Source organism: Sphingobacterium allocomposti (assembly GCF_008124885.1).
GTDB lineage: Bacteria > Bacteroidota > Bacteroidia > Sphingobacteriales > Sphingobacteriaceae > Sphingobacterium > Sphingobacterium allocomposti.
The window spans coordinates 230,686-285,652 of the sequence record NZ_VNHX01000002.1; the positions used below are offsets into that span (position 1 = coordinate 230,686).

General features: G+C 47.6%; 46 protein-coding genes and 1 tRNA gene (1 of these 47 cut by a window edge). 26 read left to right on the forward strand and 21 right to left on the reverse strand.

Going from position 1 to position 54,967, the window contains the following annotated elements; genetic code table 11:
- The 3 genes in view from BC792_RS02625 to BC792_RS02635 are tightly spaced (at most 23 nt apart) and all read right to left on the reverse strand, a layout consistent with a single transcriptional unit that may run on beyond the window.
- Positions 1-504, reverse strand: partial view of a uridine kinase family protein gene (locus BC792_RS02625; protein ID WP_148907432.1) — the 5' portion only. Its footprint begins 141 nt before the window's first position; 504 of the gene's 645 nt are visible here — the first part of the coding sequence; its start codon is at positions 502-504; its stop codon lies beyond the left edge, outside the window.
- A 23-nt stretch (positions 505-527) separates the two neighbouring features.
- The gene (locus tag BC792_RS02630; protein ID WP_148907433.1) at positions 528-1,451 is read right to left on the reverse strand and encodes a DPBB and LysM peptidoglycan-binding domain-containing protein; all 924 of its coding nucleotides are present in this window, start codon (positions 1,449-1,451) and stop codon (positions 528-530) included.
- A gap of 10 nt (positions 1,452-1,461) precedes the next feature.
- A complete protein-coding gene (locus BC792_RS02635; RefSeq protein WP_148907434.1) occupies positions 1,462-2,211 on the reverse strand; it encodes a hypothetical protein in 750 nt (249 codons plus the stop codon).
- 28 nt (positions 2,212-2,239) lie between these two features.
- On the opposite strand from BC792_RS02635, the gene BC792_RS02640 reads away from it, so the two are divergent.
- Positions 2,240-3,598 carry an NfeD family protein gene (locus BC792_RS02640; protein ID WP_148907435.1) on the forward strand — a complete coding sequence of 453 codons (1,359 nt, stop codon included), beginning with the start codon at positions 2,240-2,242 and terminating at the stop codon, positions 3,596-3,598.
- Between the two features lie 346 nt (positions 3,599-3,944).
- On the opposite strand, the gene BC792_RS02645 is transcribed toward BC792_RS02640, so the two are convergent.
- Positions 3,945-5,498, reverse strand: a complete 1,554-nt coding sequence (locus tag BC792_RS02645) for an OmpP1/FadL family transporter (protein ID WP_148907436.1) — start codon at positions 5,496-5,498, stop codon at positions 3,945-3,947.
- A gap of 325 nt (positions 5,499-5,823) precedes the next feature.
- Entirely contained in the window at positions 5,824-6,951 is a 1,128-nt protein-coding gene (locus tag BC792_RS02650; protein ID WP_246154791.1) for a hypothetical protein, read from the reverse strand.
- Between the two features lie 177 nt (positions 6,952-7,128).
- Here BC792_RS02650 and proS point away from each other — a divergent pair, with 177 nt between their 5' ends.
- The 6 genes from proS (at position 7,129) to rpmA (ending at position 13,720) form a co-directional block, all read left to right on the forward strand.
- Positions 7,129-8,601 carry a proline--tRNA ligase gene (gene proS, locus BC792_RS02655; protein WP_148907438.1) on the forward strand — a complete coding sequence of 491 codons (1,473 nt, stop codon included), beginning with the start codon at positions 7,129-7,131 and terminating at the stop codon, positions 8,599-8,601.
- A gap of 91 nt (positions 8,602-8,692) precedes the next feature.
- Positions 8,693-9,469, forward strand: coding sequence for an NAD-dependent epimerase/dehydratase family protein (locus BC792_RS02660; RefSeq protein ID WP_148907439.1), 777 nt, complete (start codon positions 8,693-8,695; stop codon positions 9,467-9,469).
- 280 nt (positions 9,470-9,749) lie between these two features.
- Complete coding sequence (locus BC792_RS02665; protein ID WP_148907440.1) at positions 9,750-10,901, forward strand: cystathionine gamma-synthase; 1,152 nt, start codon at positions 9,750-9,752, stop codon at positions 10,899-10,901.
- A gap of 161 nt (positions 10,902-11,062) precedes the next feature.
- Positions 11,063-12,973: an amidophosphoribosyltransferase gene (locus tag BC792_RS02670; RefSeq protein WP_148907441.1), complete on the forward strand. Its 1,911-nt coding sequence runs from the start codon at positions 11,063-11,065 to the stop codon at positions 12,971-12,973.
- Positions 12,974-13,099: 126 nt separating this feature from the next.
- Positions 13,100-13,411: a 50S ribosomal protein L21 gene (gene rplU, locus BC792_RS02675; RefSeq protein ID WP_148907442.1), complete on the forward strand. Its 312-nt coding sequence runs from the start codon at positions 13,100-13,102 to the stop codon at positions 13,409-13,411.
- Between the two features lie 45 nt (positions 13,412-13,456).
- Complete coding sequence (rpmA, locus tag BC792_RS02680) at positions 13,457-13,720, forward strand: 50S ribosomal protein L27 (protein ID WP_148907443.1); 264 nt, start codon at positions 13,457-13,459, stop codon at positions 13,718-13,720.
- Between the two features lie 93 nt (positions 13,721-13,813).
- Here the strand turns inward: rpmA and BC792_RS02685 are convergent, their stop codons facing one another.
- From BC792_RS02685 to queA, 3 genes are all read right to left on the reverse strand, one after another.
- Positions 13,814-14,494, reverse strand: a complete 681-nt coding sequence (locus BC792_RS02685; protein ID WP_148907444.1) for an ABC transporter ATP-binding protein — start codon at positions 14,492-14,494, stop codon at positions 13,814-13,816.
- The gene (locus BC792_RS02690) at positions 14,491-15,423 is read right to left on the reverse strand and encodes a hypothetical protein (RefSeq protein ID WP_148907445.1); all 933 of its coding nucleotides are present in this window, start codon (positions 15,421-15,423) and stop codon (positions 14,491-14,493) included. The genes BC792_RS02685 and BC792_RS02690 overlap by 4 nt, the downstream gene beginning before the upstream one ends.
- Positions 15,424-15,566: 143 nt before the next feature.
- Positions 15,567-16,616 carry a tRNA preQ1(34) S-adenosylmethionine ribosyltransferase-isomerase QueA gene (gene queA, locus BC792_RS02695; RefSeq protein WP_148907446.1) on the reverse strand — a complete coding sequence of 350 codons (1,050 nt, stop codon included), beginning with the start codon at positions 16,614-16,616 and terminating at the stop codon, positions 15,567-15,569.
- A gap of 164 nt (positions 16,617-16,780) precedes the next feature.
- On the opposite strand from queA, the gene BC792_RS02700 reads away from it, so the two are divergent.
- The 5 genes from BC792_RS02700 (at position 16,781) to BC792_RS02720 (ending at position 25,339) form a co-directional block, all read left to right on the forward strand.
- Complete coding sequence (locus tag BC792_RS02700) at positions 16,781-18,028, forward strand: ABC transporter permease (protein WP_148907447.1); 1,248 nt, start codon at positions 16,781-16,783, stop codon at positions 18,026-18,028.
- Between the two features lie 232 nt (positions 18,029-18,260).
- On the forward strand, positions 18,261-20,717 hold the full coding sequence (locus tag BC792_RS02705) for a glycoside hydrolase family 31 protein (protein WP_148907448.1): 2,457 nt from the start codon (positions 18,261-18,263) through the stop codon (positions 20,715-20,717).
- Between the two features lie 20 nt (positions 20,718-20,737).
- Positions 20,738-22,642, forward strand: a complete 1,905-nt coding sequence (gene glgB / locus BC792_RS02710) for a 1,4-alpha-glucan branching protein GlgB (protein ID WP_148907449.1) — start codon at positions 20,738-20,740, stop codon at positions 22,640-22,642.
- Between the two features lies 1 nt (position 22,643).
- Positions 22,644-24,059, forward strand: coding sequence for a glycogen synthase (locus BC792_RS02715; protein ID WP_148907450.1), 1,416 nt, complete (start codon positions 22,644-22,646; stop codon positions 24,057-24,059).
- An 8-nt stretch (positions 24,060-24,067) separates the two neighbouring features.
- Positions 24,068-25,339: a glucose-1-phosphate adenylyltransferase gene (locus BC792_RS02720; RefSeq protein WP_148907451.1), complete on the forward strand. Its 1,272-nt coding sequence runs from the start codon at positions 24,068-24,070 to the stop codon at positions 25,337-25,339.
- A gap of 153 nt (positions 25,340-25,492) precedes the next feature.
- Here BC792_RS02720 and BC792_RS02725 read toward each other — a convergent pair whose 3' ends face one another.
- The 6 genes from BC792_RS02725 to BC792_RS02750 form a co-directional block, all read right to left on the reverse strand.
- Positions 25,493-26,635, reverse strand: coding sequence for a pyridoxal phosphate-dependent aminotransferase (locus BC792_RS02725; RefSeq protein ID WP_148907452.1), 1,143 nt, complete (start codon positions 26,633-26,635; stop codon positions 25,493-25,495).
- Between the two features lie 262 nt (positions 26,636-26,897).
- On the reverse strand, positions 26,898-27,260 hold the full coding sequence (locus BC792_RS02730) for a DUF2200 domain-containing protein (protein ID WP_148907453.1): 363 nt from the start codon (positions 27,258-27,260) through the stop codon (positions 26,898-26,900).
- A 43-nt stretch (positions 27,261-27,303) separates the two neighbouring features.
- Positions 27,304-27,813, reverse strand: coding sequence for a DUF4199 domain-containing protein (locus BC792_RS02735; protein WP_148907454.1), 510 nt, complete (start codon positions 27,811-27,813; stop codon positions 27,304-27,306).
- Positions 27,814-27,922: 109 nt separating this feature from the next.
- Positions 27,923-28,315, reverse strand: a complete 393-nt coding sequence (locus tag BC792_RS02740) for a response regulator transcription factor (protein ID WP_246154793.1) — start codon at positions 28,313-28,315, stop codon at positions 27,923-27,925.
- 171 nt (positions 28,316-28,486) lie between these two features.
- Positions 28,487-29,284 (reverse strand): S1/P1 nuclease, encoded by a 798-nt coding sequence (locus BC792_RS02745; protein ID WP_148907456.1) that lies wholly within the window; start codon positions 29,282-29,284, stop codon positions 28,487-28,489.
- Between the two features lie 186 nt (positions 29,285-29,470).
- The gene (locus tag BC792_RS02750) at positions 29,471-29,953 is read right to left on the reverse strand and encodes a DUF4268 domain-containing protein (protein WP_246154795.1); all 483 of its coding nucleotides are present in this window, start codon (positions 29,951-29,953) and stop codon (positions 29,471-29,473) included.
- A gap of 50 nt (positions 29,954-30,003) precedes the next feature.
- Between BC792_RS02750 and BC792_RS02755 the strand changes: the two genes are divergently transcribed.
- The 11 genes from BC792_RS02755 to BC792_RS02815 all read left to right on the forward strand — a co-directional run bounded on the left by BC792_RS02755 (position 30,004) and on the right by BC792_RS02815 (position 45,790).
- Complete coding sequence (locus tag BC792_RS02755) at positions 30,004-30,540, forward strand: lipocalin family protein (protein ID WP_246154797.1); 537 nt, start codon at positions 30,004-30,006, stop codon at positions 30,538-30,540.
- 379 nt (positions 30,541-30,919) lie between these two features.
- A complete protein-coding gene (locus tag BC792_RS02760; protein ID WP_148907457.1) occupies positions 30,920-31,951 on the forward strand; it encodes a LacI family DNA-binding transcriptional regulator in 1,032 nt (343 codons plus the stop codon).
- 400 nt (positions 31,952-32,351) lie between these two features.
- On the forward strand, positions 32,352-35,333 hold the full coding sequence (locus tag BC792_RS02765; protein WP_246154801.1) for a SusC/RagA family TonB-linked outer membrane protein: 2,982 nt from the start codon (positions 32,352-32,354) through the stop codon (positions 35,331-35,333).
- A 17-nt stretch (positions 35,334-35,350) separates the two neighbouring features.
- The gene (locus BC792_RS02770; protein ID WP_148907458.1) at positions 35,351-36,931 is read left to right on the forward strand and encodes a RagB/SusD family nutrient uptake outer membrane protein; all 1,581 of its coding nucleotides are present in this window, start codon (positions 35,351-35,353) and stop codon (positions 36,929-36,931) included.
- A gap of 27 nt (positions 36,932-36,958) precedes the next feature.
- Complete coding sequence (locus tag BC792_RS02775; protein ID WP_148907459.1) at positions 36,959-37,960, forward strand: SusE domain-containing protein; 1,002 nt, start codon at positions 36,959-36,961, stop codon at positions 37,958-37,960.
- Between the two features lie 12 nt (positions 37,961-37,972).
- Positions 37,973-39,811, forward strand: a complete 1,839-nt coding sequence (locus BC792_RS02780; RefSeq protein ID WP_148907460.1) for a glycoside hydrolase family 13 protein — start codon at positions 37,973-37,975, stop codon at positions 39,809-39,811.
- A 65-nt stretch (positions 39,812-39,876) separates the two neighbouring features.
- Entirely contained in the window at positions 39,877-40,539 is a 663-nt protein-coding gene (gene pgmB / locus BC792_RS02785) for a beta-phosphoglucomutase (RefSeq protein ID WP_148907461.1), read from the forward strand.
- 278 nt (positions 40,540-40,817) lie between these two features.
- Positions 40,818-43,106: a family 65 glycosyl hydrolase domain-containing protein gene (locus BC792_RS02790; RefSeq protein WP_148907462.1), complete on the forward strand. Its 2,289-nt coding sequence runs from the start codon at positions 40,818-40,820 to the stop codon at positions 43,104-43,106.
- Positions 43,107-43,115: 9 nt separating this feature from the next.
- Entirely contained in the window at positions 43,116-44,450 is a 1,335-nt protein-coding gene (locus BC792_RS02795) for an MFS transporter (protein ID WP_148907463.1), read from the forward strand.
- Between the two features lie 194 nt (positions 44,451-44,644).
- Positions 44,645-44,773, forward strand: a complete 129-nt coding sequence (locus BC792_RS18680; RefSeq protein WP_262713433.1) for a hypothetical protein — start codon at positions 44,645-44,647, stop codon at positions 44,771-44,773.
- A 537-nt stretch (positions 44,774-45,310) separates the two neighbouring features.
- Entirely contained in the window at positions 45,311-45,790 is a 480-nt protein-coding gene (locus BC792_RS02815) for a hypothetical protein (RefSeq protein WP_148907464.1), read from the forward strand.
- A 292-nt stretch (positions 45,791-46,082) separates the two neighbouring features.
- Here the strand turns inward: BC792_RS02815 and BC792_RS02820 are convergent.
- The 3 genes from BC792_RS02820 to BC792_RS02830 all read right to left on the reverse strand — a co-directional run bounded on the left by BC792_RS02820 (position 46,083) and on the right by BC792_RS02830 (position 47,284).
- Positions 46,083-46,156: transfer RNA gene (locus tag BC792_RS02820), tRNA-Ala, on the reverse strand.
- Between the two features lie 7 nt (positions 46,157-46,163).
- On the reverse strand, positions 46,164-46,469 hold the full coding sequence (locus tag BC792_RS02825) for a hypothetical protein (RefSeq protein ID WP_148907465.1): 306 nt from the start codon (positions 46,467-46,469) through the stop codon (positions 46,164-46,166).
- A gap of 26 nt (positions 46,470-46,495) precedes the next feature.
- Entirely contained in the window at positions 46,496-47,284 is a 789-nt protein-coding gene (locus tag BC792_RS02830) for a DUF937 domain-containing protein (protein WP_148907466.1), read from the reverse strand.
- Positions 47,285-47,408: 124 nt separating this feature from the next.
- Between BC792_RS02830 and BC792_RS02835 the strand changes: the two genes are divergently transcribed.
- A complete protein-coding gene (locus BC792_RS02835) occupies positions 47,409-48,827 on the forward strand; it encodes an alkaline phosphatase (protein ID WP_148907467.1) in 1,419 nt (472 codons plus the stop codon).
- A gap of 337 nt (positions 48,828-49,164) precedes the next feature.
- On the opposite strand, the gene BC792_RS02840 is transcribed toward BC792_RS02835, so the two are convergent.
- Positions 49,165-49,554, reverse strand: coding sequence for a single-stranded DNA-binding protein (locus BC792_RS02840; RefSeq protein ID WP_148907468.1), 390 nt, complete (start codon positions 49,552-49,554; stop codon positions 49,165-49,167).
- A 163-nt stretch (positions 49,555-49,717) separates the two neighbouring features.
- Here BC792_RS02840 and BC792_RS02845 point away from each other — a divergent pair, with 163 nt between their 5' ends.
- Positions 49,718-50,074, forward strand: coding sequence for a hypothetical protein (locus BC792_RS02845; RefSeq protein WP_148907469.1), 357 nt, complete (start codon positions 49,718-49,720; stop codon positions 50,072-50,074).
- 60 nt (positions 50,075-50,134) lie between these two features.
- Here the strand turns inward: BC792_RS02845 and BC792_RS02850 are convergent, their stop codons facing one another.
- From BC792_RS02850 to BC792_RS02860, 3 genes are all read right to left on the reverse strand, one after another.
- The gene (locus tag BC792_RS02850) at positions 50,135-51,238 is read right to left on the reverse strand and encodes a serine hydrolase domain-containing protein (protein ID WP_148907470.1); all 1,104 of its coding nucleotides are present in this window, start codon (positions 51,236-51,238) and stop codon (positions 50,135-50,137) included.
- A 220-nt stretch (positions 51,239-51,458) separates the two neighbouring features.
- A complete protein-coding gene (locus BC792_RS02855; RefSeq protein ID WP_148907471.1) occupies positions 51,459-51,800 on the reverse strand; it encodes a hypothetical protein in 342 nt (113 codons plus the stop codon).
- A 4-nt stretch (positions 51,801-51,804) separates the two neighbouring features.
- Entirely contained in the window at positions 51,805-53,715 is a 1,911-nt protein-coding gene (locus tag BC792_RS02860) for an ABC-F family ATP-binding cassette domain-containing protein (protein WP_148907472.1), read from the reverse strand.
- Positions 53,716-53,765: 50 nt separating this feature from the next.
- Here BC792_RS02860 and BC792_RS02865 point away from each other — a divergent pair, with 50 nt between their 5' ends.
- A complete protein-coding gene (locus BC792_RS02865; protein WP_148907473.1) occupies positions 53,766-54,797 on the forward strand; it encodes a quinone-dependent dihydroorotate dehydrogenase in 1,032 nt (343 codons plus the stop codon).
- The last annotated feature ends 170 nt before the right edge of the window (positions 54,798-54,967 follow it).

A 54,967-nucleotide genomic window follows, 5' to 3' on the forward strand; every position in this document is an offset into this window, starting at 1 on the left:
GTAGGATGGAACGACATGGTTAATCCACTTGTACATGACATCGTCATGGTCGTAGCCCCGTTCGATAAGGTCCCTACGCAGGCGTCTTTCCAGCGCGACAGGTTCGTCGGCATCCAGGAAAATGCGGAAGTCCAGCAGGTTGTTTACTTCTTCGTAGTGGAAAATGAAGAGCCCCTCGATGATTAAGATCGGGGCCGGCTTGATCTCCAACATCTTCGGCTTGATATCCGGATTATTGAATGTGTATTCCTCCCGGTAGATGGTGTTCCCTTCGAAGAGCTGCTTTATATCGTGGAAAAAAGCTTTCCGGTTGATTGCGGTGGGTAAATCGAAATTATATAGCCGGTTTTCTTCCCTAGTTTTCGTATTGGCCGGAATATAATAGTCGTCCTGAGAGATCAGTGTAACCTGCTCGGGCAGGAAATGATTTAGAAAGCTCTTTAAGAAAAATGTTTTCCCCGAACCGCTGCTGCCAGCGATACCGATAACATATGGTTTGTTCATCTAATCAAATATCTAAGCGTAATTTACTGCAAAGGTACACCATATGCTATTTCTATCAAAAATCTTCTGTCTAAAGCTCCGATGTAGGAGGCGGCAGACTTCGAAAGTACTACAATAGCGTCCCGCGTGTCGGCGGTATCGGTAAACTTCCCGACCACTTTCGCGTAGGTCACATTTTTTGTCATCGGGTTAGTGATCTTTAAGATCGTTCCGACAGGGGCTGTCTTGTGCAGGGCGAGATTACTTTTGCCATCGGTCTCCAGATTATCAATCCAGACGCCGATACCTTTTTCCTGTTTCTCGCGGATACCATAGCGGTTTGCTTCGAATCCTAAATCCTGTGTATGTTGTTCTGCCAGCGACGGGGTGTCGATGATTGGCTGTTCGATAATCTCGGGAAGTGGCTCCTGATAGTCTGAGTTTGGAATTTTTAACATTTGCCCTTCTTTGACGGTATTCGAACTTAAGCTGTTCATTTTCTTAATTTCGTCGATAGTCGTATTGAAGCGTCTGGCAATGGCGTATAACGTTTCACTTTTGCCGACTTTATATTCCGTCAGGACTTTTTCTTGCTGTTCTTGTTGTTGTTGCTGTGGGGCGCGTTGATTGGCAGCTGCCGGCACCTGCGGGGCAGGGCGTCTGCCCGTCGGAATTTTTACGGTATCTCCCGGCTTCAGGTTCTTTTTGTTGTTTGCCGACATGATAGCATTGACCTGCGCCTTATAGCGGCGTCCCAGCGCGTAATAGGTGTCTTTCGATTCCACACGGTGGATAATATACACTTCGCCGTTGACGATCTCGGTTCCGATAGAGTCCGGCGTAGCCAAGAGGCCGACCGACAGATCGGAGTGAAGGCCGCCGGCTTTTGCGGTCGCGAAAAACGGGGTACACAAAATACCCGCAAGACCCAGCTTTATATAGGTTGAAATAACTTTTGATTTTCTCATACGGTTGCAATTATACTAAATACGAAACAATTTCCTGTTTATTATATGACATTAAGAATATTTGATTTCCGATCTGAAAATAGGGCTGGGGAATCATTTTGGGCATGTCATATAGCAGGCGATGTTCGTATAGTACTTTGGATGTTTCTGCGACGCAAAGGTTTAAATGGTAATTGCCCTGCTCTTTGGTGTGGTAGGTCCAGAGCAGCTTATCCGCTGACCGGCTTACCCACGGGAGGTCCTGCATGTCGTCTTTGGGCAGGTAATCGGGGAGCGTGCCGCTGTACGGCATTGGCATTTTCAGTGCGGAACAATATTCTTCGCACACATCGGTCTTGGGGATAACCTTTTTTGCCTGCTGTATGTCTATATACTCCTCAAATCCGCTTTGAAAGCTGCGATGTCTCACCTTGATATAATGCAGGCAGGTGTCGACCCATATATATTCCTGTGATAGGTATCGGACATTACCTTGCAGATCCAGTAGCAATATACCTTCTTTGACAGGACGGCTGTCGCCCACGCGTTTCAGGACGATTGTATGATGCTGCAACGCTTCGAGCGTCCACTCTTTCTCAAGGACAGGCCAATGCTCTAACAGGAGATGACCCGCAAAATCGAAGACGTACAGGATGGCATTGGAAGCGTCGGGGGCGCGGAGTTCCACGCCGATCATACGACTGGACGCGTCGACTACGATTTTCCATATTTGAAATGGAAATGTTTTTTCGAATGCTTTATATATTGTATATTTAGTCATTATAGCGACATACAATTAACGAGTCTATATGAACAAATTTACGAAATCCTTTCCGGCTTTTCTTTTTACTTTTTTCCTCTTGTTTTCACAGGCGTGGGCACAAAAGGTTTATAAGGTCGATATTAAGGAAGATATAGGACCAAACGCCTGGCGTACGATGAAGCGTGCGCACGACCGTGCCGTAACGGAGAAAGCCGACGTGTTTCTGATGGAATTGAATACATTTGGAGGTGCCGTGAATTTTGCAGATTCGATCCGGTCGGCTTTGTTGGGTTCCTCCATGAGGACGATTGTATATGTCAACAACAACGCCGCATCTGCGGGTGCCTTGATTTCGCTGGCCGCAGATGACATCTATATGCACAAGGGGGCTAGCTTGGGAGCGGCAAGTGTTGTAAACCAAAGCGGCGATATTATGCCGGAAAAATACCAGTCGTATATGCGCGGACTGATGCGGGCGACGGCAGAAGCGAAGGGGAGGGATCCTAAAATCGCAGAGGCCTTTGTCGACCCCGAAGTTTCTATTCCGGCACTTAAGCCAGATGGAAAGCTGCTTACGCTGACGGCATCAGAGGCTATTAAAGCAGGGGTGGTGGACGCTGAAGTTGGCGGTCTCGACGGTTTATTTCAGCACGCAGGGCTCGCAGGGGCGGGTGTGGTGCAGCACGAGATAACCTTTGTCGATCAAATCATCGCCTTTCTGATTAACCCTATGGTTAGCGGGCTTCTTATATTGGGCATCATCGGTGGAATATATTTTGAACTACAGACACCAGGAATCGGATTTGCGTTGGTCGTGGCTGCGGTTTGTGCGACCTTGTTTTTTGCCCCGCTATATCTTCAGGGTGTCGCAGATCACTGGGAAATAGCTGTTTTTTTGGTCGGCGTTGTCTTGCTGGTGCTGGAGGTGTTCGTCATACCTGGGTTCGGTGTTGCTGGCATATTGGGGATCATATGTGTACTTTGCGGATTAGCATTTTCGATGGTCGAAAACGACTTTTTAGACTTTAAATTAACTAGACCTGGATTATTAATGAATTCATTTTTGATTGTAACAGGAGCGATGGTGCTCGCCGTTGTATTGATGGTGCTTTTTGGAAGAAACCTGCTGAAGTCGCGGGCGTTCAGACGCTTGGTGCTGGCTGATGAACAGCAGTCGGCCGTAGGGTATACCTCTTCGCCCCAGAAAGCAAACCTTATACATAAAAGCGGTATTGCAAAAACTGTCCTGCGGCCGGGCGGAAAGATCGAGATCGACGGCGTATGGTACGACGCCGTGGCACTGGATGGCTTTATTGACGCGGGAGAAGAGGTGTATGTGGAAAAACATGAAAACTATAACCTCTTTGTACGCAAGCTGTCGGATAAACCCAAATTGCAGCCTTAGCAGACGGCGCATAAGAAAGTGTACGGCTATTCTTCGGCCCGGTGCAACAGAGGCCGCTGAGCAGCAAGGCGTAAACAGATGTTAACGGGTGATCTTCGTCGATTTTTTGATATGTGGAGGAGAGAGTGTATGAGGAGTTCCCTGATAACTGCCGATAGAGCCCCGTGAAAAGCCGGGTTGTCGCTAAGGCGATTGAGGAGCCTGTCAGAGCATTGATTGAATAGGGGAGAGTCTGGCCTGCTGCTCGTTTAATCTATCCGTAGCGCTGATGTGGAACGCTACGGATAGAGGCGTCGCCCGACTCCGGTCAGGACAAGCCGGTCCGGACGTGCGTCGCGTGCCGGTATTAAAATTTGGCTCCAAAGGTGAGTACCGCGCTGGTCCGCTGGTGTCTGATATCGGCAGCCGGACTGCTTGTCTGCCAGAAGCCTTCGTCTATAACATACGGGCTTACTTTATAGTCGTTTATCAGGTGGACAACAGCGGCGTCCAGATACAGGACATTTGTTAGTTTGAAGCCGAGCCCTATGCTGCCGCTATATTGCTTGTTGTCCGCCCCCTTGTAAGGGTTTCCATAGTAATTAATTCCGGCCCGTCCGCTGATAATATTCGAGAATAAGTACTCGCCGCCAACACGTAAATTGACGACAGCCTGATAAGCGTCTTTTGTCTGCTGATCCCATTCGGTGTCGAGCGCCGAAGTGAAGCCCCCAACAGTTCTCATTTTAGTACTTCCATAGTCTATATATTCTGCATCGGCAGACAGAAAACCGCGGCTGAAAAACTTGGAAGCGCCTAGTCCGAACCGCCAAGGTGTAATGATACGGTACGAGAGATCCGAAGGAGCGTAAGAAGCTTCTCTTGAATCGAAAGATTCTGTTGCCGCTTCGTCTCTGTAATAGTCTACGCCGATGTAGCTTTCCGCGTAGCGGTCGACCGAATACCAAGTGGGCGACTGTATGGTTGCTCCAATATTCCAGTCGACCGAAGGCTTGAAAATCGCACCAACTTTAAAATCTACGCCTGCGCCCTCCAGCAGCTGATAGTTGTCGTCAAATAGTTCGTAATTCGCGTCGAGATACCTGTTGTCGGCGTGCCCCGGCTGGACGAACGTCGAGTTGGGATTGTCCGCAAGTACCGCGCTGCGGTCTTTGGTCCAGCCGAATTCCGAAAACTGCTCTGAGTTTTCGTACCGAAAAGAGGAGAAACTAATATTACCTCCGATATAAAACTTGTTGTTGTAGTTTCCGCCGAAGGCGATAGCCGTCCGCGCACTATGGCCGGAGGTCAGGACATCGCTGATCTGCATTTTGTCGGCTACCTCTCCCGTGATCGGGAAATATCCCTTTGTTGCGTCGCTGAAGCGTTCAACGAGCTTTAAACCGGATAAGTCGTTGGCGAAGCTTTGGTCGTTAAAAAATGCGACGTCATCGCTATACGCACTCACGATGGTGTTGTCGGGGTTGGTGCCTTCATAGCGAACGTTGTTGTTGAGCAGATTGGTGTTTTCGTAGCTGAGCCCTACATTAAAATTCTGCCAACCTGAAAAGCCGGCATTTTTTGGGAAATGGAATACCGCACCTGCATGATCGATGCCGAACCGGCCTTGGTTCCTGCTCGTCTCTGATCCGAAATATGAGCCTCTATTTGCAGCATTGTTGTAGCCGGCTGTAATAGAGATGTCCGACTGTGCAAAAAAGCCTAATCCGGCCGGGTTGCCTGTAATGGAACCGATGTCTCCCCCCAAGGCCGTTTTCGCGTTACCTAAAGCCTTTAGCCGGGCCGTTCCTCCGTTGTTTTCCTGTGAGAAGATAAATGCCTCGTTTGCGGTCTGTGCATGTGCAGCCGTTGCGAGACCTGAGACGAATAACGATGTTAAAAGTATATTTTTCAGCTTCATCTATGTATTGTTGTGGTTAAAGTTCTCCGTTGTACGAACGGACACACTTTTGCTCTGTTTGTTTTTAGAGAATGAGTCCGGCGGCTAACGTAATCATGTTGATGCCTTCGTAATTGCTGTGACTGATCGGTCTATAGCTTGCTTGTGGTAAAAAAATAGCCAATATGAACGGTGTATATTGGCTATCTACGTATGATTGTGTTTTATTGTCCCGAAGCTAGCGTTTGTCTAGCCGTGTGATTAGCCGGTCTTCAACGCGGTTTGTTCGGTTGTAAAAGCTATTGACAGCTTTCACGATCCAGTTGGACCGTGAAAGTTCTGGTCATTACCTTCTACCTCCACCGGAGCGGCTAACACCACCTCCACCGGAGCCTCTGGAGACCCCGCCACCTCCGCCGCCGCGCGACATCGAGCTGCCGGAAGAACTTCTGGACGGCGTATAAGACGATCCTGAAGAGCGTGTGGTACGGGTTGGCGTAGACACAGCTGGCCTTGTTGTTGTTCCGCGGGAGACGTTACCTCCGGAAGCAGGTCTTGTTGTCGATCTAGTTGTTCTGGTAGCCGGACGTGTTACAGAACCGCGGTTTGTGCTCACACCGGAGCCATCACGTACGGTTGTCCGCGTTCCGGTGCGGGATGAGTTGATCGTTCCGTCGGTTCTTGTTCTGGTTGTGGTACCGCGGGTTATGCGGCCATTCTCGGTACGTACACCCGACGAAGATCTCGTGGAAGCCGCCCGTGCTGAGCGTCCGGTCAAGATGCGTCCATTTCCGTCTCTGGCGACGGTCGAACTCCGTACGCGGGACGCATTGCCCACGCGGCTGTTATAGCCGTAACGTGATCCGGTGCGCACGTTGGCGTTCGCCGGTCTTACACTGTAGCGGTTGCCTCCATAAAAGTTATTCCCGTAATAGTTGTTGTATCCGTAAAATGGATGGCCCCAAGCGTTATATCCCCAGAAGTTGCCATATCCATAAAAAGGAGCGCCCCATCCCCAGCGGCCAAAGCCGTAGTAAGGGTAACCTCCCCATCCCCAGCCGAAGCCCATTGACCAGCTGGGGCCCCAACCCCAGTTTGACCAGCCAAAGCCGAGGCCGAAGCCCGGATACCCGAACCAAGGATCAAACCAAGGGTCATAGTACGCCATGCCGGGTGCCGCATAGTAAAAACGGTTGATGCGGTTAGCGTACTCTAAATCCTCGTCATAGGCAGGGCCTTCCACGTATTCCTGATCCGAATAGTCGTCGGCATAGTATTCATCCTGTGTGTGCTGCTCCTCGCTCACTTGTCCATCTGTGTAATAATAATCCGGACTCTGATAATCTCGAGGAGCTTGGGATTGATTATTATACACATCGTCTTTGTAGGCGATCTGCCTACTTGTCGAACACGCGCTAAGCGAAAAAATCGCAGCGAGTGTCAGACTTCCGAATAATAATCTATTTGTTTTCATGATATCCACTACAGTTAAACTTCGTTAATACAGTCTTTATTATTATCTTAGACGCGTATTTTTTGCGGGGGTTTAATCCCGTATCAAAAATATAAATAAAACTTTAGCGCTCGCTACGGTTTTTGGGAATTAGACGAGAATATTACATAAATTGTTACAGAAAAATTGAAATAATACATGGGAAAAGGAATTACAAGCCGGGGTGAAGATTATTCACAGTGGTACAATGACTTAGTTATTAAGGCGGATCTGGCGGAGTATTCCGCTGTGCGGGGCTGTATGGTCATTAAGCCATATGGGTATGGTATCTGGGAGCGTATGCAGGCTATTCTGGATAAGCGGTTTAAGGAAACAGGACATTCGAATGCTTATTTTCCTTTGTTTATCCCCAAATCGTTCTTTTCGAAAGAAGCTTCCCATGTTGAGGGTTTTGCAACAGAATGTGCTGTTGTAACCCACTATAGGCTTAAGAATGATGGTAACGGCAACATTATTGTGGATGAAGACGCCAAGCTGGAAGAAGAACTTATTGTCCGTCCGACGTCTGAAACGATTATATGGAACACGTATCGGGGATGGATCGAATCGTACCGCGATCTTCCGATCCTGGTCAACCAGTGGGCGAATGTGGTACGGTGGGAGATGCGCACACGTCTGTTTTTACGTACGGCTGAGTTTCTTTGGCAGGAAGGCCATACGGCACATGCGACGAAAGAGGAGGCTGTTGAAGAGGCGGAGCGGATGCTGGAGGTGTATGCCGACTTTGTAGAGAATACGTTGGCAGTACCTGTTGTGCGTGGCCGGAAAACCGAAAATGAGCGCTTCGCCGGAGCGCTGGACACCTATTGTATTGAGGCCTTGATGCAGGACGGTAAGGCGCTGCAGGCGGGTACGTCACACTTTTTGGGGCAGAATTTTGCAAAAGCCTTTGACGTGAAGTTCACATCAAAAGAAGGTAAGCTGGAACATGTGTGGGCCACGTCATGGGGGGTGTCCACGCGCCTGATGGGGGCGTTGATCATGGCGCATTCCGACGATCAGGGACTGGTGCTGCCGCCTAAGCTAGCGCCTATACAGGTTGTCATTATACCCATCTATAAAACAGACGAAGAAAAAGCCAATATCGACCGCTTCGTGGATGAACTGACTTTGCAGCTGAAAGGGATGGATATCTCTTTCAAGTACGACGACAGGGATACACAGCGTCCCGGATATAAGTTCGCCGAGTGGGAACTTAAAGGGGTGCCGCTGCGGGTGGCCGTCGGCGCCCGTGACCTACAGAATGGAACCGTCGAACTTGCCAGACGAGATACGCAGACCAAAGAGACTGTATCGCAAGAAGGACTGGCGGTAACGATCGAAAACCTGTTGGGAATTATTCAGGAGAACATTTTCCAAAAAGCGCTCGATTATAGAAACAGCCATATCACCGAGGTGAATTCGTACGAAGAGTTCAAGGAGGTGCTGGAACAAAAGGGCGGCTTCATTTCGTGCCACTGGGACGGTACGGTCGAAACCGAAAAAAGAGTAAAAGAGGAGACGAAAGCGACGATACGGTGTATTCCGTTGGATGCAGAAGAGGAAGATGGCGTATGTATATTCACAGGAAAACCGTCAAAGCAACGGGTACTTTTCGCGAAAGCATATTAATAATCTACGGCCGGGAGGGCGGGAACATTGAAGCCCCTTCCTGGCCGCTATTTACCAAGGGTTGGGTAACAGCGGGTGAAACGTCACGGGGATGGTATTTTTAATTTTAGGTTGCGGCTGGGTTGGAACATTCTTCGGCCAGAAGATGTTGAACGAGGGCCATCAGGTTTACGCAACGACGACGCGGGAAAATAAATGGCATGACCTGACGTATGCGGGGATGCACGCGATACAAGCCGATTTCGACGGGGAGATCTGCAAGGCGGACTTTCCACCGTCGGTAGATTACGTGTTGAACAGCATTCCGGCTACGCAGCGGTTGGAGGGGGCGGTTGTACGGGCGCGATTTCAGACTGTTCAGGACCTGTTGTCGTCCGTCTCGTACAAGAAACACATCTTTCTGAGCTCTGTCGGTATCTACCCCGATGAGGACGGCATATTCACGGAAGAGTTCCCGATTGATAGAAACCAAAATCTATATCTGGCAGAAACTTCCATGTTACAGCTTGGACAAACTCTTGTTTATCGTTTGGGCGGCCTGTTCGGGGGCGACCGCATTTTTGCGAAATACTTTGAGGGTCGGGTCTGTACTACGGGGGAACAGCGCGCTAATTTTATCCATCGGAATGATGTGGCCGCGCTGATCCAACTGGGGTTCCTTCGTCCGTTGGCTTCGTCCGTTTACAATCTGGTGACGCCAGAACATCCGCTGAAGGCCGATGTTGTCCTGGCTTCGGCTGCCCGGCATGGGTTTTCTCTTCCTTCAGGTTTTAATAGTCAGTCGAACTTTCAGAAGGTCGTTTCGGGTGAGCGGATCGTGCGGGAGCTCGGCTACACCTTTTTGTATAAATCCCCGCTACACTTTTAGCTTTTGGTGCACTGCTGGAAGGGCGCAGCCTGTTCAGCGTGAAGCCGACCAGCCGGCTATACCCCTTGTGGCAACGATGCTCTTCTGTAGAACAGACCTGCGAAATCGCTCTTTTCTTAGGGGCGGAATGGCTCGTCACATTCCCACTTCAGCGTCCTGTAAAAAAAACGGGGACTCTCAGCAATTCGTGCTGATCGCGAACGCTTTTTACGGATTCTTTAAGTAACTTCGCTATCGTGGTTGGCTAATGGCGGCTGACTTATTATACTAAATATTTACTATGGAATATAAATTTGCAACAAAGGCGATTCATGCAGGGCAGGAGGCAGACCCTGCAACGGGCGCGGTAATGACGCCAATCTACCAAACGTCGACATATAAGCAAGCCTCTCCGGGTGAACATAAGGGTTTTGAGTATTCCAGGGGGACCAATCCTACAAGACAGGCTCTTGAGGGGTGTCTTGCGGCGCTGGAAAACGGTAAGTTCGGACTGGCGTTTGCCAGTGGGATGGCTGCAACGGATACCGTTCTTCGTCTGCTGAAGCCGGGAGATGAGGTGTTGACCGGCGATGATCTCTATGGAGGTTCGTACCGGATATTCACTAAAGTATATGCCCAGTACGGGATAAATTTTGTGTTTGTGGACACCTCAGACGCTCATGCGGTGGAAGAAGCGATCACCGAAAAGACAAAACTGATCTGGGTGGAAACGCCGACAAACCCTACGCTTAAGCTGGCCGATATAGCAGCTATCGGCGAGGTTGCAAAGAAATACGAGATACTATATGTGGTCGACAATACGTTTGCTTCTCCATATCTTCAGAATCCGCTCGACTTGGGGGCAGACATCGTGATGCACTCGGCCACCAAATATTTAAACGGGCACTCTGACGTCGTCATGGGCGCCTTGGTGTTGAACGATGAGGCGCTTTATAAACAGCTCTGGTTTTATTACAACGCTTGTGGCGGCACGCCCGGCCCTCAAGATGCTTTTTTAGTGTTGCGTGGACTGAAAACATTGCACGTCCGTATGCGGGCCCACTGCGAAAACGGTCGGAAAGTGGCGGAATTCCTAAAGGGCCATCCCAAGGTGGAGCGGGTCTACTGGCCTGGCTTTAGCGATCATCCCGGACACGAGATTGCGCAAAAGCAGATGCGCGACTTCGGAGGGATGGTATCTATCGTATTGAAGGATGCCGATCTACAGGAAACATTCCGCATTGCTTCACGGTTCAAGGTATTTACGCTGGCCGAGTCTTTGGGCGGCGTCGAATCGCTGGTGAACCACCCCGCGACCATGACCCATGGTTCGATCCCAAAGGAGGTGCGCGAAAGTGTAGGCGTGGTCGACAACCTGCTCCGGCTGTCGGTGGGAATCGAAGACGGGGATGATCTTATCGCCGACCTGGAACAGGTGCTGGGAGAGCGGTAACATGCCAGCTTTTGCAGGCAGATTACTCCTTAGGCACATTAAAAGTGTGCTGATTGGGTTATGCTAAATTGTTTTCTCACTGTAATAAAAATGGGAGGGGGGCTGTTTTCATGCAAAATGTTTTGTAAATAATTTTTACCTTTGCAGCATCAATTCAAGCTATGAGTGACGCTATAAAACATGAGTGCGGTATAGCACTCGTTCGATTACTGAAACCCCTATCTTATTATCAGGAAAAATACGGTACGGCCTACTATGGTATCAATAAGTTGTATCTACTTATGGAGAAACAGCACAATAGAGGTCAGGACGGTGCCGGTATCGCAACTATTAAGTTCGATGTAAAGCCCGGAAACCGTTATATTTCCCGCTACCGTGCAATGGGGTCGTCTGCCGTTGCAGATATTTTTGAGTACGTGCAGAAGAAGTTTGCTGCGGTTAATAAGGCATACCCGGTTGAATCGAAAGATACACAATGGCTCAAGGAACACGTCAGTTTTACCGGCGAAGTGCTATTGGGCCACCTGCGTTATGGAACGCATGGCAAAAATAGCATTGAGAGCTGTCATCCCTTCCTGCGGCAGAATAACTGGATGACCCGTAATCTGGTTGTAGCAGGAAACTTCAATATGACAAACGTCGACGAGCTTCTGCAACAGCTGTATGAGCTAGGGCAGCACCCCAAAGAGCAGGCGGATACAGTAACCGTTTTGGAAAAAATAGGTCACTTTCTGGACGACGAAAATCAGGAGCTTTTTGATAAGTTCAAGAAAGATGGATACTCGAACGTGGAAATCAGCGCCCTGATTGCGAAAAATCTCGATGTTGCGAAGATTTTAACGCGGTCTGCAAAGACGTGGGATGGAGGCTATACGATAGCTGGAATTTTCGGTCATGGCGACGCTTTTGTCATGCGCGATCCTGCGGGAATCCGTCCAGCATTCTACTATCAGGATGAGGAGGTTTTGGTGGTAACGTCGGAGCGTCCGGTTATTCAGACAGCCTTTAATGTTCCTTTGCACGCTGTTAAAGAAATCAAGCCGGGACATGCCCTGATAGCAAAGAAGGACGGCACCATCACGGAAGAGATGTTCCGCCAGCCTGTGGAGCAAAAGTCCTGTTCTTTCGAGCGGATTTATTTCTCAAGGGGATCGGATGCCGATATTTATAAAGAGCGTAAAGAACTGGGACGCCTATTGTGCCCGCAAGTGTTAGAAGCTGTCGGCAACGATATTAAAAATACGGTCTTTTCGTTTATTCCCAATACGGCGGAGGTGTCGTATTACGGCATGATGGAAGGGATCAATACGTATGTGCGGAATTATCAGAAGGATGTACTTTTGAACCGTGCAGATAAAATATCGGATGACGAGCTGGAGGAGATGATCAATATCTCCCCTCGTTTTGAAAAGCTAAACGTGAAGGATGCGAAGCTGCGTACCTTCATCACGCAGGATGCAGACCGCACCGACATGGTGCAGCATGTTTACGATACGACCTATGGTATTGTTAAAGATCATCAGGATACAATTGTTGCCATCGACGATTCAATCGTTAGGGGAACGACGTTAAAGCAAAGTATTCTGACCATCCTTGACCGGCTGAACCCTAAAAAGATTGTCATTGTCTCGTCAGCTCCTCAGATAAGGTATCCCGACTGTTATGGTATTGATATGTCTCGGATGGGTGAGTTTGTGGCGTTTGAGGCAGCGATTTCGCTGTTAAAACAACGGGGATTGGCCCACATCGTAGATGAGGTATACCAGCGGTGTCTGGCGTCAATTACAAAGCCAAAAGATGAAGTGGAAAACTACGTGAAGGCAATCTATGAACCCTTTACCGACGAAGAGATATCGGCAGAGATCGCGCGGATTATCCGTCCGCACAACCTGAAGGCTGAATTTGAGGTGGTTTACCAAAAACTGGAGAACCTGCACAAAGCCTGTCCGAACCATCTTGGCGATTGGTATTTTTCCGGAGACTATCCGACGCCAGGCGGGAACAAGGTGGTAAATAAAGCCTTCATGAACTGGATCGAAGGGAAGAACGTAAGAGCGTATTTTAGTAACTAGTATTGAGTAGTTAGTATGGAGGAAAGAGTGTTGTATGTTCCTGCTTTTTTACTTTTTACTTTTTACTTCTTAATTTATTTCATATCTTTGCAGCTCATTAAATATTAACATATATATTATATAACAATGTACGCAATAGTAAATATAGCAGGACAGCAATTTAAGGTTGCAAAAGACCAGTATCTTTTTGTACACCGGTTACAGGGAGATGAAGGCGCTAGTATTGAATTTGACAATGTATTGTTAGCAGAAGACGGCGGTAAATTCACTGTGGGTACACCAAGTATTGAAGGTGCGAAAGTTTCAGCTACTATTTTGTCTCATTTAAAAGGTGATAAAGTTATCGTTTTCAAGAAAAAACGCCGTAAAGGTTATAAAAAGAAAAACGGTCACCGTCAACAGTTCACGAAGATCCAGATCACTGGTATCAGTTTATAATTGAATTTTTAATCTGACGTCTAAGTCATAAATTAAGATAAAGAAATGGCACACAAAAAAGGTGCGGGTAGTTCGAAGAACGGCCGTGAGTCACACAGTAAACGATTAGGTATCAAAATTTTCGGTGGTCAGAAAGCTATTGCTGGTAACATCATCGTACGTCAACGTGGTACACAGCATAATCCTGATGCTAACGTTGGTATTGGTAAAGACCACACATTGTACGCCTTAGTAGATGGTACTGTTGTTTTCCGTAAGAAAGCAAACAACAAATCTTACGTTTCGGTAGTTCCTGCTGAACAAAACTAAGCGTAGTACACAACAGATAAAAAGCGGGGCTGAAGATATTTTCTTCAGCCCCGCTTTATGTTGTTAGCCCCCTGTCATGGCGACGCACTTTGTTTACCCTTCGATAAGCTTGTCTATATCTTTACCGATCGCTGATTTTTTCATCTTGTCTTCGAGTTCGTCGAAGGCATCCTGCGCAATCATTTTTCCGGTTTGTCCGTTTTCGAGGACGAGGATCTGATCGCAACACTCTTTCAGTGTCGAAAAAATATGGGAAGATATCAGTACCGTTTTACCAAGCGACCTCAGTTTCGAAATAATGCTGGTCAATATCAGAGCGCTTTCAAAATCAATTCCATTGTACGGTTCATCAAGAATGAAATATCGGTTTCGCTGGAGAAGTATAGCTGTTAATGCCAGTTTCTTTTTCATTCCGGTAGAGTACTCCGACGCATATTCCCGCAGCGGTAGCTGAAAAATATTCCGCTCTTCAAGATCTGTTACCTGTATACCGCGTGCATCCGCCAGTAGATAGATATATTCCTCTCCCGTTAGTTTGGAAGGAAAGTAAGGGTCAGCAGGCAGTAGCCCGAGATAATTTTTTAAGGGAGTCCGGTCTGCATGGATATGTCCGTTATACGATTCCAGTCCGGCTATGCACCGGAATAAAGTAGTCTTTCCTGCTCCGTTGCTCCCTACGATGCCATATACCTTGCTGGGTTCCAGGATAAAGCTGACATCTTTCAGAACTTCTTTTTTGCCGTACGACTTTGATAAATTGGTGACTGTGATCATGGGATGTTCTTTAAATTTTGGATGGCTTTAAAGTAGTAATAAGGTATGAGGGCGAGGACGAGCGGATAGAATGCCAGGCAAAGGCCCAGCATCGTGCCTTCCGTAATATTGATCTTCCGTGGGTACACAGCATACTTTAGAAGAATGACATACGGGATGAGCATAACGCCCAGCAGACAAACGATGACGCCCTTATAGGCCTCGGCGGGATGTAGGACGGCAAAGGGGAGTAGTATCGGTGCCCATAAAATGCAGAGCTGAGCGACACCCCGGCGGATCTTGTACCAAAGAAATTTCGCCGGCGGGCGATTCTGGTTCCAGTATAACAGCAGGGGCTCTGGATCTTGGTAATAAGAAGCGGAGCACAGGACTACACAGAACATACTGAACAGCGCTAAGTTGATGTTGTCCACTGATAAGCCGATTGCTGCCAGCAGGTATAACACACCGAGTAGAAGCCACGTCTTCCGGACTCCGATGATAAACTCGAAAGGTTTTTTCGCGAATGGTGTCGGGATACGGCGCTTCCAGATCGATGTCGTTGGTGTGAATAAAAATAAAATGCAGAGACCTCCAATTGTCACAGCCAATATAGGGTTGCCGGCAATAACGAGGAGGACCATAGAGCCTAGACAGAGCAGTATATTTTCGAATAGTCTGACCCGATAGTAGTCTGTTTTGGAGAAAACTACTTTCAGAAAATCGTTACGTTTGAAGTCGGACAGCAGAAAAAGAGATTGAAAGTTGGCGAGAACCACAAGATAAGCGCCCCAGGAGGGGGATCGGACGACAAGGTAGTACAGTGCGACATGAAGGCCGATATATGCGGGCACTATGACAAAAGCAGGGAACCCGGCGTCTACGACGTGTCTCTTCAAAGCCTTGCCCTGGATCTGAAAGTAGTTTCCAATCATTGTTCTCCTACTCATCCCATGAATGGTCAGAGACGCAAGGTTGTATCTTGCGTCTCTGACAAACTTACATAAAATGCTTTACTTTTACGTGTGCTGTGTATCGCTATATTGCCATGAAGAACCGGCTTATAACGAGCATACGGAATAGTGCTGCGTTGTTAAATGATCAACATCGCATCCCCATACGAATAGAATCGGTATTTCTCTTTTACAGCAACCTCATAAGCATTCATCACATTCTCATATCCGGCGAATGCGGCGATCATCACCAATAGGGTGGATTCGGGCGTATGGAAGTTTGTAATCATCGAATTCGCTATGCTGAAATCGTAAGGCGGGTAGATGAACTTACTTGTCCAATCGTTAGCAGCCTTTAGGTGTTTATCTGCGGATACCGAAGATTCGATTGCCCGCATGGATGTCGTTCCTACGGCGCACACACGTCGTTTGGAATCTATCCCTTTGTTTACGATCCGCGCTGCTTCCTCCGTAATGATAAACTGTTCGGAATCCATTTTATGTTTGGTGAGGTCTTCAACTTCGACGGTGCGGAACGTTCCGAGGCCGACGTGCAATGTAACCTCTGCAAAGTTGACACCTTTGAGTTCCAATCGTTTCATTAATTCGCGGGAGAAGTGAAGCCCGGCGGTAGGAGCAGCAACAGCACCTTCGTTCTTGGCGTAGATGGTCTGATAACGGAATTTATCTTCCGGTGTTGCTTTACGTTTGATATACTTAGGTAGCGGTGTCTCTCCGAGGATTTCGATGTTGCGGCGGAACTCTTCGTCTGTGCCGTCAAATAGAAAGCGGATAGTGCGACCGCGGGACGTCGTGTTGTCTACCACCTCAGCGACAAGCAGGTCGTCGTCTCCGAAATAGAGTTTATTGCCGACACGGATCTTTCGTGCGGGATCCACAAGGACATCCCACAAGCGTAATTCTTTGTTTAATTCTCTTAAAAGGAAGACTTCAATCGTTGCTCCGGTTTTTTCCTTATTTCCGTACATACGGGCAGGAAATACTTTCGTATTATTTAAGATCATGACATCTTGGTCGTCAAAATAATCCAATACGTCTTTGAAGATCTTGTGTTCTATTTTTCCGGAATCCCGGTGCAAAACCATTAGGCGTGATTCGTCACGTTGTTCGGATGGTTCTGATGCCAATAGTGATTCGGGTAAATTGAATTTAAACTGTGATAATTTCATCTTTTAATTCTTCGCTATAAGTTGTTCCATAGTGTCGAAACATCCAAGTGCAGTTAGGACACCAAAAAGGCTTACAAAGTTAAGTATAATTAAAACTAAAAACTACACTTTTTGGTTTTAATTATTCCTTTGCTGCGATAAATACGTTATATTTATAGGCAGATATGTTTTTGGTTTTCACACTGCTTAAGGAAAGTTTTGGGTTTGCGTTGTCTGCTCTGAAAGACAATAAAACGCGGACGTTGCTGTCTTTACTTGGAGTAACCATCGGTATCATGACGATTATCGGCGTATTCTCGGCCGTGGATACCCTGCGCAACAACCTTGAGGAATCGGTGCGGAAAATAGGGAGCCGGACATTGTACGTCGAAAAATGGCCTTGGGATGGAGGGCCGGATTTTCCGTGGTGGAAATATATCAACCGGCCGGAACCTAAATATGGCGATTTCGAAGCCGTTAGGGATCGGATGACGACAGCAGAGGCCGTGGCTTACTCCATCTATATTTCAAACGCCACGGCAAAATACAAAAGCAATTCTGCTTCGAATATAACCGTAGCTGCAGGCACGCAGGAAATCTTAAAAATCAGAAACCTCGACATTGTGGAAGGACGTTATTTCACCGATCAGGAATCCCGGTCGGGAGGCAATGGCGTCATTCTGGGAGCAACGATCGCTGAAGGGCTCTTTCCAAGAGAGAATCCGATCGGTAACTATATCAGTTTATTAGGCCGAAAGCTACAGGTTATCGGCGTACTGAAAAAGGAAGGGGCAGGGATGCTTATAGATGTGTCGAACGACGACGTAGCGTATATCCCGTTCAGCATGGCCCGAAATATCGTTAACTATGAGAACTATTCGCCCAGCATCTCCATTGAGGTTAAGGGCCGATACTCCTTGGAAGAAGCAGAAAGCGAATTGATCGGTATCATGCGTTCTTCACGACGGCTGCCTCCGCAGCGTGAAGAAGATTTCTCCGTTAATAAGACAACACTGATCACGGCCCAATTGGATCAGATGTTCGGAATTATTAACCTGGCCGGTTTCTGTATCGGCATATTCTCTATTCTGGTCGGTGGGTTTGGTATTGCGAATATCATGTTTGTGAGCGTGAAAGAGCGGACCAACCTGATAGGGATTCAAAAAGCGCTGGGCGCCAAGCAGTTTTTTATTTTGTCGCAATTTCTTATTGAAAGCATATTGTTATGCCTAATCGGCGGAGGTATCGGCCTGCTGTTTGTATTTGGCCTCGCGGCGTTGGTGAACGTCGCCGCCGGCGTAGCAGTTGTTGTGAGCATCAAGATGGTTGTTCTTACGACCGCCCTTTCGACGCTCATCGGGCTGATTGCCGGCATTGTCCCCGCGATTAATGCTGCCCGGCTGGATCCCGTAGAAGCCATCCGGAGCAAGTAAGAGGCCGTTCCGGTCTGTCTGTATTTCCCTCCCAGTATCATGGTGAGGTTCCATCTCGTTGAATAAACAACTATTTGTTTTAAGGTGCGTATGGCTGTGTCTTCTCGCCGGGAACTGTCGTTGCCGGAAGAAAAAGTGGCGTAGGAGGCTTTTTGGAAAAAAAACATCCACTTTTAAAAAAGATATTGTAACTTAAAAGCAATGTAAACAGTATAAATTAGATAGAGAAAATATGGCTGAATCCGAAAAAAAAGAGGAGTTTGCAACCGGGCTAATCGGAGAGGAAACTTTAGATAATATGCATCACGTCAACAACCCTGTGTTGGACGTTCCCGCAATTGAAAAGAAGTATCTGGGAGGGGTTGTGTCCTATGTCAAAGACGGGAACGCGTTTATCTTTACCGATGGAAAGGCGAGTGTGGAGGTAAAGGTGTTTTCCGACGAGATTATCCGCGTGCGGTTGGCTCCGCAAAGCTCCTTTCTTGACGACTTTTCGTATGCGATTAAAAAAGACCTGGATCTCCACCCTACGTCGTTTTCGTTTGACGAAACAGACGAGGCTTACCTGATAGAAACAAGTGCCGTTATTTGCAGTATCCGGAAAGAGAACTTCCTTATGTCGTTTGCGGACGGGGAGGGAAAGGTCGTCAATGCCGACCGTACGCCAATGCACTGGGAAGAAAGTCCGGACTTTGGTGGCTACTACGTGTACTGTACTAAGCATACTCCTTCAGACGAAGCCTTTTTCGGGCTCGGAGATAAGTCGACCAACCTGAATTTGCGTGGCCGGCGGTTTCATAACTGGAACTCCGATACGTATGGCTTCGGCTTCAATCAGGATCCGCTTTATAAAACTATTCCGTTTTATATCGGTGTCACGGAAGGTAGCGCATACGGTATATTTTTCGATAATACGTTCAAGACGTTCTTCGATTTTGCTGCCGAAAAAGCGGATAGGACCAGCTATTGGTCTGAAGGCGGGGAGATGCAGTATTACTATATTCACGGTCCTCTCATGATGGATGTTGTCAAGCGGTATCATGAATTGACGGGTACGCATTTTATGCCGCCGCTGTGGGCGATCGGTTACCATCAGTGTCGATGGAGCTATTATCCGGAGGCCAACGTTCGGGAGGTGGCACAGCAATTTCGTAAACGGCAGATTCCCTGTGATGCGATCTATCTGGATATCGATTACATGGATGGATACCGTTGTTTTACGTGGAATAAGCGGTATTTTCCCGATCCAAAGAAGATGATAGCTGACCTGGCTGCCGACGGCTTCCGGACCGTCGTCATGATCGATCCGGGAATTAAGGTAGACGAAGATTACTGGGTCTTTAAAGAAGGAAAAGAGAACAAGTACTTCTGCCGTCGAGGGGACGATTACTTTATGGAGGGGTATGTGTGGCCCGGACGTTGTCAGTTTCCGGATTACACCAATCCTAAGGTCAGGGAATGGTGGGGGATGCTCTATAAGGGGCTGGTTGAAGATGGCGTTGCGGGCGTGTGGAACGATATGAATGAACCGGCTGTATTCGGCCGTGGGACTTTCCCCGACGACGTGCGGCATTACTATGAAGGCTACCGCGGTTCACACCGAAAGGCACATAACATCTACGGTATGCAGATGGTACGTTCTACTTACGACGGACTGAAAAAGCTGCAGCGCAATAAGAGACCCTTCACAATAACACGGGCTGCCTATGCAGGTACGCAGCGCTATTCTTCGGTTTGGACCGGCGATAATATAGCTACGTGGGAACACTTGCGTATAGGCCTTCTCCAATTGCAGCGCTTGTCCGTATCGGGTCTGTCGTTCTGTGGCACGGACATTGGCGGCTTCACGGGCGAACCTGACGGAGAACTGTACACCCGTTGGATGCAGTTTGGCGTATTCTCGCCCTTTATGCGTGTCCATTCGGCAGGAGATACGCGCGACCGTGAACCGTGGAGTTTTGGGCCGGAATGGGAGGCAATCTGCAAGAAGTTTATTGAACTCCGTTATAAGCTGCTCCCCTACATTTATACCGTTTTTTGGCGACAATATAAATATCGGGAACCTATTTTACGGCCCATCTCGTTGCTGGAACAACATAAGCCGCAAAATCTGCTGCGGGAGGAAGAGTTCGGCTTTGGCCATCATATCCTCGTATCGCCGGTCCTCCATCCGGGACAGCAATCAAAGATTGTATATCTACCTGAGGGGTGTTGGTACTACTATTTTGACAACACCGTTCTTACGGGGGGGCAGGAACATCAGATAGACACCCCGCTGGATGAAATGCCAATCTTTATCCGCGGAGGAAGTGTTATTCCGGAATACCCTGTCATGCAGTATACCGGAGAAAAAAATATAGATGCACTCAAGCTTAATGTATATTGGAACGAAGGTCGACATGATTCAGACGTGTACCTGGACTACGGAGAAACATTTGCCTATGAGCAGAATGTTTATAGTGAAAAGCATTTCATTGTAGAAGGGAAACCGACAAGCTTGACAATTGTACAGCATCAAGATGGTATGTATAATGAACGTTTTGACGCTTACAAGGTTTACTTGATAGGACTTCCATTTGCGATCAACCATATAGACGCTGATGGGACTGTCCTTGGGTTAACAGCGGACGAAAGCGGACAATACTATGTGTCTGTGGAGAAGGAGTTTAGGAAGTTAACCATATCGTAGAAGTAGACAAAACTTAAGTTATGAGTCAGGCAGTCAGCGTATATTCGCTGTTTACAGATTTTGATGTGTCGTTGTTCCGAGCGGGCAAGCACTTCAGGTTATATGAGAAACTTGGTGCACATACAGTGGTGCATGAAGGAAAAGAAGGGGTGTATTTCGCTGTGTGGGCACCCAATGCGCAGACTGTGTCGGTGGTCGGAAATTTCAACGGTTGGAATCCGCATAGTCATCCATTATATGTGAGGTGGGACAGCAGCGGTATATGGGAGGGCTTTATCGGCGGAATTGGCCTCGGAGAGGTTTACAAATACCATATTCACACCGGTTCCGGAGAACACCTGGAAAAGGCTGATCCGTTTGCTTTATTGAGCGAGACGCCACCAAGGACGGCGTCGATCGTTTCGACGACCTGGTACCAATGGGACGACGAAGAGTGGATGCGCAACAGGGAGAGCCACAACGCGTTGAACAGACCTTTTTCGGTTTATGAAATGCACCTTGGATCATGGATGCGTGATCCGGAAGAGCCCGAACGCCTGCTGACATATCGTGAGATAGCGGATAGACTTGTTCCTTACATACGGGAAATGGGGTTTACACACGTCGAGCTATTGCCCGTCATGGAACACCCTTTCTATCCGTCATGGGGTTATCAGATAACCGGGTATTTCGCTGCCTCGTCGCGCTACGGAAGCGCTCAGGATCTCATGTACCTGATTGAAAGCCTGCACAAGCAAGGTATCGGCGTATTTTTAGACTGGGTGCCTTCTCACTTTCCGGGCGACGCCCACGGGCTGTATAAATTTGATGGTTCTCATCTTTTTGAGCACGAAGACCCGAGAAAAGGATTTCATCCGGACTGGAAGTCCTATATCTTCAACTATGGTCGAAATGAGGTGCGTTCATTCTTAATTTCTAATGCCTTCTTCTGGCTGGATAGGTACCATGTGGATGGACTGCGTGTTGATGCGGTCGCTTCGATGTTGTATCTCGACTACTCGCGCCAAGCGGGCGAATGGGAACCTAATGTCTTTGGGGGACGGGAAAATCTCGAGGCGGTGTCCTTTTTGCAGGAATTCAATGAAGCTGTGTACGCACATTTTCCCGATGTACAGACGGTAGCAGAAGAGTCTACTTCCTGGCCCGGAGTCAGCCGTCCGACGTATGGTGGCGGACTTGGATTTGGTATGAAGTGGATGATGGGATGGATGCACGACACACTTAACTACTTCAAAGAGGATCCTATCAATAGAAAGTATCATCACGATAAGATGACTTTCGGTACGGTCTATAGTTTTCATGAGAACTTTATGTTGCCTTTATCCCACGATGAGGTCGTCCATGGAAAGCAGTCGTTGGTCTATAAGATGCCTGGAGATGAGTGGCAGAAATTCGCTAACCTACGGGCTCTTTATCTCTATATGTATACGTTCGTAGGTACAAAACTGTTGTTTATGGGGGCGGAGTTTGGACAGACTTCGGAATGGAACGTCAACCAGTCGTTGGACTGGCATCTTACCCAGTATGCCCCGCACCTCGGTATACAGCATTTTGTTCGCGACCTGAATAGGGTATATAAGGATACGCCTGCGTTATATGAAAAAGGATTCAGTCCCGATGGCTTTCAATGGATAGAGTATGGAGACCGCGATAACGGTGTTTTCGCGTTCGTTCGAAGAGGAGAACGCCCTTCGGAGGAGGTGCTCGTTGTCCTCCATCTGACCCCCGTTGTGCGGGACTACCGTATCGGCGTGCCGGCGTCAGGTACATGGGAGATCATCCTGAATTCGGACGAGGAGTTGTATTATGGAAGCGGTATCCAGCAACATGCTGTACAGGCCGAGGATATTCCTTGGATGAACTGCGAAATGTCGATTACTATTAAACTGCCACCATTGGGTGGTTTCATCTTAAAACGTGTCTAATATGCAGGTAGTACATTTAAGTGTAGAATGCTTTCCGTTAGCTAAGGTGGGTGGACTGGCAGATGTGGTCGGAGCGCTGCCCAGGTACCAGCGAAAAATGGGCGTCGACGCGAGCGTCGTCTGTCCGTATTACGATAGGCCTTTTGTTGAAAAGAACCAGTTCGTTTCTATCGCTGAAGGGTCGTTTTTCCAAGGGGCAGAGGAGCTGTCTTATCAGGTATTGAAAGAGGAAAACGATGTACTGGGCTTTCCTCTGTTTCTGATCCGTATTCCCGGAAAGCTGGACAGGCCTGAGATCTATTGCTATCCCGATGAAGCGGAACAATGGATAGCGTTTCAGCACGCCTTTCTAGATTGGATGAAAGGCTGGGAAAAGAAGCCAGAGGTGGTCAACTGCCATGATCATCACGTCGGCTTGGTTCCGTTCCTGATGAAATATGCTGTAGCTTACCAGGAGTTTGCCTCGATCAAAACCGTGTTTACGGTGCACAATGGCCAGTATCAAGGGTGGATGGATTGGAATAAAGGTGTCTTACTGCCTACTTTCGATACCTGGAAGTGGGGGCTGCTCGACTGGGACGGCCTTATTAATCCTATGGCAGCCGCCATTAAGTGCTGTGATGCGTTTACAACGGTAAGTCAGGGATATCTGCAGGAGCTATATCAGAACGCGAATGGACTCGAGGGACTGTTCCGTCAGGAGTCGGCGAAAGGTTTCGGAATAGTTAACGGAATAGATGATCAATATTGGAACCCAGGAGTCGACACGCTGATTCCCCATAATTATACGTTAAAGAACGTCATGACGGGAAAGAAAAATAACAAGCGCGCCCTGGCCAAAAAGATGGGGCTGGACGCCCGGTACCCGCTATTGGCTTTTATAGGACGTTTTGCCGCGGAGAAGGGTGCTGACTTACTCCCCGATGTGGTAGGAGGCCTGTTGTCCGGGGGAGCTGTCAAGCTGAGCATATTCGTCTTGGGTTCTGGTGATGAGCACCTTCAGACCCGCCTACAGGAGCTGGCTGACCAATATCCCAAAACACTCGCTGTTTTTTTTGGCTACAACGAGGCATTGGCTCACGAGGTATACGCAGCAGCCGATTACCTGTTGATGCCATCCCGAGTCGAACCATGCGGCCTCAACCAGCTGTATGCCATGAAATACGGAACGGTGCCGGTTGTTCGTGGAACAGGCGGGCTTCGGGAAACTGTATTAGATTACGATCAAGAGGAAAAAGGATATGGCTTCGTATTTGAGGAGGCGGACGCCGCTGAGGCTATAAGGGCGATAGAACGTGCCGTCGGGGCGCTACAGGACCCCGTTTCGATGCGTGAGATCCGTAAAAGAGAAATGTCACTGGATTTTTCCTGGGACAAGTCAGCAGAGCAGTATGTTAAATTGTATAACCAGTTATAAAGTGAGATATGATACACAAAGTAGTTTCCCTTGTATTGGGCGGAGGGCGTGGGACGCGCCTATTTCCGTTGACACAGCAGCGTTCGAAACCAGCGGTTCCTATTGCCGGAAAGTACCGGTTGGTAGATATCCCGATATCGAACTGTTTAAACTCCGGGTACAATAAGATATTTGTGCTCACTCAGTTTAATTCGGCTTCCTTAAATAAGCATATCAAAAATTCCTACAACTTCAGCATTTTCAGCAAGGGCTTCGTCGACATCCTGGCCGCCGAGCAGACTATGGAAGGCGATCGCTGGTTTGAGGGAACTGCGGATGCTGTGCGGCGCACACAGAAAAATCTTCACAACGTCGATTATGAGTATGTGCTGATCCTGTCTGGCGATCAGCTGTACCAGATGGACTATTCGTTGCTGGTAGACTTCCACGTAGCGAACGGAGGGGATGTTACCATAGCAACTATCCCGGTAAACGGTCGCGACGCCACTGGGTTCGGTATTCTGAAGGCAAACGAGAAGAACGAGATTACAGCATTCACAGAGAAGCCTGATAAAGATGAAGTGTTGAACTGGGCGTCAGAAGTGTCGGACGCCATGGAACAACAGGGGCGGCTATACCTTGCCTCCATGGGCATCTATGTGTTTTCGAAAGGTGTACTGCGAACGCTGTTGAAGGATAATCCCGGCATGGACTTCGGTAAGGAAATAATTCCTGACGCTATCGGTAATCTGAACGTCTTGAGCTACCAATTTGACGGCTACTGGACAGACATAGGTACGATCCGGTCTTTTTTTGACGCAAACATCGGGTTGACCGATGATATTCCGAACTTTAATCTCTTCGAAGAAACGGTGTATACACGTGCGCGTATGTTGCCCCCTTCTAAGATCTCGGGCACGACTTTGAACAACACCATTGTTGCCGACGGCTGTATCCTTAATGGGGATAAGCTGGAACGGTCCGTCATCGGAATCCGCTCGCGTATCGGCAAGGGAACGGTGATCAAATCGACCTATATGATGGGAACCGATTTTTATGAACATCTGGAAGAAGTCCTGGAACTGGGAACAACACAGCAACCGCCTCCAATCGGCGTCGGCGAACGTTGTTATATAGAAAACGCTATCCTTGATAAGAACTGCCGGATAGGCAATGATGTACGCATAAAAGGCGGCGCGCATCTGCCCGACGGCGATTTCGAAACGCATACTATTCAGGATGGAATTGTCGTCGTAAAAAAAGGTGCCGTTATTCCTAATGGTGTAACAATAGGCTGCTAGTTCATATTACGGAGATAAATATTTGGGCGGATTTGTAGAGGTACATCATCCCGACCTGTAGGGGGCTTCGAGATCCGCTCCGTCGGCGATATCCGACAAATACAACAAAAAAAGGGACACTCAATGTCCCTTTTTTGTTGCTTGATATTCTTTTTACGATAGTTTTCCTAATGCTTCCTTCATACGTCTCAATGCTTCTTTTAAGTTTTCATCGGACGCGGCATAACTTAAACGTATATAGTTGTTGTTTCCAAAAGCATCTCCGCCTACCGTAGCAATATGGCCTTCGTTGAGAAGATAAAGGGCTAGATCGGCTGAATCCTTGATGACGTTCCCTTGTGCGTCTTTCTTTCCAAAAAAGGAACTGATTTCAGGGAAGAAATAAAATGCTCCTTCGGGGAGGTTTGTTTTCACGCCCGGGATGTCGTTTAGTAGGTCGTATACTAGCTGACGTCGGCGTAAGAACGCTTCTTTCATTTTTTGTACGCTTTCCAAACCATCATTATACGCCACAATACCCGCCCGTTGAGCGATGGAGCAGGTGCCGGAGGTTGTCTGCCCCTGCAACTTATCGTTTGCTGCTGCAATCTCTTTGTTTGCCGCAATATAACCTAAGCGCCAGCCCGTCATGGCGTAGGCCTTAGAGAAACCGTTTACAATAATTACACGGTCTTTTATACTGTCGAATTGTGCAATAGACTCATGCTTGTCGATAAAATTGATATGCTCGTAGATTTCGTCAGACAAAATAAAGATGCCTGGGTGTTTTTCGAACACTTTAGCCAACGCAGCCAATTCTTCCTTGCTGTATACAGACCCCGTTGGGTTACACGGCGACGAAAACATGAACAATTTTGTTCTTGGTGTGATTGCAGCTTCGAGCTGTTCTGGCGTGATCTTGAAATCGGCGTCGATATCTGTATCAATAAATACCGACTTACCCTCCGCCAATACAACCATCTCTGAGTAGGAAACCCAGTAAGGCGTCGGGATGATCACCTCATCACCGGGATTAATCAGGGTAAGAATTACGTTAGACAAGGATTGCTTGGCACCTGTGGAAACGACGATCTGCGAAGGCTCGTAATCCAGACCGTTTTCGTTTTTTAGTTTGTTAACGATAGCCTGCCGTAGTTCCGGATAGCCGGGAACCGGCGAATAACGGGTGTAGTTGTCGTCTAAAGCTTGCTTTGCTGCTTCTTTTACATTGTCAGGGGTGTTAAAATCAGGTTCACCCACACTTAGACTAATTACGTTGATGCCTTTAGCGGCCAATTCGCGACCTAGTTTCGTCATTTTTAGCGTCGCTGATTCGGATAAATTATTAATCCTATCTGATAAATATGATGTCGTGCTCATGATTATACAAACCTACATAAAATGCTCGCATTCACCAATGCCTATGACAAAAATTTGTTCCGGCGCGGCTGGCGTTGGGTTTGATGCATGGACCGGTGCGGTGACTTCGTGAAGGCATGGAACGTTGGTGTTCAATTTTTACGTTTTTAGTCCGCCACTCTTTAATCTCTTGCCCAGCTGGCGGTATGATTCGCTCCGGTTACGCTCTCAGAATCCTTTCCATTTTCTTTCCTTTTGCCAGCTCATCAACCAATTTGTCGAGGTACCTCACATTACGGGTGAGTGGGTTTTCAATTTCCTGTATCTTATAGCCACATATTGTTCCGGTTATGAGCGACGCATTTGGGTGTAAAGTTGCCCGTTCAAAAAAGACTTTAAAGGTTACTTTTTCCTCGATTAGCTTTTGTAGTGTGTTTTCATTAAAACCTGTTAGCCATTCGATGACCTGGTGCAACTCTTCCTTCGTTCTTCCTTTACCTTCCACTTTTGTAACATAGTGCGGATAAACAGAAGCGAAAGTTATCTGGGCTATGCGTTCATTGTGTTTATCTGTGGGTTTCATATTGTTCGAATTTAAGGGATAACAGCGATTGTGATAAGCCCGTCTATGAGTTTTCTTTCTTTTTTAGAAATAATGCACTTAGTAAAGCCACGGCCAACCCGATAGGAAGTACTTCGGAATAGGTGACTAAAATGACAAACAGCGGGTTTTTGTACATCTCTTTAAAATCTGCCATTTCTCTGGTCCTGATAGCAAGTTCCTCGGGTGTTGTACACGTTTGCAAGACATGGGCGGTATATACATCGATAAAATCAGGGACGAACAGGTAATAATAGAACAACCAGATTACTACGTACATAGTGGATGCTACGAACGCGATTAACGCTCCTATCTTAAACGCTCTTCCAAATGAAATAGCACCATTTAATTGTTTGTTCCGGTAATTTCGGACGCCAAAAAAAATAAGTGAAAAGAGGACAATTAATGCGGTATAACCCACGATGTCATTCCCCTTGAAGACGGTGTCGCCGTACATCATATTCACCATCACAATCATATTGGCGCATAAGATTGTCCCAATGATGAGGCCAAAAGTCAATACTATTTTTTTCATCGGATAATTTTTAAAGTTCTCCACAAAACTAAAATAGGAGGATAGGATTACCATCATACTTTAGTACCGAATGTCCGAATAACCGGATTTTAGTACTAAGGTATGAATTTTATAGTTCAATGATTCTTAGTTGTTTGGCTTTTGCAATGGCTTGTGTTCGACTTTTAACGTCCATTTTGGAGTAGAGATTGGAAACGTGCGTTTTTACGGTACTTAAAGAAAGGAATATCCTTGTAGCAATTTCTGCATTGCTGTATCCTTTCGCCAAAAGCTGTAAGATTTCGTATTCTCTGCCGTTTAACTTCAACTTTTCAAGTGCAGCTTCGTCAAGGATGAATTCCGTCGATTGGTTTACAACGATTTCTTTTTCTACAATTACGGTTTCGACTTTGGGCTTTATGACTTGTTTTGCCACCCATATCCCCAACGTAGTGAAAAACAGCGCTACAAGTCCGATATAAATATCTATCGCATTATCAACGATTAAGAATTTCCATTGCATCCATTTTAACGCGAATATTAGAACGGCTAACGTTAGTCCGTATAAAATGATATGTCGGAAGTCTTTTAACAACGTCATTGTTTTGCAGGTGTGATTCTTACGTCCTCATCAATTTCTAAGCAATATTGCCCCGTTCTTCGGTGGGCCGTGCTGGGAGAAATAACCGGACGACTAACGGCCGTAGATATCGTTTAGTTCTTTTGCTAACCGTACGCCCGCTTTAAGCAGACATGCTTCCATGGGATACTTAAATCGATAGATGTATTCATACCGTAAATTGGCATTCTGCGCAACGTCATCGTAGATCTCATTGGCCAGTTGATGCGATTCGTAGAGCCACTGTTCAAATGTTGTGTCCGTGAACTGTTTGTAATAGGACTGATCGTAGATATCAAGTACACGCGCATACTCTGTGTAGCTGTATTTCTCGTTGTCGATGAGGTCCGAATCCCACACGCGGTGGATGTTTGCTTTCTTTCCAAAAAAATCGACTTCAATCTTATTGCCTCCGAGATCCTCGGCACGGCTGACATGCATCGGCTGATGCGCATCAGCAAGAAGGTGGACGATAAAATATAGGTGTTGCTGCTGTTCTTTTAAGGAGAGATTGTTGCGCTGTGCCTCGTTCTTTATACGTAGATACGCCTTGTAAAGATTGTTTTCAGGCGAGGCGGATAATGCGGCCGTAAACCTTTCGAAGTCCAGATTGCCTTCGGTATTTAGAAAGTGATACGTGCCTGTGCTATTTAACGCTGGATCTGGATCAGATTTAATAAAGTCGGCCCAGTTTGACCAATAAGCCAGCTTTTGATTTCCGATAATTTTGTGGATGTTTTTCCGGGCTTTTCTGTTCAGATGGTTTTCTGCGATTTCCGCAATGACACGATGCCCCGTCATACCCCAGGCGCTGACCCACTCATGTTGCAGCAGCAGTGCACATGCCAGAACGAGCTTTAAGAGATTTTTCATATATGTTTGTATTTGCTTTTTAACGGCCATAGCAATATTCCTGTGTGCCTGCGCTAGCGAAAACAGGAGTATTTTATATAACAATTTTTTTGTGACCTCTACAAAGGTACACATCTTCTTTTTTTTACAAGGTGTTTTTGGTGAATAGCACTGTGAAAGGAGGGGGGAAGGTTGAACCTCGATCTATTATTTGAATAGATCAAAGCCATATCGGGCGGTCGACCAGAATGCGTCCAGTGCCATCATTCGTGGCTTAAAGAAAGCGATAAGATCGGGCCAGTCCTCCTGCCGGAAAACCGACACCCTTGTATCCAGCCGTTTGCCAATCCGGGAAGTGGGCTTTCCGTACGCATCATAGTATGTGGCATCCCATTCCCATTCCTCGTCAAGCTCGGCATGCAACAGCGTGCGGTAGGTCTGGAACTGCTCAAACATCAGAAGGCGGATGCCTTCATCGGGATGTGCTATTTCTATATATATGTGTGCATTTTTATTATCTGCATCCATACGGAAGAACAGGTGCCTGATTCCTGTTTTATAGTTGATCCAGTTTATTTTTTGTCCATCCTCGCCGGGCACTAATGCCATAAACTGTCCAAAACCCGTCCAGAATTTCTCTTTTAACTTTTTTGCTTCTTCCCTTGAGTACAACGTCTTTCCTTTTTTCAAAGCTATAAATTTATGCGCAAACTTTCGGTTGTCTGTGTTGTTTAATCGCTATGATGGATAAGAAAAAGTCACTGCTGTTGCTGACAGCCGTTGCCGCGGGAACGACGCTGTATAATGTTTTGAAGCCGATCAGGTCAAACGTCTCCGTGGTTCAGGGGTTTGAAAAGGATAGATATTTGGGCGAATGGTATGAAATTGCCCGCCTCGACTTCCGGTGGGAGCGGAATCTGAAGAATGTGATCGCCTCGTATTCTTTGAACGACGATGGGACAATTCAGGTGCATAACCAAGGTTACGATATCGCGAAGGCAAAGTACAGACAAAGTACCGGAAAAGTTAAGTTTGTCCGCGGGGAAGATGAAGGGGCGCTGAAAGTCTCCTTTTTTGGACCGTTTTATGCCGGATATAATGTCGTGATGGTGGAGGAAAATTATCAGCAGGCGCTCGTATTTGGTCAGAATCTGGATTACATGTGGATTTTGTCACGGACAAAAGATATTCCACCTGCGGTGAAGGAGAAGTATCTTGATTATGCCCGACGCTCCGGTTATGCGGTGGACAAACTGGTTTGGACAGTACAGGATTAGTTGCGGTCATCGCTTGCTGTCCCGGTATTTATTTTTTCACGCGCAACATACGCTACAGAAGAGGCGGAACAATGAACCTAAAATGCCTCCGCATGAAGTGGATCGGATGATCTACTTGGCCAAAGAAACATACTCCTGCCGGTGTCGTGGGAAGCTTCGCGTGCAGCCCGCGCCGAAATGGCGTTTATCGCCTGGAAACAGGCAGTAGACCATGCCGGCTCCTAACCACTATGAAAGATGTTATATAGACGAGGTGATATGTTGTAACCTTCTTTGCCGACACTATCCATTTTAACTATTTTTAATGGATGCATTCATTTAAACATTCGGTTCGTGAATGCTGCACTTTTTATTTAGGTTTGGTCTTTTAAAGTTTAATATGTCACAGATTACAATAGTTGATTTAGCGGAAACGTTGGGATTATCTAAATCTACGGTGTCCCGGGCGTTTCGGGATAGTAATGATATTAGCGCCAAAACGAAAGCGCGTATTCTGGCGAAAGCGGAGGAGCTCGGTTTTTCACCCAATCTTTACGCCAGCAGTCTGCGGGGCAACCGTAGCCAGACTATCGCGATCATCATTCCGGAGTTTGGTAACAAGTTTTTTAGCCAGGCAATAAAGGGTATTGAATTGGTGGCGCGCTCGAAAAAATACCACACGTTGATCTACGTCACGGACCACAATGTAAAGAACGAGGCTTCCATTGTGCGCTCGCTGGTCAACGGCCGTGTCGACGGAGTGTTGATATCCGCATCGGGGGAGGGGAAAGATCATAGTCATCTGCAGGCCTTGGTCGACCATAACATTCCAACCGTCTTCTTCGACCGGAGCTACGATGACTTCCGGGGGCATTTCGTTACGGGTAACGACTTTGAGTCGAGCAGGCTCGCAACGCAGCACCTGATCGATAATGGGTGTAAAAGAATTGCTTATCTGGTTATCAATCAAAACGTATCGATCGGTAAGATCCGCATGGACGGTTACAAACGGGCCTTGGAAGATAATCGTATAGCCTTTCAGGAAGAGTTGGTGCTAGACACTGAAAACGACGAAACGGAGAACAAAGCCGCTATCAGAAATCTTATTCGGACGTATCGACCTGATGGGATTTTCGCTTCTGTCGAACGGCTGGCCATATCAGCTATCCGGGTCGCGCAGGAAGAAAATCTGAAGATTCCAGATGACCTAAAATTGATATGTTTTTCCTGCTTAGACATCACGGATCTGTTGAATCCTTCTCTCAGCGTTGTGAAGCAACCCGCGTTTGACATGGGAAAACAGGCCGCCAATTTCCTTTTTCAGTCATTGGACAAACCAACCGAGATGGTTGAGCAGCAGACAACGTTGCTGGAATCCAGCCTTATTTTTCAGGATTCAAGCCAAAGAATCCGGATTTCGAAAAAAAATTAACTTATTACTTTGGAATATCCCCGGAACATTTTATCTTTGAACTGTTTCGGGAACATTCCCGAAATGCTAACAATTATAGAGGGATCACAAGAGTAAGCTGTATTTATTATACTTTATGTTCTTCCATAATTAAGTTTTACGGATTTTTTCGGGAACATTCCCGATGGTTTGTTAACCGCTTTTGAGGATGAAAACGAACATACGATTGCTATGTATGATGGCACTTCGGCCTGTCACCGCTAGGAAGGGAGCAAGAGCTGGCCGGGACACTATCATAAATCTGACAGGATAAACGGATATCACTGGCATTGATCGGTAAACCGATAGGCCTATTGCATATCCCCTGCCCACATATTTAAATGCAAATAATTAAACAGTTAACCATACACAAACTAAACATATGATGAACACATTCACATTACGTAGCGTAATGGCCATCGGTTTCTTAATGTTGCTTTGTACACTGACGTTTGCACAGACTGCACGGCTTCATGGCCGCGTTGTAGATAGCGAAGGGAACGCTGTGCCGGGGGCAACAGTTCAACTCATTGGCCAGCAAAACGCCACCTCTACCAGTGCAGAGGGCGTATATTCTTTTAACAGTGTTACGCCGGGTCTATACAAAGTAGGCGTATTCATGATCGGCTACGATCAGAAGGAACAAAACATCAATTTGGCGGCTGGTGACAACACGCTGAATTTTACCTTGACGGCTATTGCCAGTGGCCTTGATGAAGTTGTGGTCATCGGATACGGTACACAGAAGAAAGGTGAACTAACGGGCTCGCTTACGACGGTCTCTTCGGAAGATTTTCAGAAAGGACTTATCAGCTCGCCCGAGCAGTTGATAGCTGGTAAAGTGGCTGGCGTCCAGATTACCAGCAGTGGCGGACAGCCCGGTGCAAGCAGTACGATCCGCGTACGGGCGGGGGCATCGTTAAATGCAAGTAACGACCCGCTGATTGTCGTCGATGGGGTACCGCTTTCGACCGGTGCGATTTCAGGTGTTGCCAATCCTTTAAGCCTGATCAACCCAAACGACATTGAGACGTTTACGGTGTTGAAAGATGCCAACGCAACGGCCATTTACGGCTCGCGTGCATCGAATGGGGTAATCCTGATCACGACAAAAAAGGGTGTGAGCGGAAAGCCTACGGTTAACTTTAGCTCCCAGAATTCGCTGGCACAGGTGGCCAGGAAGGTCGATGTGCTTTCGGCTGATCAGATCCGTGAATACGTCCACGCTGAGGGGAACGATGCGCAGCGGGCAGCCCTCGGTGATGCTAACACAGACTGGCAGGACGAGATCTACCGGGAAGCGTTCGCCTCGGATAACAACCTAAGTGTAGCAGGGTCTATTCGTTCCAATCTGCCTTATCGGATATCCGTAGGTTACTTGAACCAGCAGGGAATATTAAAGCGCGACCGTATGGAGCGGACGACCGCCGGCATCAACTTTGCACCTAAATTTTTTGACAACAGCCTCCGGATAGATATCAATTTAAAGGGGTCTATATCAAGTTCGCAATTTGCGAATCAGGATGCCATTGGTGCTGCTATACAGTTTGATCCGACTAAACCTGTGCATACTGAAAACCGGTTTGGTAATTACTATGAATGGACACAGTTTAACAATGATACAAAGCGGGAGGATCCGAACCCGAATGCGCCGCGGAACCCTGTGGCGCTGATAGATCTGAAGGACGACCATGGAAAGGTGTCTAGAAGCTTCGGTAATATCCAATTCGATTATGCACTGCCTTTCCTTCCCGAACTCCATGCGAATCTTAACCTCGGGTACGATGTGTCTAGAGGCGAGGGCGGTGTCTTTATTCCGGAATTCGCAGCGTCGCATATTAACACGCTGGGCGAGGTTACCCGGTATAAGAAGGAGATTAATAATACCGTAGGCGAGTTTTACCTGAACTATACAAAGGATCTGACGGATATTCAAAGCAATATCAATGTGACTGCGGGCTATGGTTATTATGATAATAGATCGAAGGAATACAATTTTGACAGGACAAGCGCCGACGGTACAGTATTGAGTACGCCAGCTTTTCCTTTCGATATTCCACATAGCAGACTGATCTCGTATTACGGGCGTTTAATTTATACCTATTCCAACAAATACATTTTTTCTGGGACTGTGCGTACGGACGGGTCGTCGCGCTTTAGCGCAGAGAACAGATGGGGCGTATTTCCTTCGCTTGGCGCGACCTGGCGTATTAAAGAGGAAAGTTTCTTAAAAGAAAATACGGCTGTTTCTGACCTGAACCTGCGACTGAGTTATGGTGTCACGGGCCAACAGGATGGTATAGCCAACTTCTCTTACCTGCCAAATTATGTGCGAAGCGTGAATGAGTCGCTGTATCAGTTCGGGGATACGTTTTACCCGATGTATACTCCCCTAGCATATGACAGAAATATCCGGTGGGAAAGCACCGCGACGTATAACGGAGGAATCGATTATGGGTTTCTCGATGGACGGCTTTCGGGTAGCGTCGATGTGTATTTTAAGAAGACAAAAGATTTACTAAGTACAATACCGATCCCTGTGGGAACGAACTTCAGTAACCTACTGTTGACGAACGTCGGAAATATGGAAAACAGAGGGGTAGAATTCAGCCTTAACGGAGCGGCCATCCGTAACGAAGATCTACGTCTTGACCTGGGCTTTAACTTTACTTACAACCGCAGTAAAGTCACCAACTTAACGGCAGTCGACGATCCTAATTATCTTGTAGAGCAGGGAGGTATATCCGGCAGCACCGGAAATAACATTCAGGCACATGTCGTGAACCACGTACCGTACAGCTACCGTGTATTCAAACAGGTGTATGGCGAAGACGGGCGTCCGCTGGAAGAGGTTTACGAAGACCTGAACGGAGATGGTATCATCAATGATAATGACCGTTACTTTTATAAATCGCCCCTTCCGGACTACTTACTCGGGTTTACGGCGCAGCTGAACTATAGAAAATGGACATTGAACACCGTGCTGCGGTCAAACATCGGCAACTATGTTTATGATAATGTATCTTCCAATTTTGCGAGCCGTTACAATGTGCTTGACCCGAACGGGCCGATAAACAATGCGCCTGTGACGTTTCTAAGTGCGCAGTTTAATCAAAAACAGTACAATAGCGACTACTATATCCATAATGCATCATTCTTAAAAATGGATAATCTGTCTTTAAGCTACGCTGCGGGAAGCATTCTTCGAAACGGGGTTGGACGGCTAACCATCTCGGCAAACGTACAGAACGTGTTTGTTGTGAGTAACTACAAGGGTGTCGATCCGGAAATTAATGGTGGTATCGATAACCGCTTTTATCCGCGGCCGCGAACCTATGTTTTAGGCATAAACTTAGACTTTTAACCCTTAACTGAAAAAAAATGAAACGGATTATATTTTTAGCAATCGGTGCGGCTCTGTTCCTGGGAAGCTGCAGTCAGAATCTGGATTTACGGCCAACAAACGACATCACGGCGGATGTTGCTTATGGTTCGCCGGAGGGATATAAAAATGCGTTGGCCAAGGTGTACGGTAGCTTCGCCTTGACAAGCGGCGCGGGGCCCGGAAACAGCGACCTTGGTGGCATAGATGCTGGGACGTCCGATTTTTTACGCCTTTACTGGAATGCACAGGAGTTGACGACGGACGAAGGTATTTGTGCCTGGCTGGGCGATCCGGGCGTAGCCGAACTCAACTATCAGACGTGGAATTCCAGTAATGTTATGCTACGTGGGTTGTATACGCGGAGTATCTACCACATTACGGTCATCAATGAGTTTTTACGTGAAAGTACCGACGAAAAATTGGCAGCGAGAGGTATTACGGGCGCTGACGCTACAGCTATCCAGCAATACCGCGCGGAAGCTAGGTTTCTCCGTGCTTACCAGTATTGGGTACTCATGGATCTGTTCGGTAACCCGCCGTTTATAACGGAGGAAAATGAAATAGGTATCACACCTCCGCAGCAGATTAAACGTGCCGATCTGTTTGCTTATGTGGAGGCTGAGCTGCTTGCCATTGAAAATTTGTTAGCCGGACCTAGGCAAAACGAATACGCCCGTGCTGATAGGGCTGCCGCCTGGGCACTCTTAGCTCGTCTGTACCTCAACGCAGAAGTGTACCTGGGGCAAGGCAACGGTAAGTATAGCGAGGCTGTAACCTATGCTTCTAAGGTGATTGACGCAGGGTATAACCTGATGTCGGAGTATAATCGGCTCTTTATGGCGGATAACGACCAGAACAACCCGGAGGTGATCTTTCCTATCGCGTACGACGGGGTGCAGACGCAGAATAACGGTGGAACTACTTTTATCATCAACTCATCCGTACACGGCTCGATGACGCCAGCTAATTTCGGAATTCCGGGTGGGGGTTGGGGCGGTAACCGTAGTCGGAGTACGCTGCCGGCCGCCTTTGATGATGTTAGCGGTGACACGGATAAGCGGGCAATGTTTTTTGGCAGTAACCCTAATATCGAGGATCCGGCGGTATTCACGGAAGGATTGGCCGTTACTAAATTCACCAATAAAACTTCCGCCGGTGGGGATGGCCGCTCGGTCAACGGCACATTTGTGTCGACTGATTTTCCGCTGTTCCGTCTGGCTGAGCAATATCTGATCTATGCAGAGGCTGTGCTGCGCGGGGGAGCGGGCGGTAGCAATAACCAAGCACTGGCATATCTTAACCTTCTCAGAGAGCGGGCGTATGGTAACGCGTCGGGTAATCTCACGGCTGTCTCGCTGGACATCGTGTTGAATGAGCGAAGCCGGGAGCTGTATTGGGAAGCTTTCCGACGGACCGACCTAATCCGTTATGGACGGTATACCGGGGGAAATTATCTGTGGCCCTTTAAAGGGGGGCTGGCAGCAGGTCGGGCTGTTGAATCTTTTCGCACCCTTTTCCCTATTCCCGCAGCGGATATGATCGCCAATCCGAATCTAGAACAAAATACGGGGTATTAATACAGGACATATTCAACTTAGGAACTAATGAAAACGTTTAATATAATCGCATTCGCGTTACTATTTGCTCTCCTGGGGGGCGCTTGCAGTAAGGATGAAACCAAGCTAATCGCGGTGCCAAAAGCCGGAGCTTCACTGCAAGCGTCGGTGTCGTCGATTGTGCTCACCAAAGAACACGCTGACGAGACGGCACTGGTGCTACAATGGAAGCCGGCCGACTTTGGATTCCAGGCGGCCGTTACCAACATATTACAGGTCGGAGTGAAAGGAAAGAACTTTGAAGGCGCCCGGGAAGTGGCATTGACGGCGGGTGATAGCAGCTACAGCTTTACCACGTTGGAACTGAACACGCTATTGCTCGCTATGGAGCTACCGGTAGATGAAGCCACCGATCTGGAGCTCCGTTTAAAGTCGACCATCTCTCCGACGTTTACTGAACTTTACTCAAACGTGTTGCCCCTGTCCGCTACACCGTATGCGGCCATCAGCTTTTTGTATGTACCCGGTGCTTATCAGGGCTGGGCTATAGAAACGGCCGAAAGCCTGATTTCGCCAACGAGTAACGGAGTCTATACCGGCATTATCTATTTTCCTGAAGGAGATCTGGAGTTTAAGGTAACAACACAGCGCAGCTGGGATGCAGCGTATGGCGACGACGGAGCAGGAAGGATATCATTGACCGCGTCCGGCAACATTAGAGCGCCCAAACCCGGTAATCTAGAACTAACGGTCAACACAAATGAAAACACCATTTCTTTCAAGGACCATAGTTGGGGAATTGTCGGCGACGCCGCAGCAGGGTGGGAAAACGATATCGATATGCGTTACGACAATAGTGCGCAGCTGTGGAGGGCGACCGTGGAATTGAAGGCCGGCCCGATGAAATTCCGGAAGAACCGTGACTGGGGTACGAACTACGGAGGTGCCAACGGCATCCTAAACGGCGACAATATTGTCATAGCCGAAGCTGGTACCTATCATGTCGTACTAGACTTAGAGAATGGTAAATATAGTCTCACTAGAAAATAAATATCCATATTCATGAATTTGAAAAGAATTTTAATCAGCGCCTGCCTTATCGTATGGATTGCCTTTGCCCAAGGGCAATCCATCCAGCGGGCCGAACCTCTGCATTGGTGGGTGGGCATGCACAACCCCGAGTTACAGATCATCCTGTACGGTACAGATATCGGCGATTGCGAAGTGAAGTTGCCCAAAGCCGGTATGGAATTGAAAAGAGTACATCGGGTGGAGAACAAGAACTATCTTTTCTTGGATGTAGCGATTCAGGGCGATGCACAGGCCGGCATATACCCGATAGAATTATATAAAGGAGGTAGGAAAGTTCTAAGCCGGGACTATATCCTGAAAGACAGAGACAGAAGCCTGGTGAAGGCACAGGGAGTGAATGCAGCTGACCTCATTTACCTCATTATGCCGGACCGGTTTGCGAACGGCGACCCCAGCAATGATTCCGTAAAGGGTATGCGCGAAACCGCTGTAAATCGGGACTCCATGTATTACCGGCACGGAGGTGATATCCAAGGAATCATCAACAACTTGGATTACCTTGAAGACCTCGGCGTGACAGCGCTATGGATGACGCCTGTCTTGACGAATGACATGCCGAAGGCTTCTTACCATGGCTACGCCAACACCGAGAATTACCAGATAGACCCACGGTTCGGTACAGTTGACACATACCGTGAGCTAGGAAAAGAACTGCATAAACGCAAAATGAAACTGATACACGATGTGGTGCCTAACCATGTGGGTTTGCACCATTGGACAGTACTCGACCGGCCGTCATCCGACTGGCTGCACGAATCGGAGACATTTACACAAACCACCTATAAAGATCAAACAATGTTTGACCCCTACGGCACACGGGCGGATAAGGATTTTATGGAAAAGGGTTGGTTTGTAGAAACTATGCCCGATATGAACCACCAGAATGAAAAGGTGCAGAAGTACATTACGCAAAGCCATATCTGGTGGATTGAGGAAGCTGGTGTCGACGGGTTCCGCATTGATACCTACCCCTATAACGATCTAACGTTTATGGGGAAATGGAAGGAGGCAATCCGCTCGGAGTATCCCCGGTTTACCTTTTTTGGGGAAACATGGGTACAGAGCGTAGCAAACCAAGCTTATTTCCTGGGAGGACAGAAAGTGGGTCAGCAAATAGATACGAAGCTGGAAGGCGTGACGGACTTTCAGCTGACCTATGCTATCGGTGACGCGCTGAATCAGGAAAAAGGAGGCGCCGAACGTCTGTACCACACCGTGAGTGGTGATTACCTTTATCCGAATCCTATGGCTAACGTTATTTTCCTTGATAACCACGATAAAGACCGCTTCTTTTCAACGGTGGGAGAGCATCTCGAAAAATATAAAAGCGCTTTCAGCTGGCTGCTGACATATCGTGGGATTCCGCAGATGTATTACGGTGCAGAAATCCTCATGAAAAATTTCAGCAGGCCGGACGGCCTTGTCAGAGATGACTTCAAAGGCGGATTTCCCGGCGACGAAGTCAATAAGTTTACGGCAGCGGGACGTACAGACAAAGAAAATGAGATGTTTAACCACGTCCGCACGTTGGCACAATACAGAAAGCGAAGCCGTGCGTTGCAACATGGAAAAATGACCCATTACGTACCGCAAAATGACGTCTATGTCTATTTCCGTTATGAGGAAGACGAGCGGGTAATGGTCATCATGAACTGTAGCGACGAGGAGCGGGAAGTTGGACTTGCACGTTTCACGGAGGGTACTGCAGGGGCGAAGACCGTTCGGAATATTTTAACAGGGGAGTCGTCTGCGTTGCCTGAACGTGTATCGTTGCATGGTAGACAGACAGTAGTATTGGAGCTGCGGTAAATAGCTACAGGCTGTTACCTCTATAAAAAACGCTAAAGCTTAAAATTATCGCCCATAACAAATAAATGAACGCAAAGGAAATTATAGATAAATCTGCCGCCGTCATATTTGATCTGGATGGCGTATTGGTGGATACGGCCGTATTTCACTACCAGGCGTGGAGACACATGGCCAAGGAATTTAATTTTGATTTTACAGAAGCCGAAAATGAACAATTGAAGGGGGTAAGCCGCGTAGAATCGCTGGAACTGATTTTGAAGTGGGCCGAAAAGGTGGTGCCGGCCGAAGAGAAGGAGCGCCTGGCAAGGATGAAAAACACCTGGTACCTCGAACTGATAGACGGCATGAAGAATGGGGACGTTCTTCCCGGGACCATAGCTTTATTGACCTATTTACGTGGAGAGGGCAAGAAAATTGCTCTAGGTTCGGCAAGCAAAAATGCTGTTCGGATTTTAGAAAAAACAGGTATCCTAGACTATTTCGATGCTATTATCGATGGAAATGCGGTGACGCGTTCAAAGCCGGACCCAGAAGTGTTTCTGAAGGCAGCCGAAGCTATTGGAATATTGCCGGCAGACTGTGTCGTATTCGAGGACGCGCAGGCTGGAATAGCTGCCGCCCGATCAGCAGGCATGGCAGTGATTGCCGTGGACAAAGCGCATGCCTTGACACAGTACGACGCGCGGGTAAACGGCTTGTCAGACCTATCTCCCAATGTGTGGGCTTAGTAAGGGCCGGCCTTATGTCCGGCCCGTGTCTGCCGTGCAGCGGATGGCTCTCCCGGCAAACGGCTTTTGCGCCCCCGGAGTAGAGGTCTTTGGCCGGAGCATATCAGGCGCTGTTGCAAGGCGACTTGTTGGTAACCCGAAGAACGGGGAAGTTAGCCGTGCGTGTGTCGCTGTATCTTCCGGCGTGGGGCCCTTGGTCTTTCTATATCGCTTTCAGCGGAGGTCTTTACGACTTAACTTCTTCACAACTTAACATCTATATATAACTAACGCGGAACATGAAAAACTATATCATACACGATCCTTGGTGCATTATAGAGGATCGATTTAGACCGGAGCACAACGAATTTTCTGAAAGTATTTTTTCCATCGGTAATGGACGGATGGGACAGCGGGCAAATTTTGAAGAGTATTATTCTGGGAAGACCATGCAGGGGAGCTATCTGGCTGGCGTTTATTACCCTGACAAGACGCGCGTGGGTTGGTGGAAAAACGGATATCCGGAATATTTCGCGAAGGTTATCAATGCTGTGCAGTGGATCGGCATCGATATTGAAATCGACGGCGAGAAGCTGGATCTGGCGACATGTGATATCCGGCGGTTTGAGCGTCGTCTGGATATGAAAGGCGGTGTGCTGTATCGTACAGTCGTGGCAACGATGCCGAATGGAAGAACAATACAGGTGGAAACGAAGCGCATGTATCATCTGTTCCAGTCGGACACTGCGTCCTTACAATACTCCTTGCAGGTGCTTGACGCCGATGCCGCTGTTTCTGTGACCTCCTATCTGGATGGCGACGTTATGAATCGCGACAGTAACTACGATGAGCGTTTTTGGGAGCCTATTGCCGAAGATATTGAAAACGACCTCGTGGTTGTCTCGGAGACCAAAAAAACGAAGTTCCGCGTCGAAGCACGTCTACGGCATGTCTGTCGGATCGGCGGGACGGAACAATCGGCAGGAAATAAAACAAAGCGCCGGCTCTACACCGGCGAAAGTTGGACCATGGCAGTCAAAGCTGGAGAACCGATATGTATCGAAAAATACGTGGCGATAGTCAGTTCTATGAACCATCCGCTCGATAAATTGGCAGAAGTGGCTATGGATAGCCTCAGGAAAATAACTTCAAAAGATTACAGCAGATTGATGGCGATGCAGGCCGCTGCCTGGGCACGTGTGTGGGCGGAGAGCGACATACAGATTGAAGGTGATGTTGCGGCGCAGCAGGCGATACGCTTCAATATCTTCCAGCTCAACCAAACCTACACTGGCGAGGATGCCCGGCTGAATATTGGGCCGAAAGGGTTTACGGGCGAAAAATATGGAGGGGTTACCTACTGGGACACCGAAGCTTATTGTTTGCCATTCTACCTTGCAACACAAGATCCTCATGTTGCCCGCAACCTACTGCTGTATCGGTACCAGCATCTGGAGAAAGCTATTGATAACGCCGCCAAGCTAGGCTTCACGGATGGTGCTGCTCTTTATCCGATGGTAACAATCAATGGCGAAGAGTGCCATAACGAGTGGGAAATCACCTTCGAGGAAATCCATAGGAACGGAGCAATAGCCTATGCCATCTACAACTATGTGCGCTATACCGATGATCAGGAATACCTGATGTCCCACGGGCTGGAAGTCTTAATCGGTATCAGCCGTTTCTGGGCGCAGCGTGTCAACTGGAGCGCGCATAAACAGCAATATGTTATGCTCGGAGTAACGGGCCCGAACGAATACGAGAATAACGTGAACAACAACTGGTATACGAACCGGATTGCCCAATGGTGCCTGCGTTACACATTGGCCGTGTTGGAACAGGAGCGAACGAAGCGAGACGACCGCCTAACCGCGCTGCTGGTGAAGGTAAAGTTTAAGGATGAAGAACGTAAACGTTGGCAACATATTATAGACAATCTGTATTTTCCTGAGGACAGAGAACGGGGGATCTTTTTACAGCAAGATGGCTTCCTGGATAAAGAACTGGTGCCCGTGTCCGATCTTCCCCCGTCGGTACGGCCGTTAAACCAACACTGGAGCTGGGACCGCATTCTGCGTTCATGTTATATTAAGCAGGCCGACGTACTGCAGGGACTATATTTCTTTGAAGAGGAATTTGACGAGGAGACAATCCGTCGAAATTACGATTTCTATGAACCACTGACGGTACATGAAAGCTCCTTGTCTCCCTGTGTACATGCGATCATCGCCGCAAAGTTGGCCAAAGAGGAAAAAGCGTATGCGTTTTATCTGCGCACAGCGCGTTTGGATTTAGACGATTATAACAACGATACAGAAGACGGTTTGCATATCACATCCATGGCCGGTACCTGGCTGGCTATTGTTGAAGGGTTCGCGGGGATGCGCGTACGCGGAGGAAAGCTCCATTTCCAGACCTTTATTCCCAAAAATTGGCTAAGCTATGCTTTCCATGTGCAGTATAGGGGTGTTAAACTCCATATACGGGTTCGTCAGGACGGCTTCGAGATCAAAAATCTATCGGACTGTGAAATTAGTATTATCTTTAACGGAGAACCGATCTCCGTATCACCGGAACGGAAGTCTTAATTTATCCGCATGAAAAATATACGTGTTAAACCCCGTTTGTCGCTTGTTCAGATTGTCAATATGAGCATGGGCTTTTTGGGTATACAGATGGGATTTGCGTTGCAGAACGGAAACGCGTCCCGCATTCTACAGACCTTCGGTGCGGATGTCGAGCACCTATCTTTGTTTTGGCTTGCTGCTCCTCTTACAGGCATGCTAGTGCAACCGATTATCGGACACTATAGCGACCGGACCTGGACAAAGATGGGGCGGCGGAGGCCGTTTTTTCTTGCCGGAGCAGTTCTAACAGCGGTCGCACTGGTTCTGATGCCCAATATCGCCATGTTTACGGCCATATTGCCGCCCTTGCTGATTGGAGCAGGGATGTTGATGCTGATGGATGCCTCCATTAACGTGACAATGGAACCCTTCCGCGCCCTTATCGGCGACAATCTGGCGAGCGCGCAGCGCAGTTTGGGCTTTTCGGTGCAGACCGTTCTTATTGGTATAGGGGCGGTAATAGGATCTTGGCTGCCCTATCTTCTGGCTGAATATCTGCCTATTTCTGCGGAAGGCGGTGCCGGAATCGTACCGCAGAATGTAATTTATTCCTTCTATGCGGGGGCAATTGTGTTGATCGCCACGATCTTGTGGACGGTATTTACAACAAGAGAGTATTCTCCGCAGGAGCTCGGGTCTTTTACGGAGGCCGGGGAAGAAGAGCCCAAGATACCGGCGAAACAAAGTCTAATGGTGATTTTTCACGACTTCCGGCGGATGCCGCTCACCATGAAAAAGCTGGGGTGGGTACAGTTTTTTTCATGGTTCGCGCTGTTCATGATGTGGGTGTATACGACACCGGCGGTTGCGGAGCATGTGTTCTATAAGATGGAGGGCGAAAGGCCCCAGCTATTCGAGGAGGCAGCCAACTGGGTCGGGGTGTTGTTTGGCGTCTATAATGGTGTTTCGGCTATATATGCCCTGCTCCTTCCAAAACTAGCCCGCCGCTTCGGACGGACTAACGTACACGCTTTTGGGCTGACGGTAGGTGGATTGTCGCTGATCTCCATGTTTTTTATCTCGTCTCCAAATGTACTATTGCTGACGATGCTCGGCATCGGTATTGCCTGGGGAAGCATTCTCTCGATGCCGTATGCCATCTTGAGTGACAGCCTGCCAGCCCATAAAATGGGTGTGTATATGGGCATCTTCAACTTTTTCATAACCTTCCCGCAGATTGTGTGCGGTTTCTTCGGGGGGATGATTATCAAGTACCTGTTTGGCAGTGAGCCAATATATGGAATTTTGCTTGGGGGAATATTTATGCTGTTGGGGGCGATTTCCGTGTGGCGGATAAAGGAATGACGGATCATACCGGAATTTTTGGGGGAATGTTTTTTTGCATACCATTTCATCACTCGATATAAGAAAAATGCTGTATCTCTTACACCGCGAAACACGCTTCTAAAAGCCTTAAGTTTTGCATTGAATGATTTTGCGGATGCATTGATACCGAGCTGCGGGAATATATTGTTAGGGAATACAGTCCGGTACTCCGCATGAGGTTTCTGATCCCGGTCATGAAAGTCGCCCAGGTGATTCTTATACTGATCTTGGAGCTGTTTGCCGTCCAGCTGGAACAGAAGCCCCAAAAGATGGGCACTGATCGGATGGTTATCCAAACTTAGATAAATTGCCGTTAGGCGCATAATAGCCGCGTTTATATAAAAGCAATTTATCGATCTCTCCTCTGCCATTAAGAACTTTTTTATAGAGGAAATATCCCTTTTAAAAAAGCCCGAATTCCGTCGTCATCCGAGCACTTTCGCGCACAAGGTTCCAATCTCCTGTAATGATCTGTCCGGTATCTAGGATCGTCCAGCGACGACGACGGACTGAATGACCTGCGCAAGTTGTGAGATCTGGTAAGAATAAATAGTTAGAATTAAGGGCGACGCTTCCGGAAATAAATTGTCCGTTGATCTCCTCGTTAGCAGGAGCTGGAATTTGTAAGAAGTTGTTCTTAAAGCTGCTTAAAAGCATTCTACGCACAATAATCCAAAAAAAGTTGCGCGGACGTAATCTTGTCAGCGCTGGCGGATATTACGCCAGCTGTCGACGTAAACTTGTGCGGAGCGGACGCTATGTCGTGGACAGCGGATGACTTTACACCGGGCGCTGACGTACTTACGTGAGCATCAGATGACATAACGTCTACATCTAAGGTGATTTCTTCAGCATTCGATGTAAATGCTTTCACCTTCGACGAGTTTACGTCCATGGTCGACATGTTTACATTCACGGTCGATGTGTTTACGTTCACGGTCGATATGTTTACGTCCACGGTCGATGTGTTTACATCCGCGGTCAATGTGTTTACGTCCACGGTTGACATGTTTACGTCCGCGGTCGAGGAGTTTACGTCCGCGCTCGATGTGTTTACGTCCGCGGTCGAGGAGTTTACGTCCGCGGTCGAGGAGTTTACGTCCGCGGTCGATGTGTTTACGTCCACGGTCGATGTGTTTACGTCCGCGGTCGACGAGTTTACGTCCGCGGTCGACATGTTTACGTCCGCGGTCGACGTAATGACATGCAGCATCAACGTAATGTCGTCCACGTTGGTTCAAATAACGTCAGCAAAGCACTTTTCCTTTTCCGGAGAGGAAAAACTGCTGTATTTTTCAATTAACAATGAACTGTTTTAGATTTTAAAAAACGTACCCACGATATCTGTCCGGTACCGCTATAAATTATTTTAGGTTGATTTTGCCTTGCACGTTAGAATCCCTAAGAGTTCAATACGCTTCGGAATCGGATAGCTGTTACACAGTAATGCGGGGTTAGCATCTCCCGGAATGCCCGTAATTATCGATCTCAATTGATCTTCCCCGGAAAATTTGGTTGATTCTACTTGATACCGGACTTGCATCCTGGACCATCACGAATTCCGCTAGAATGAAAAAAGGGCCGTATCTTGAAATTTGATACAGCCCCTCGTGGAGAATATCGGAGTCGAACCGATGACCTTTTGGCTGCCAGCCAAACGCTCTAGCCAGCTGAGCTAATCCCCCATAAAATTTATGCAAATATAGGACTTAATATGGAATAGTCAAGAGTCGGATCGGAAATTATCAATTCTGAAATCTGACCTATGTCGTCTTCGGTGATGCGGTTGCCGAGCCCTTTGTTAAAAGAGCTGCTGAGTATCAGCGCTGTATCTTTCCGCTCTGCCGTGTCTATCAGTTGGCTTCCGGAATAAAAATTAATTAATGATGTCGCAAAAGTTACGAAATCTGCTAATGTAAATGCCCGATTTTGACTTTGGATATAACGCATATACCTTTCAAAATCGCCTACGATCATCTCACGTTGCTGTGCCGTCATACCGACAAAAGTAGTAATTATTTGGATTAATATACAGCGGTTGTATCTTGATCGGCTGTGCTGCTGCTGCTACCCTGACAACCCCTGCCAAACATGAACCACAGTACGAGGATGATAGCAAAGGCAATCAGCCACCAGATATTTGACCGGCGTACCTTATTAGGTTTCTGTATGGTATGCTTTAAAGGAGCATTATGAACAGTCTGTGGCGGAGACGTATGGGTTGGATCGACGATAGCGTCGGCCGGCGTAACCGGAGGGACAGCGGCACGTCTTCCTTCGTCCATTTTTGTGTTTACGGTAAGTGTACTCAAGGCATTTGGTAACATTTCAACGATACCGGCTCTGTTGTCCTGCAGTGTCGCATAGATATGTTGCGTACTCCAGTCGGCTCCATTTCGTGATAACACTGAGAAGATAGCCGGGACGCTCGCGTATATGAGTCCTTTGGCCGCTTCCGATTTTACGCCGGCATACATCTGTACAGCTTCGACGACCGTAATAAAATTGCCTCCGAACAGTTGCAGCATCAGACTTTGTTGCGTTGCGGCGCTGTTATCCAACTGTTCCTCTGCCGGCGTCTCCACGTTAAACCTCGACGTGGCATTGAGCGTTCCGTAAGTCAGTTTGGCTTGGTCGAGTATGGGCTGAAGGTCATCGGGATCCTTTCTTTGCAACGCCAGCAAGACGGTGGGAATGACACCTTCGAGCCCTTTGCGTAAATGGTCAGGACTTTCACCAAAGCGATTGGCCATGCGTTGTACAACTTCCTGATTAAAGAGGCTTCGGGCGGCGTTTACAATTAAATTTTCCATTTTATCTCCTGTTCTTGTTCCGTATTTGAACAATTTCTGCTATCTTTTGTTTTCGCTTGCGCTTGCCGGCTTAATATTTAGTTTATATTAGCATCTTATCTTTACCGTCATAAAAACATTTGAAATGAAGAAAATTAACGTACTTTTTTATCTCTTTTTATTATTCTTTGTGCAGGCTGTTTCCGCGCAGCAAAAACCGAAATATGTCTTTTTCATGATCGGCGACGGAATGGGGCTGAACCAGATTAATCTTACGGAGGTTTTTCTGGCAGCGCAACAGGATCGTAACACGGTTTTCCCGTTGGCATTCTCAACGTTTCCATACGCGACGTTCGCTACCTCGTATTCCCTATCGCATGGGGTCACGGATTCAGGAGCTGGGGGAACAGCACTTGCAGTTGGCAAGAAAACCAAAAACGGGGTTATCGGAATGGACAGTGCGGGGACAATTTCGTATAAAAGTGTAGCCTACGCGGCCAAGGAAGCAGGATACAAAGTTGGCATCACCACTTCGGTTAGCATAGATCATGCAACACCTGCATCTTTTTATGCGCACCAGCCAAGCCGCAATATGTATTACGAGATTGCGCAGGATCTGGTAAAGTCGAACTTCGACTTCTTTGGAGGCTCGGGTTTTCTTCGCCCTGACAAAAATGCTAAAAACGAGCAGGTACCCTCATTGTTCCCCCGGTTTGAACAGGCGGGCTACACCTTAGCCTATGGGTTAGCCGACTATAAGCGTATCAAGGACAAGGCCGATAAAATTATCTTAATGAACGTGAAAGGTTCCGACAGCGAATCGTTGAAATATGCGATTGATCAACAACCGGGAGATTTAAACCTCGCCGAGATTACGGAGTCGGCTATCGAGTCGTTGACGAGAGGCAATGATCAGGGCTTTTTCCTGATGGTCGAGGGGGGGAAGATCGACTGGGCAGCGCATGCAAACGATGCGACAACGACGATTCAAGAGGTGCTGGATTTTAATGAAGCTGTAAAGCGTGCGGTTTCCTTTTACGAAAAGCACCCCGATGAGACCTTGATCATTGTCACCGCCGATCACGAAACGGGCGGAATCGCCATCGGCAATGGCAGCAGCCGCCTAAACACAAAGCTGCTTGCGCAGCAGAAAGTGTCGCAGACGGCGCTATCACAGATGCTGTCGGATCTGAGAGCTTCCGGCAAGACGGTTGCATGGGACGAAGTAAAGCAGGTGTTGCAGGCGCAGCTAGGCCTTTTCGGTGCCGTAAAAGTCAGTAAGGAAGAGGAAGCTCACTTGTTTGCTATTTACGAAAAGAGCTTCGTAAAGCACGAGGAAGAGGCAGCAAAAAGCCTATATGCGAACGATGACAAGCTGGCCTCGGAAGCAGTGAAGATGCTGAATACTGCTGGATCGGTAGGCTGGGCTTCCGGTAACCACTCAGCCGCCTATATTCCTATTTTCGCCATTGGCGCAGGAGCAGAGCAGTTTTCGCACAAAATGGAGAATATAGACATACCTAAAAAGCTGGCTGAACTGGCCGGCTGGACTATTGACGAATAGTAATGACCAGCTTTTCACGCTGTCGTCCTGAGCGGATGTAAGGGTGATGCGGGAAAAAGGCCCGTCGGAGGTCTTTAGCGGATTAGAACATACTGACTTACACAAGGCGTGTCAGCGAAGAATCACCGGATATTGCGCGGACCGCTGTCGAAGGACTGGCACAGTCGGGCGTCTGAAGCGTCTTTTTATTCACCCAGTCTGCAGCGCCCCCAGGGACCTGCAGACTGGGTGATATTTTAAGCTGGCATATTTTCTATACAGCTATAAATAAGGAGCCAGGAGGCTCTGTCGCCGCCAGCTCCTTATGCGATAAAAATTGTTAAAATCTTTCCGTATGCTAAAAAGGAAGGTCTTCTGTCTCTTCCTGTTCGGCAACGAGCTGCCGTTGCGGATTGGCGCTTTCAAGAACAATAAATTGTTGTACACGGATGTCTGCCACTTCACGTCTAATGTCGTGTGCATCGACGTACTCATGATAAGTGAGTGACCCCTGTATCATCAGACGGGTGCCTTTTCGGCCGTTTTTCTCTAACTTCTCCGCTAATTTGCCCCAGAAAACCAAATTATGCCAGTAGGTTATTTCTACCCATTCACCTTTACTGTTCTTTGAGTATTCGTTTGTCGCAAAACGAACGTTTGATACTTTGGTACCCTGCGTGGTTGTTTTAATCTCTGCATCTGCACCTAGACGTCCAATAAGCTGGACCGCATTTACTAGCATGTTCATAATCTTAAATTTTAATTGTTAATCAATATACTTTGTATTAAATTTATAGCGTCAATATTGCTTGATTGACAGATCAAAGCTAGCGGATTCAGGGGGTGGAGCCGGTAGTTAACCAATTAAATACGACTGTAAGTGTTTGTAAACGTTTGTAAACGAATAAAGAATGGAACAACGACTTTGCTTGACCTGTGGTGCACCCCTTAAAGGACGTTCGGATAAACGCTATTGCGACGATGCCTGTAGAAATGCTTACAACAATAAGCTAAATAGCATACCTAACAACTTTGTCCGGCGCGTGAACGGGATCTTAAAGAAAAACAGACGGATTTTGGAAGAACTCCTAGGAGAGGAAAGAATGCTGAAGATTCCAAGGGAGAAGCTCCTGTCCAAGGGCTTGAATTTTGATTTTTTCACCAGCCAGCTGGCCAATGCGAAAGGACAGATCTATTTCTTTGTTTACGAATACGGCTATCTGCCACTAGATCAGGATGTCTTCCTGCTTGTCCGGCAGAAGCTTTAGCAGCTTCCCCGGCAGCGGTATTACCCCTGCTGTGCCCGCGGGGAAGCGGCCGAGCTGGCTTTAATAAGCCGATGCTATCGTTGGTAATAGACGTTGCCAGTTTATATTTCCTGTCTTTTTGCCTAGCCGCACGATGATTAAGTCCTTTTCTGGGTGTACATAGATGTACTGTCCGAGTAAGCCGTCTGCAAGAAAGTCGCCTCCTTTAGTCGGGAGCCACCATTGATGCTGGTAATACCACGCGCTGCCGTCGCTGCTGTCGGCTTTTGTCGACTCACTCACCCAGCTTTCTGAAACGATCTGCCGTCCGTTCCAGTTGCCTTTACGGAGGTAAAGTCTTCCTAATTTGGCGAAGTCCCGTGCCCGTGCGTTTACGCAACAGAATGTTTTCTCAAGCCCGTCTTTTTTGCGGTCGAGACTCCATGAGGCATCGAATTCCATACCGAGCGGTTGCCATACCTTTTCTTCAAGATAGGAACTGACGGTGCGGCCTTTCAACGCACGCTCCAGAGCGAGCCCCAATAATTGTGTCTGGCCGCTCGTATAGCGGAAACGTTGTCCCGGTTCGTCGGCAAGTTTTAGTCTGTTGATGGCTTTCCGGAGGTTCGTGCCATAATAGAAGGTGGCTACATGGCCAAATGGGTTGGTATATCCTTCGTTAAACTCGAGTCCGGAAGTCATCTGCAGCAGGTGCCGCAAGGTAACTGCGTCAAAGCCGTTTTTTTTCAGTTCCGGAATATAGTTGGTTATTGGCTCGTCAATAGATCTGATATACCCCTCATCAATGGCGATACCGAGAAGTATGGAAGTGATGGATTTAGCTATCGAAAACGAGGCGACTACCGATGTATCGCTGTAGCTGTCGAAATATTTTTCATATTGTATACTGTCCCGCTGAATAACAAGAAAAGCTACTGTATGGTGGTCGGCCAGGTATTTTTCAAAATCTTCGTCCTTGCCGTCGATATGAACAGTTCTGGGCGGTTTGGGCTGTTGGCTTTGCGGAAAGATAAAGGGTGCTTCCGGTGCTTTTATCGCCCGGGCGGGAAAGATTTTGTAATCGGTGATATTTGCATAGTTATAATAAACAAAGCGGCCTAGTTTGCAGGACTGCAGCAGAAAGGTTCCACATAGTAATAAGGTTAAGCCGGCTTTGAATTTCATCTTTTTCCTTCTTTTATGCATGGAGACAGAAAGTTCGGTATTATTAGCTTTAATTCAAAACGTTTTTTAATATAAACCTGCTGTTGATTAAAAAAACGTTAGCTTCTTAAAAGCACTATCGTTTTTGTTGTCCCTGATGTATTTTCGTTGCGCTTCCCGGTCTGAAACCCAGAGGGCAAAGGCCGATGGGCTGGGCCGGCAGCGCCGGCAATAGTACGGACTAGTGCACCGCGGCATCATTTTTTCCGCCGAAGGTTACCATAACCATACCTGTTACGATAACGAAGGAACCCAGTATCTGCATCCAGGATAGAGGTTGTTTAAAAAATAGGGCCATGGCGAGTTGGACCGTTAAAAACGTTCCTCCGGAGCATAAAGCGATAACAATCGGCTGGGGGACGGACTTAAACAGCTGGATCAGAACCCAGCTGGCCGATAACAGCACGATGTTGCCCGCAATGAGCGCAGCCCAGTGGTATTTGGGGTGCAAGCCTCCGTATTTGAAGATGATGCTGGAGATAATCTGGCAGGTCCAGAACGATAAAAAATAGATAATCTTCATGATATTAGCCTTCTAGTTCCATAATTTCTTCGGCCAGTGTTTCCCACGCCTCCTGGAGTTGGTCTAAGGAGGCTTTCGCCGAGTTGTACGCCCTGGTTGTCTCCTGAAGCTTCTGTGCGTCGCCGTAGATAGCTTCGTCGGCGAGTGCCGCTTCCAGCTGTTTCACCTGTCCATCTGTTTCGGCGATTTTCGCTTCTAGTTGGGAAAGTTCTTTGTGTTTACGCTGGAGGACACGGTTTTTATCATCCGAAGGATCCGCCTTCTCCTTTTTGGGTTCTTTAACAATTTTCTTTTCCTGTTTGGGTTCAGTTTTTGCCGGCCGTTTAGCATTCCATTCCTCATATTCTTCGTAAGTTCCCGGATATTCCTTGATCTGTTTGTCCTCAATAAACCAGATCTTATTGGCTACATGGTCGAGGAAATAACGGTCGTGGGACACGACAATAAAGGTGCCCTCATACTGCTGGAGCGCCTGAATCAAGATGTTGACAGAGGCCATATCCAGGTGGTTTGTAGGTTCATCAAGTACGAGGAAGTTTGCATCGGCCGTGAGTGCCTTAGCCAGCGCTACGCGGGACTTCTCCCCGCCAGAAAGCACTTTGATTTTCTTGAAGACATCGTCTCCGGTAAATAAAAAGCAGCCCAAGATTGACCGAAGTTCGGTTTCTGTGTGCTTTGGTGCAAAGGCGACCAATTCCTGCAAAATGCTGTTCTCCAGATGAAGGGCTTCGAGTTGATGCTGGGCGAAAAAGGTCTGTGAGACATTGTGTCCTTTGGTGCAGGTACCCTCAAACGCTTTATCTGCATCTGCCACTATTCGAAGCAGGGTTGATTTTCCCTTCCCGTTGGCTCCGATGAGTGCGATCTTGTCTCCCTTTTCAATGATGGCACCGGTATCTTTCAGGATCTCCAGGTTGGGGTAGGATTTAGATACGTGTTCGAGCGTCACAACATGGCGCCCGGAAGGTTTCGAAAATTTGAAGCTGAAGTTGACGACCGGATTGTCGTCGTCCACGTCATCTATCTTCTCCATACGATCGAGGGCCTTGATACGCGACTGCACCATTTTGGCTTTGCTGGCTTTGGCACGGAAGCGCTCGATCAGCTTTTCCTCTTGCTTGATTTTAGCCTGCTGATTTTTATACTGGTTGCTCTGGATTTCTTCACGGAGGGCTTTTTCTTCCAGATAGAACGAGTAGTTCCCGGCGTAGATGGTCAGCTTGCCTTTCCGCGATTCCACGGTCTTATTGATAATGCGGTCGAGAAAATAGCGGTCATGGGATACGATAACAATAGATCCTTCAAAAGATTGAAGGTAGCTTTCCAGCCATTTGATGGAAGGTAAATCCAAGTGGTTGGTCGGCTCGTCCAACAGCAGAATGTCGGGTGCCTGCAACAGGATGCGTGCAAGCATGACCCGCATACGCCAACCGCCCGAGAAGGTTGCCAGCGGGCGTTCCTGTTCTTCTTCGGAAAACCCAAGGCCAGCCAGGATTTCGTGCGCACGGAACTCAATATTATAACCGTCCAATGCTTCGAACTCTGTTTGTTTATCGCTCAGTTTATGCAGAATATCGTCAGAATAGTCTGTTTCCAGTTTCCGGAGTAGCGTTTCTATCTCTGCATGAAGCTGGTTCTGACGCTCAAACGCCTCCATTGCCACATGTAGAATGCTTTTTTCGGAGTGGTAAGATAGCAGGTCCTGGTTCAGATACCCTATTTTGAGGTCTTTCGCCATGGAGATCGTCCCTGCAGTGGGGGTATAATCGCCGACAATAAGCTTCAGTAAGGTAGACTTACCTGCACCATTTGCGCCGATCAATCCGGCTTTGTCTCCCGGTTTTATGTGCCAGTTGGCATCCTCGTATAATACACGTGAGCCAATTTCGAACGTTAAATTGTTAATCGATATCATTTGGTACAAAAGTAACGAATATTTCTGCTTCTTTGGCTACCTTTGCAGATATGTATAGACTCGTTAAACCAATATTCTTCACGATGGATCCCGAGACCGCGCACCATCAGGTGACAGGGGGGCTACGTAAATTTAACAGGATATGGGGGGCAAAACCCTTACTGAAATCTATTTACACTGTGGATGACCCCCGATTAAAAAAGGAAGTTTTTGGTCTTACGTTTAAAAACCCTGTAGGACTGGCTGCCGGGTTTGACAAGAACGCTGAATACATTGAAGATATGGCGGGCCTCGGGTTTGGCTTTATTGAGATCGGCACAGTGACGCCGCGTCCCCAGCCGGGTAATGACAAACCGAGGATGTTCAGGCTCGTTCCTGATGAAGGCCTGATCAATAGGATGGGGTTCAACAATCAGGGGGCCGATGTCGCCGCCGGCCGTTTGAAAAAGCTGAAAGAACGTAAGGATATAATTATCGGAGGGAACATAGGCAAGAATAAGACGACACCAAACGAAGAAGCTGTAAACGACTATATTTACTGTTTCAATGCATTGTTTGACTATGTAGACTATTTTGTTGTCAACGTCAGTTCTCCGAATACACCGGGGCTCCGAGACCTCCAGGAGAAAGAACCATTGAAGAAAATTCTGAATACTTTGCAGGATTTGAACCATACGAAATATACGCAGAAGCCTATTCTCCTGAAGATTGCCCCAGACTTGACCGAATCGCAGTTGGACGATATCGTGGAGATCGTAACCGGAACCGGAATCGCCGGCGTTATTGCGACAAATACGACGATTTCCAGGGAGGGGCTGAAAAGTGATCCTTCGCTGGTGAGCGAGGCCGGAGGTGTGAGCGGAAAGCCGTTGACGGACCGGTCTACGGAGGTGATCCGATATCTCGCTACACGTTCGAATGGTGCATTCCCTATAATAGGCGTAGGTGGGATTCATTCGGCTGCTGACGCTATCGGCAAATTAAACGCCGGCGCAAGCTTGGTCCAATTATATACGGGTTTCATTTACGAAGGTCCCGCTCTGGTGAGTCGGATTTGTAAAGGAATTTTAAAGGAAATGTAAGGAAGGGTAGCTGAAAACAAAAAAAGCGGCTCACTTTCGTTAAGGGCACTGAAAAAGTCCCCTTAGAAAAAAGGCTAAAAAAAGGAGTGGAAAACAGCAGTTTTCTGCTCCTTTTTTCGTATCTTAATGTAGGCTTTAACGGACATCAGGATGCTCTCTACCCAACAAAA

Coding starts and splice junctions, on each gene's coding strand:
- BC792_RS02630 (WP_148907433.1), bottom strand. CDS start 1,451: ATGAGAAAATCAAAAGTTATTTCAACCTATATAAAGCTGGGTCTTGCG.
- BC792_RS02635 (WP_148907434.1), bottom strand. CDS start 2,211: ATGACTAAATATACAATATATAAAGCATTCGAAAAAACATTTCCATTT.
- BC792_RS02640 (WP_148907435.1), top strand. CDS start 2,240: ATGAACAAATTTACGAAATCCTTTCCGGCTTTTCTTTTTACTTTTTTC.
- BC792_RS02645 (WP_148907436.1), bottom strand. CDS start 5,498: ATGAAGCTGAAAAATATACTTTTAACATCGTTATTCGTCTCAGGTCTC.
- BC792_RS02650 (WP_246154791.1), bottom strand. CDS start 6,951: ATGAAAACAAATAGATTATTATTCGGAAGTCTGACACTCGCTGCGATT.
- proS (WP_148907438.1), top strand. CDS start 7,129: ATGGGAAAAGGAATTACAAGCCGGGGTGAAGATTATTCACAGTGGTAC.
- BC792_RS02660 (WP_148907439.1), top strand. CDS start 8,693: ATGGTATTTTTAATTTTAGGTTGCGGCTGGGTTGGAACATTCTTCGGC.
- BC792_RS02665 (WP_148907440.1), top strand. CDS start 9,750: ATGGAATATAAATTTGCAACAAAGGCGATTCATGCAGGGCAGGAGGCA.
- BC792_RS02670 (WP_148907441.1), top strand. CDS start 11,063: ATGAGTGACGCTATAAAACATGAGTGCGGTATAGCACTCGTTCGATTA.
- rplU (WP_148907442.1), top strand. CDS start 13,100: ATGTACGCAATAGTAAATATAGCAGGACAGCAATTTAAGGTTGCAAAA.
- rpmA (WP_148907443.1), top strand. CDS start 13,457: ATGGCACACAAAAAAGGTGCGGGTAGTTCGAAGAACGGCCGTGAGTCA.
- BC792_RS02685 (WP_148907444.1), bottom strand. CDS start 14,494: ATGATCACAGTCACCAATTTATCAAAGTCGTACGGCAAAAAAGAAGTT.
- BC792_RS02690 (WP_148907445.1), bottom strand. CDS start 15,423: ATGAGTAGGAGAACAATGATTGGAAACTACTTTCAGATCCAGGGCAAG.
- queA (WP_148907446.1), bottom strand. CDS start 16,616: ATGAAATTATCACAGTTTAAATTCAATTTACCCGAATCACTATTGGCA.
- BC792_RS02700 (WP_148907447.1), top strand. CDS start 16,781: ATGTTTTTGGTTTTCACACTGCTTAAGGAAAGTTTTGGGTTTGCGTTG.
- BC792_RS02705 (WP_148907448.1), top strand. CDS start 18,261: ATGGCTGAATCCGAAAAAAAAGAGGAGTTTGCAACCGGGCTAATCGGA.
- glgB (WP_148907449.1), top strand. CDS start 20,738: ATGAGTCAGGCAGTCAGCGTATATTCGCTGTTTACAGATTTTGATGTG.
- BC792_RS02715 (WP_148907450.1), top strand. CDS start 22,644: ATGCAGGTAGTACATTTAAGTGTAGAATGCTTTCCGTTAGCTAAGGTG.
- BC792_RS02720 (WP_148907451.1), top strand. CDS start 24,068: ATGATACACAAAGTAGTTTCCCTTGTATTGGGCGGAGGGCGTGGGACG.
- BC792_RS02725 (WP_148907452.1), bottom strand. CDS start 26,635: ATGACGAAACTAGGTCGCGAATTGGCCGCTAAAGGCATCAACGTAATT.
- BC792_RS02730 (WP_148907453.1), bottom strand. CDS start 27,260: ATGAAACCCACAGATAAACACAATGAACGCATAGCCCAGATAACTTTC.
- BC792_RS02735 (WP_148907454.1), bottom strand. CDS start 27,813: ATGAAAAAAATAGTATTGACTTTTGGCCTCATCATTGGGACAATCTTA.
- BC792_RS02740 (WP_246154793.1), bottom strand. CDS start 28,315: ATGCAATGGAAATTCTTAATCGTTGATAATGCGATAGATATTTATATC.
- BC792_RS02745 (WP_148907456.1), bottom strand. CDS start 29,284: ATGAAAAATCTCTTAAAGCTCGTTCTGGCATGTGCACTGCTGCTGCAA.
- BC792_RS02755 (WP_246154797.1), top strand. CDS start 30,004: ATGATGGATAAGAAAAAGTCACTGCTGTTGCTGACAGCCGTTGCCGCG.
- BC792_RS02760 (WP_148907457.1), top strand. CDS start 30,920: ATGTCACAGATTACAATAGTTGATTTAGCGGAAACGTTGGGATTATCT.
- BC792_RS02765 (WP_246154801.1), top strand. CDS start 32,352: ATGATGAACACATTCACATTACGTAGCGTAATGGCCATCGGTTTCTTA.
- BC792_RS02770 (WP_148907458.1), top strand. CDS start 35,351: ATGAAACGGATTATATTTTTAGCAATCGGTGCGGCTCTGTTCCTGGGA.
- BC792_RS02775 (WP_148907459.1), top strand. CDS start 36,959: ATGAAAACGTTTAATATAATCGCATTCGCGTTACTATTTGCTCTCCTG.
- BC792_RS02780 (WP_148907460.1), top strand. CDS start 37,973: ATGAATTTGAAAAGAATTTTAATCAGCGCCTGCCTTATCGTATGGATT.
- pgmB (WP_148907461.1), top strand. CDS start 39,877: ATGAACGCAAAGGAAATTATAGATAAATCTGCCGCCGTCATATTTGAT.
- BC792_RS02790 (WP_148907462.1), top strand. CDS start 40,818: ATGAAAAACTATATCATACACGATCCTTGGTGCATTATAGAGGATCGA.
- BC792_RS02795 (WP_148907463.1), top strand. CDS start 43,116: ATGAAAAATATACGTGTTAAACCCCGTTTGTCGCTTGTTCAGATTGTC.
- BC792_RS18680 (WP_262713433.1), top strand. CDS start 44,645: ATGAGGTTTCTGATCCCGGTCATGAAAGTCGCCCAGGTGATTCTTATA.
- BC792_RS02825 (WP_148907465.1), bottom strand. CDS start 46,469: ATGACGGCACAGCAACGTGAGATGATCGTAGGCGATTTTGAAAGGTAT.
- BC792_RS02830 (WP_148907466.1), bottom strand. CDS start 47,284: ATGGAAAATTTAATTGTAAACGCCGCCCGAAGCCTCTTTAATCAGGAA.
- BC792_RS02835 (WP_148907467.1), top strand. CDS start 47,409: ATGAAGAAAATTAACGTACTTTTTTATCTCTTTTTATTATTCTTTGTG.
- BC792_RS02840 (WP_148907468.1), bottom strand. CDS start 49,554: ATGAACATGCTAGTAAATGCGGTCCAGCTTATTGGACGTCTAGGTGCA.
- BC792_RS02845 (WP_148907469.1), top strand. CDS start 49,718: ATGGAACAACGACTTTGCTTGACCTGTGGTGCACCCCTTAAAGGACGT.
- BC792_RS02850 (WP_148907470.1), bottom strand. CDS start 51,238: ATGAAATTCAAAGCCGGCTTAACCTTATTACTATGTGGAACCTTTCTG.
- BC792_RS02855 (WP_148907471.1), bottom strand. CDS start 51,800: ATGAAGATTATCTATTTTTTATCGTTCTGGACCTGCCAGATTATCTCC.
- BC792_RS02860 (WP_148907472.1), bottom strand. CDS start 53,715: ATGATATCGATTAACAATTTAACGTTCGAAATTGGCTCACGTGTATTA.
- BC792_RS02865 (WP_148907473.1), top strand. CDS start 53,766: ATGTATAGACTCGTTAAACCAATATTCTTCACGATGGATCCCGAGACC.